Origin of the sequence: Schnuerera sp. xch1, from assembly GCF_019931165.1 — a bacterium.
Lineage (GTDB): Bacteria > Bacillota > Clostridia > Tissierellales > Tepidimicrobiaceae > JAIOUP01.
This window is the reverse complement of sequence record NZ_JAIOUP010000003.1, coordinates 115,343-173,013: the sequence shown is the minus strand read 5'-3', so window position 1 is coordinate 173,013 and position 57,671 is coordinate 115,343. Positions and strand designations below refer to the sequence as shown.

Here is a 57,671-nt window from a genome sequence, read left to right as displayed (position 1 = left end):
ACATCTCCAATATCTTTACTTGACGATATTAGTTTTCCATCAGTATCGAATAGATATATGAATTCTATATTAGGATTTTTATATATTATATCTCTATAAATATTCTTATGAGCTTTTACATTAAAAGTTCTTATATCTACATTTTCTCTGACTTTATTTACTACTTCTAGATTTGATTTTATTATTTTATCCAATACTTCCTCATCCATCACTATTTTTGAATGATGTTCAATCTCTTTTTCTAATTCCTTACTCATATCATCAAGATGAACTGCGTTGCTGCTTATATCGTCAGTAATAGCTGTTTGTTCTTCTACAGATGCAGAAATCTGTTGAGTTCCCGCCACAGTTTCCTGCGATATAGAGCTGATCACTTGTAGGTTTTCTATGATTTTATTCAGTTCTACTAATTGATTCCCCATTCTTTTGTCGGTTGTCTCTATAACACTATTAATTGTATCAAGGGAATCCTTTGCATCTTTAAAGGATATTTGAGTTTCTCGCGTCAATTCGGAATCCTTCTGTTCCTCAGCTATCCCATCTTTTAAATTGGACAACAATTCCTTTATATCCTGGGCGAATTCTTCAATCATGTTGTTTATATTGTCTGTTGCTCCTCTAGTCATTTCAGCTAATTTCCCAACTTCATCTGCTACTACAACAAAGCCTTTACCATATTCACCAGCTCTTGCTGCTTCTATTGTTGCATTTAATGCTAATAGATTTGTCTGTTCGGATATGTCCTTCACCATATCTACAATATTGTTTATTTCACTTACATTTTTAGAAATGATCTCAGCATCTTTTATTAGTGATTGGTTTCTATTCATTCTATTTTCCATATTCGTAGTTAAGTCTTTTAATATCTGCCCTGTTTTTACAAAAGAATCATTGGTCTTATCCCATTGTTCTTTGGCTTTTTTGTTTCCTTCAGTAGTTTTTTAAGATAATAATTTTAAATTGTTATTCATAGATAGTACTTCTTCTACCTTATTTTTTTGTTCTTCGGCACCTATGGATATAGATTCAATTGCCTGAGCTACTTCATTAATGGATTGATTGGTTTCATTGGTAGCTAAAGCTAAGTCATTGGTTATACCTAAAATTTTCTGAGAGGAATATGCAATTTGGGATAAAGCACCTCTATAGTTGTCCAATATTTTATTGAGATTCCTAGCTATCTTATCATATGCCTTATTCTTTGTATGAAATTTTTTAGATAGATTTCCATTTGCTACTTCCTCTACTCCATTTTCAATGCTTTTCTTAGAATCAGTTTTATTCTTAAATATGTACGATAATAGTTCTAATAAAACGATCCCACCTAAAATAAAGTAAAAATAGAAGGAAACTGAATTATTAAAAAAGATAAGGAATAAAACACCTGCTAGTAATAACTTCAATATAATTATTAAAATAAAAATCCTCCTCCTCTATAAGTCAATATATTTTAATTTTATAATATTGTGGGAATTTTCAAAATATTTTTATCGGAAAAAGAGATAAAAATAAATCCCGTATGAATACGGGATTAGAAAAACTTACCATCTGTAAATAATATTACTAGCAATAAGAAGAAGAATAGTAAGGAATCATCTCCTTTGTCAAACCAATCACCATTATTAAATAAAATTACTAGTAGCAAGAAAAAGAACAATAAATTGTCATCATCTTCTCCTCCTAAAATTCCTGCTAAACCTTTTTTTCTTCCACCTTTTACTTCGTCTACCATTTATAGCCCTCCTTATATTTCATTTCTCAATGTATATTATGTAATAAATCTTATTATGGTTACACATTTTGTATATTTATTTTCTTTTGAGGAACACTACTCTTAAAATAAGAAGGAGTGATATAATGGATAAATTAGCTTTAATATTAGTTATAATAGGAGCATTGAACTGGGGTTTAATTGGATTATTTGAATTTGACTTAGTTGCAGCAATCTTTGGAGGTCAAACTTCTGCATTAAGTAGATTAGTATATGGTTTAGTTGGCTTAGCAGGAATATACTCATTTAAATTCCTATTTAGTGATAGAGAAAGAGTGGAATAAAAAAAACACAGTAGTTAGCTACTGTGTTTAAAATCCACCACATAAGAATAAAATTAGAAATATAAGTAGTATATCATCATCAAATATTCCACAGAATCCTTTATCAAAACCTCCCCCAAATAGTAATAGAATCAGAAAAATAAATACTATATTACTTTCTTTGCCTCTACCAAGATCGCTCACCATACTATTCAACATATAGACAACCTCCCAAAATAGTTTACTTTATAATATAATATTCAATCATTATTCTTTGGTTACAACAATAATAAAAAAAGCAGCAAAGCTACTTTTTTTATTATTCACTCTCTAATTCCATTATGGATTTAGTAGATATATTGGTCTTATCAATATTTAATAGATTAATTGCTTTTTCTAAATCTTCTTCCTTTTCAACTTCTATTTCCATATAAGGATAAGGGTATGTTTCTTTATCCCATTTATCCAGATCAAATCTTATATTTTGATATACATAGGATTTTCTTCTTTTACATCCCTCTTTAATTATGCTGTATTTTAAATTCTTTAAGATAGATATCATAGATTCCTTATCCTGTATTTTGGTGGTTATTTCAATGTTTTTTCTTAACTTCTCATGACTGATATTTTTCTTTAAAGTCAGCCTTATACTCGCATTATCAGTCAGCAGATCTTTGGTTTCCCTGATTCTTAGATAGCTATTCAGTTCATTTTCAATATACCTGTCATCAGAATCCAACACAGTATTTGTTTGATATTCATTGGCTATCAATTTAGCACCAATGTTTTTCAACTTCTCTTCTACTTCATCTAAATCAATATTTAATACCTTTACTTCTACTTCTCTTGCCATCTAAAATGCCTCCTGCTCATTATCCTTTATATGCTTCTTCATCAACAATAACTGTAACATCAGGATGTAATAAAAGCATGCTTGCTGGTAACTGAGTAGTTATTTTTTTACCTTCCAATAATTTTTTTATAACCTTTGCTTTTTTCTTTCCACTAGCCATTAATATGATCTTTTTAGCTTTCATAATGCTGCCAATCCCCATGGTAATTGCCTTTTTGGGTACCTCACCTGGAGAATCAAAAAATCTCGAATTCGCCTTAATAGTGGATTCAGTTAAATTAATTATACTTGTTCCAGTATTCAGCTCTTCGTCTGGTTCATTAAATGCAATATGACCATTTTCTCCAATCCCTAATATTTGAAGATCTATACCTCCTTTTTTCTCTATTAATTTATCATACTGTTTACAGTAATTATCTAAATCTTTTGCTTTCCCATCTGGTACAAAGGTATTATTCATATCTATATTTATATGATTAAATAGATTATCCTTCATAAAATAATGATAACTATTTGGATGTTCATAGTCTATACCTATATATTCGTCAAGATTGAATGAGATAACATTTGAAAAATCCAATCCTTCTTCCTTATGCATTCTTATCAATTCCTTATACATACCTACTGGAGTACTACCAGTTGCTAATCCCAATATTGTACTTTTATTTGATTCTATCTGTTGCTTAACAATACCTGCCGCTTTTTTGCTAATACCATCATAGTCTTTCTCAACAATTAATTTCATATTATAACCTCCTGCTATAGTATTTTTCTAGGCTTAAAATCTATATAATCACTGGATACACAATAAAACTTTATCTCATTTATGGTATCTTCAACTACAAATCTATGTCCTTTTGCATGAAGGTGTCCATATATACAAATATCAACTTTATGCTTTGCCATTACATTCACAAATTCATTTGGACTTAAATCAATATTAAATGGTGGGTAATGAAGCATTATAATCTTTGTTTGAACTTCTCCCAGGCTAGATAAGGATAATTCAAGTCTATTTATTTCTCTATTATATACCTTTTCATCATGAGAATCAAAACCTTCTGAATCTCTAGACATCCAACCTCTAGTACCCCCAATTCCAATCTTATCATTATATATAAAACTATTATTTTGTATAAATTTAATATTTTTTAAATTTAAATCATTTAATTTCCTTGGACCTCGCCACCAATAATCATGGTTTCCTTTCGTTATAATCTTATGGCCAGGCAATTCATCTATTCTTAGTAGATCATGATAGGCATCTTTAAGTTTTATTGCCCATGATATATCTCCTGGTATCAATACTAAATCTTCATTTGTTATGGTCTTATTCCAATTATCAAATATTTTATTCTCATGATCTATCCATTCTTCTCCAAATATACCCATAGGCTTTTTCTTGGAATAATCCAAATGTAGATCTCCTATTCCATATATCAAATACACCACTCCTATTAATGTTAAAGTATAACTTTAAGTCTAAAATGGCTTAAATTAAAGTTTCTAAATATTAAAGTAATACATTAACCTAAATCTATCAAGTTATACTTTAACCCTAAATTATCCAATATCTCCATCTCTCTATGGTGACAAGTGAAAAGCAATATCTGTACTTTGTCGCTAATTCTTCTCAAAAATTCTAATATATTTTTTAATCTGTAATCATCATACTGTATGAAACAATCATCCAATATTAATGGTAATCTTTCTTTTTTCATTGAATCCATAATACTGAATCTCAATGCAAAATACATTTGATCAATAGTTCCACCACTTAAGCTATCTATTTCTATTGTTTCTTTAGTATTTGGATTTTCTACAGTGATTTTTAAGTCATCATCTATTTTAATTCGATCATATTTTCCAGCTGTAACTAATTCAATCAACCGACTTACATCCTTATTTATTTTAGGTGCAAATTGATTATGTATTTCCTGAGAAATGTTCTCTATTACTTCCTTAGCTATTTGTATAGATTTTATTCTATCATCCATTGTATTTAACTGAGTTTTTGTCCTTGTTATCTTTTCTTCTATGTCAACTAACTCTTTTACATATTTATTTAGATTCTCAATTCTTTCCTCAAGCTTAGAACAAGTATCCTTCATAGAAGAAAGCATCCTCTTTCTACTATCTATTTCCTTAGCAACTTCATTTAAATCTATTTGTTCTACATATTCAAAATATTTATCGTCATAGTCTTTAAGTTCAGCTTTTAATTTCTCTAAACTAGTATCAGCTAATATTCTATTTAATAATTCCATCTTATTTTTTTTATCATTTATTAAATTATCATAAATAGCCTTGTTATTCAATCCTTCTTTAAACTCATCCAAATTATTAGAATTATTTCTAGTAATTATATTCTTTAATTTCTTATCTATATCATTGTTATCCTTTACCTTTGTCTCTAAAAGGGAATTATATTTTTTTTTGTTTCTATTTAACTCTCTTATTTGCATTAATCTATCATTTTGATTTGCTTGAGTAAACCGTATATCTTCATATAATTTTACTAACTCAGCTTTTGATGAGCAATTATGTTGTTTAATAATTTTATTTTGATTTCTTTCTATATCTTTAATTTTTTTTATTCTTTCTTCTTCTTGCGAATTTAAATTTGTAATCTTTTTATTAAAATCCTCTGCTTCTTTATGGAACTTTTTAGATGAACTAAAAAGATAAATCGATACCATTCCAGATATCACAGTTAGTATAGAAAATAGATTATTAACTATTATTAATCCTATAGATGCCATTGTCGATATTAAAAAGATTATGGATTGAGTTTTAGATCTATGTAATTTATCTTTGGCTCCCTTTAGTTCCGAGTTTAAAATCTCAAGTTTATTTTGTTGACTATTTATAACTAATTTATTTTTTTCCTCTTCCATTTGGTTGTAGTCTGACATATCAGTATATAATTCATCTGCTTTTACCCCACTTATAATTCCATTATTCCTCTTAAGTTCTAAATCTTTCAATTTTGCATCTATATCCTTGATTCTAGTAGACAGGTCATGGATCTCTCTATCTAAGTTATTCTTTTCACTATCCAATTTTAGGGACAAATAATAATCTTCTGAGGAAATATTTGAATATTGTTTGAGGTTTACAATCTTATCATCTATCTCTTTGATTTCATTTTTTATATTTAATGCATCTTGATACATCTTTTTCTTTGCCAGTATCTTTGCCTTATTAAACTTTGCTTTCAACTGTAATATTATATTTTCCCTGTCTTCTATTTCTTCTTTTAGATCTAAAAATTCATTAATGGACTGATCATATTCCTTCTGTCTTTCTAGAAGTTGCTCCCTTCTTTCTTCTAATCTCTCTAATTTTTTTACTGCTTTGCCATATGAACGTTTATACGCTTTTTTTGTACCAATTGTCTCCAATTGCTTATCTAAATCGTCCAATGTGTTTCTAATCGATATTTCATCATCTAAACTCATACTAATGTTTGCCAGTTTGTCCTTTACTTCCTTAGAAAAATTAGAATCCACCTTGTTCCCTAATTGCTTTATTGATATGGTATTATTATAAACTGTACTGTTGAAGTCAAAAAAATATAGCCCCGGAAGGTTTTCTTTCAATTTCTTACCTGTATCTATATAATCTGTGATGTTCTTGCCGGTTAAATCATCATATACATTTACTTCTCCTTTGTTAAAATCTCTCTCTATCCTATACTTCTTGTCGTCTTTAGAAATACTCATAACTCCAGAATATTCTTGCCCATGCCAAGGTCTATATTTATCCAATTCATCAAAAAAATATCTTCTAGTAACATAGGGTTTTAAAAACCCATAGAACATTCCATTTATAAAGTTATATATAGTTGTTTTCCCCGATTCATTCTTGCCATATATGATGTTTAATCCATCTTCAAGTTCAAACGTCTTATTGTGAAATTTACCAAAGGATACTAAGTTTAACTCATTTAAAATCATATCCCCACCTTGCCTTTCATCAACACCTCTAATCCTATATATAGAGCGTCCTTATTTACTTTATTTTCTAAATCCTTCTTTTTCATCTCTCGAATAAAATATCCTATGATGTTATCCCTATTGTCCTCTTCTAAACCTTCTAAGTCGTAGTCTATAATTATATTATCTATAATCTCTAGATGATAAAAATAATTGGATAAACTCTCAATAATATCAGATATATTTATTTCTATATCTCGGTTAATGACTCCTTCCAATTTTATTCTGTATAGATTATTACTTAGATTATTTACATCATCACATTCCTTTATCCTATCTATTATATCTAAATAACTTAAGGTTTCATCTAAAACTATGGTCTTTTCTAAAAAAATTCTATTGCTAAAAGGAATAAATTCAATTGTAGTATTTTTATTCTCTACTGTTCCCTGTATAATCCCATGTTGCCCTATTTCACCAAAATCTAATGGTTCTGGACTGCCACAATAGGCCATTTTATTTGAAATCAGATTAGGCTTATGAATATGGCCTAGTCCTACATAATCAAATTCTAGTTGTGATAAATAATTTTTATCTAAAGGTAGATATACGCTATCCTTGCTGAATATATCTCCATGAATTATCAATATGTTTATCTTACTAGTATCTAGATCTTCAAAATCATTGAACACATCCTCATTATTTTCACCTTTGTCCCAGCTATACCCATATATATTGGTATTCTTGTTTAAAAACTCTTTTTTGCTCAATCCTTCAGTACCAAATATGGTTACATTATCTGGCCAATCCACTAGATTGTACAAGGAATTTTTGTTCAATGTATCATGATTTCCTGCCGTTATTATAATATCAATATTTTCAGCTCTTGATAGGGTATCTTTTACCCGATTTATGTCCATTAATGTAAAATATTTTTCTTCAAATAAATCTCCTGCAATAAATAGAAAATCAACATTTTCCTGTATCCCCTTGTCAATTATCCTCTCAAATGTATCCCAAAGTTCCAATCTTCTTTTATTAGCTTTTTCTCCACTAAAGCTGACACCTTTAAATTGCAGCCCTAGATGCAAGTCTCCAGTATGTATAAATTTAACCATAAGTTCACCCCTGTATTTTGATACTAACTAAAATTATACCACAGTTTTAGGGAATAAAAAATATAAAGCCCTAAAAAGGGCTTCTATTCCTCTGCTATTAATAATCCATATTACAATATATATCTCTCAATTATTAAAGTAATTATAGCCTTTAGGCTAAGAAAACCCACTTTATAACTTCATCTTCAAAACCTGATGGTATATTACGCTTATTACATATTTCTATATATTTTGTAATTATCCTTGTAAATTCTAAATTTATTGTCCACTCATCTAAGGCTAATACTCCTTCCTTACTATAGATAGTGGAAACTATTATGTAACCTATTACATATATATTTAAATCTTCAATTTTATACTTTTGAACCATCCCAAACTTTATGTTCAATAGGACATTGTTCAAAATATCAAACTGTATTTTGGAAAGCAACAAATTTCTTTTAGTCAAATTCCCAGTTAAATCATCTGATTCTAATATGGGACCATGTTGAACTAAACAAGCAATACCTTCTTCAATAGATTTCCCAAACAATTCATATATTACCCTATTTCTTTCTTTCACAAGTTTCCACGCAAATCTGATTCTATTTGTTAAAGGAATATTTCTGCTATGATATAGTTCATGGCTTAAAATATTGATAAACTCTTTTCTTTTTCCTATATAATTGCCATAATTAATGAAGATATCTCTTCGACTAATTGTAAAACCGCCATCAGTACCACCGCTATATAGATATATATTTGCATTTACTCTCATCTCATCAGGTATTATTTTATAAACTTTTTTTAAGGCTAATTTAATAATCATTTTACCATGATCTTGCAAATATTGGATATCCGTCTTTAGTTGATTTAAATTACTTTTTATTAGATAAAATTTATATTTATCTTTATAACCTGTATTCTTAACTATCTTTTTAAGCGCTGCTTTTATTTCATCTTTATTAACATTTTTTCCTATGCTATTTTCATGTTGTAAAAAGACTTTGGTTGCTTTTGTATTTAAAAATCTATCAAATAGTTTATCATCGAAAGTGTTTTTATCAAACATTTTAGCCAATATTAGTATACAATCTATATTTAGAGCCACCTCGCACCCCCTATTCCAAATGGTCTATAATTATATATACGCCCGTTTGGAATAGGGTATGAATATTTGGAACTACGAAATATTATCTAGCCACTTTTTAAAATCATCCATTTGCTCTATTGTTTCTCTGTAGCCCTGCTCATACAGTTCATTCAATTTAACAGTGTCCTTTTCTATTCTATTGACCTTTATCTTATCAATTGGTCTAAATATATAAGCAAATCCTTCTTTTTTAAAGGTTTCTATCTTTTCTAATGTGACATTATATCTTATATGTCTATCTTTAATTGCATCATATATTCTAGGATATTTACTTAAACAATGTCTTGAATATGCACCCAACCTTTGTTTTTCCTTTACATAGCCTTCATTTCTAGTAAGTATCAACACATTGTACGCATTCCCATCTTCTAATGATTTATCTATAGGTATAGAATCTGAAACGCCACCATCAAAATAAAGTCGTCCATCTATTTCTACTGGTGGAGATATAATAGGCAAACTACTAGACGCTTTTAATACCTTCGCCATAAATTTCTTTCCTCTTTCTTTAAATTGTCTTTTTTCAAAATATACAGGTTTTCCTGTACTGACTTCTGTAGCACATACTTTAAATATGGTTTCAGAATTAAAAAAAGTCTCATAGTCAAATGGATCTAGTTTATCTGGTAAAGTTTCAAATAAAAAATTCATATTAAAAAAACTCTTATCCTTTACCAAATATTTGATACCGGAGTAATCTTTATGGGATACATAATCAACAAATACCCTTTTATTTCTTTCCTTTTGTTTTGATACATAATCAGCACCATTATTTGCACCTGCTGAAACCCCTATTACATAAGGGAATTTAATATTTTCATCTATAAATGCAGCAATAACTCCTGCAGTATAAGCGCCTCTCATACCGCCACCTTCAAGGATTAATCCTATGTTTTTATTCTTCATTCTACCGCCCCCCTACTAATTTGATGGTATCACTCATACAAATATTTTAGAATAATCCTCATCACCTATTTCTGCCCTTCTACATACTATATATTTGAAGGGAGGAATAGATATGAGAAGCAATTGGACTACTGCCTATGCTAAAATAATAGGCGGGAACCTTGCTCCTAATATATATGGTAACATATTTTTTGATGATGTGGCAGGTGGAACTGAAGTATATGTAGAAGTATGGGGTTTACCCTTATACCAACCTGCCAGAGGAGATGAAGACCCTATAGGCCCATTTGGATTCCATATTCATGAATTTGGTATCTGTGATATCATAGATCCGGAAAATCCTTTTGAATCTGCAGGAGAACATTACAATCCTACAAATCAACCTCATGGAAATCATGCGGGAGACTTCCCAGTAATATTTTCAAATAATGGCTATGCAAAGATGTGTTTCTTTACGGATAAATTTAAACCTAGGGATATAGTAGGAAAATCCGTAATAATCCATCAAAATCCTGATGATTATAGAACCCAACCTGCAGGAGATGCTGGAAAGCGAATAGCTTGTGGTGTAATAAAAAGACTTTATTAAATTTTTTTAATAATCTAAGGAAACTCCTGTATGCTGGCATACAGGAGTTTCCTTAGATTAAATATCATCTATATAAAATCCAGGTTTTTTATTGAAGAAAAATACACCAACACCACCTAAGCCTAAATGAGAACCCAATACACCTCCTATTTTCTCTATTATAATATTGTTGCATCCTACTTTTTTAATTATCATATCCTTTAATGCTAAGGCAGTTTTTAAATCACTTGCATGAGCTATTCCAATTATTTGATTTGGAAATTCCTTGATTCTTTGCTGTACAATATCTGCAACTGTATTTAATGCTCTTTTTCTTCCTCGTATTTTTTTGATTATTTTTATTTCTCCATCCTCAACACCTAAGATAGGTTTTATATTTAATGCACTTCCAATAATTGCTCCACCTTTGCTAATTCTTCCCCCTTTAAGAAGCCAACTTAGATCATCTATAGTAAAAATATGTTCGATATGTTTTATGCTCTCTCTTGAAATTTGAATAATACGTTCGAAACTTGTTCTCAATTCTGCCAATTTAGCACCTTGTAAAGCAATCAATCCTGAGGCAACGGAACCAGACTTGGTATCTATAATCTCCATCTTTACATTGGGATATTGCTTTTTAAGTTCCTCAATCACAAGGTATGCTGTTTGATATGTACTGGAAAGTTTAGAAGAAAATGAATAAAAAATAAAATCTTTACCTTTAACAGCATACTCTTTAAATAATTCATAGACTTTTTTAGGATTTGGTAACGAAGTCTTTGGGCAGATTCCCTTCTTCATCGCATCATATACTTCGTCAACAGTAACTGTAACTTTATCTATGTATTCCTTATTATCTATATAAACTCTGAGAGGTAGTATGTCTATATCATACTTTTTTATAAAATTATTGGGCAAATCAGAAGTACTATCCATTATGATTTTCGTCATGATTATTACCTCCTCGACAATTATCTTATAGTAATATTATATCATTATCTCTTTAATTTACTCGTCTATATATATTTTTTTCTATTTGAAATATGGAGGATAGCTTCCAATACTCCTCCACCAATAGCTCTTGCTTTATCCGAAATCTCATAGCAGTATTCAACTTTGCCTCTAGGGTCTATATCACCTATTTTCATACCTACGGTTACCTTATAACCATCCCTTATCATTCCCCTTACCACTCCATCTATTTTAGCTTTAACTTGTGAACCCTCTATTTCAGCGACAACATCATTTTTCTTTACAAAGGATCCTATATCCTTTAAGACTTTAATTTTACCATTTTTATTCCCTCTTAGAACCCGTTCTTCAGTGTAACCTTCTATATTACCTGGTACACCTGTATTGGACTCTGGTCTACCTTTTAATATAACTCTACCCAATCTATGTCCACGCTTAGTCTCAACTACAGCATCCACATCTTCTCCTGCTTCAAAGCCAGGTCCTACACCAATAACTATATCTGCCATATTTTTATTGGTACCCAAGTTTTTCTTTGCTAATATGGCATCAACCACTACATCAGGGTTGATCTCATTTATTTTACTACACTCTGGATCTATTAACACAGGTACTATACCTTTATTGAAACATTCATTAATTTCATCAATATCAGATACAAGCTTTGATTCCAATCCTTCTACTTTATGGTTTTTTTCATATACTGTTTCAGCAAAAGATACTTTTCTCCTTATAACCGATGGGTTGTCTGTCTCAATCATAACTATTTTAAAGCTTGAATTATACAATCTATAGGCTATACCTGTGGCAATATCTCCTGCTCCTCTTATAACAACTAAATAACTATTATCAAACATCTAAGGCACCTCTATTCTATTCAAAAAATATTAAAATTGATTGAACACATGAATAATTTTGTGTTTTTTATTTGATGAAGTCCATTTAAATTTCTTGTTGCTGGTATTCCTATTTGATTTTATTGTACAATTTTGTGGATATACAATCTCTGTTTTGTTTTGTGATTTCAACCACATTCACATCCTTACGCTCTCTTATGGAATTCAAAAATATTGTTTGGTGAGATTTAATTATTCCTAACACTTTTTTATCACTATCTATTATCTTATGGACTTTTTGTTGGAATATATTTGCCTTGTTTTCAAAAAAACCAAGCTCATCCATAATAATCAGTTCAAATGTATTTCTTAAACAATAATTAAGTATATCCACTCCAAAATCCTCAAACGTTTTTGTATTCTCTATCCACCTTATACCATCAGGAGTATATCCTATTATCGTTTTTTCAAATTCTGGCCTTTGCAGACAGTAATTAATAGGATGTATGTAAAACCCCTTCACTTTTTCATTTTCAAGAAATGCTTTAGTTGAAAATCCACCAATATTGTTATTACTAATATTTAATCTATCTATTATAGAGTTTAGCACTGTTGTCTTCCCAATATTTATTTTCCCTGTAAGAAATAAATTGTTCATAATGAAAACTCCTCAACAATCATTAAAATTTGGATTTTGTAATTACTATATCATTCATGATCTTTTTCATATTGTTCATATCAACTTTCCCTGGTTCAGACTCCATAACATTAGCTGTACCACAAGCAGCAGCTACCCTTAATGCAAATTCAAACTCATAATCTCTTAATAAAGATGCAATAAATCCTCCCGTCATTGAATCTCCTGCCCCAACTGAATTTACTGTATCAACTTTTGGTACTCTAATTCTATACATGTATCCATCATGAAAAACTATAGAACCATCTCTTCCTAATGAAATTATCACTATCTCAATGCCATCTTCTGATAAGTATTTTCCTGCTCCAATTATTTCCGCATCAGATTCAACAGAGCATCCTAAATAATACTCCAATTCATCTTTATTTGGCTTGATAAAGAAGGGTAAAGCCTCTATGCCTAGCTTTAAAGCTTCTCCACTAGTATCTAAGAAAAACTTCTTATTCTGTTCTTTTGCCATCACTATTAGATCTCTATAGATCTCATCAGGCAGGCCGGTAGGTACACTACCAGAAGCACAAACTATATCCACGTCCTTAATAAGCTCTCTATATAATTCATAAAATTTTATAACTTCATCTGTTGAAATAGAAGGTCCTCCCTCTAAAATTTCCGTTTGACTTCCATCATCAGATAATATTCTAATACAACCTCTAGTTTCATCATTAATATGTACAAATCTATGGTTCACACTAATACTATCTAATTTCTCTTCAATGTATTCTCCACTTCTGCCTCCTAAAAATCCGGTTACCATTACTTGCTCATTAAATTCATTTATAACCTTTGCAACATTTATTCCTTTTCCACCAGGAGTATATTTAAAGTCTTCAGTTTTAAAAATTTGTCCTTTTTCGAAGTCTTTAACATTATACCATCTATCAATAGAAGGATTTAAAGATATAATAAGAATCAAATCTATCTCCCCTTTTTTCTACATTATATCATATTTGTCTACAATTTTTTCTACATTATATAAACTTCACAATTTAATACCTTATATAATAGTTTATAGAATAAAAAACATCTTTATACAAAGATGTTTTTTATTTCACTCAATACCTTTTCTAATTCTTCAATATAACTACCATATTCTGCCCATTATCTATTTTGAGATGCTTCTTTAGCATTGTTGAATAATTTTTTATAAAAACACCTAATATATATTAACAATTGAGTATTAATCATACAATCGATATGTTTTACAAAATAATAAGTCATGAGTCGACAAGAGAACAAATCTATTAATTTATATAATCTTATTTTGAATACTTATCTGCTATTGATGAAGCAGCATAGGAATTGGGCTTTGTTTCACAGGTAAATCCGCATGCTTTTATCCACCCAACTATTTCTGGTATCAATTTCGATGTTTTTCCTTTTTTCCCTGCATCAACATGAATACTTATACCAAAATCTATTGACTCTCTTTCTAATGTTTCAGAAAGTTTAATAGCTAAGTTCAAACTATTACTTGTTTCATAGAAGAGTTTTTGACTTATATTAGTTATTCTCTTAACTGTTTTAATATCATAGAAAAATATTCCACCATTGCCTATTCTGTGCACAGCAACAACTACAACAGTTTTTGTGCCATCAAAATTTTGACTGTCTGTACCTACAGATATGTTGTAGGTACTATGTGGTGCTTTATTTATAAAATCCTTTATTATATCTATCATTTTTTTATAAGATATTTCACCATAAGTTGGGCTACGCATTGTTCCCCTTCTTTCCATTCAGCTTCTTAAATCAAGCTAGTTTATGGTTTTTAACATTAAAAATTCTCACTAATTAGTCCACTTTTTTAAAGTATACATAATTAACTAATAATATGCAAAAAATATATTGATTTTTATTTATACGAATCCAAAACATTCACTGATATCTACTGTTCACATCCACAAACATTGGATAATTTAATATCCATAGTGAACTTACATTTTTCATCCATTTCATTAAAAATTTTTACAATCAAGCCATGTATTTTGTTTTTATCTCCTCTTATCGTAGTAGATAGTATTCCAATATCGTATTCTACATCATAGGATTTAATTATTTCCAATACTTTCTTTACATCTGTAACATAATCTTCAGACACAATTGGAATAAAGGCTATCTCACATGAAACTATTTTTCCCATAGTGCACATATAAAACCTCCCCTTTCCTCTTTAGATAATTCTAATTCCTTGTCCAAAGATATATTTTTTTCATCTGTATATGGTGGAATAAACAAGCATTCCCTAGTATCTACTAAATTGTTCTCTTTTAATCCTTTTAAATCTCCTGCTTTCTTAAGATCTGCATACTTGAATACGCTATCATCTTGAAATTTCTTAGATAGATACATTTCTCCCCATTTACTATCCTTGTTTATAACTCCAATTATTAACTTTCCGCTGGGTTTTAATACCCTAAATATTTCTATCATTGCTCTTTTAGGATTATTTACAAATTCAAATGCTGTAATCGAAAGTACTCCGTCAAAATATTCATCTTCAAATTTTAAATCATATACGTTCATATTATGAAATTCAATATCTAAATTTTCTTTTTTTGCCTTACTTTTCGCAACTTTAAGCATCTCATTAGATATATCTATGGCTACTACCTCACAACCCATTTTTGCTAATTTTATGCTAAAATTACCTGTACCACATCCTATATCTAATATCTTCATGCCTTCTTTTACTTTAAACAGATCAAAAACACATCTAGTTTCCACTTCATCAACATAACTTCCCATTTTGGTTTTATACCATTCATCATATGAGTTAGCTTCTTTATCAAATACAGCCATTTTATCACCTTCTCTGTAAATATTATGAACCTTTTACTTAAGAAAATTACTAGAAATTATACGATTTTATATATTAATTATACCACAAAAATGAGGAGATTAAAAAGAGGTGTGCATCCGCACACCTCTTTTTAATCCTGCTCAATCAAAATATGGTTTAAGGAATAAAGAACCCATTTATCAATACTAGTTCTTTCTAGTCTACTTCTCTAACATATTTAATTAATCTCACTATTCCTGCTCCCATAAATCCTCCATTAACTTATCAATACTTTTCTTTCTCTCTTTAGTAGCTTTTTCATCAACTTTAATACTGTCATCTTCTACTAAAAGAATATCCCCTTCTTTTACTTTTTTAGGAAGTTTATCTCTATTTATGTTTATCATGGTTCCGTCTTCTTTTTCACAAACTGCAAAGTTTCCTTCAAACCTGTCTATTGTAAACTTCATTTTATCCTCTCCTAATCTTCATATCTATGGATAAGATTTCCTAAATTATCGTATAGTTCCCCAGGATCGCTTTCTGAATTGTTCCATATATTACCTTGACCCCAGATTAGATCCCCTTCTTCATCTCCACTTGCTACTGTTACACTTTCACCTGCTTTTAGTGTGTAAGCAGGAAATGTATATTCCTGATTTCCCTTTATGGAGATAATTTTCCAACTGTCTAGATTAACATCTTCTGATGAATTGTTTTTTATAGTTACTGTTTCGCTTTTTTTATCGATATTTTGAATTATTATATCTGATTTGTTATTAAGTTCAATATCCAATGCATTCTTATCTATTGTTATGTCTTTCCCATCCGTTGTGGCTATAATAGTCTCTGATTTATCTGTCCTATATACATTTATATTATTTTCCTTTAATCTTTGTAAAATAATATCATGAGGATGACCATAACTATTGTCTTTACCTACCATTATAACTGCATGTTTTGGAGAAACTGCTTCTAAAAACAATTCTGTTGTTGAGCTTTCGCTTCCATGATGCCCTACCTTTAGTACATCTGCCGACAGGTCATATCCCTTATTTAGCATTTCTTGTTCAGAGATACCTTCTGCATCTCCAGTGAAAAGAAATGATGTATCCTCATACTCAAGTTTTATAACTATTGAATAATTATTTAATTCATCATATGTACTACTATTTGGAGCTAGCATAGTACATTTAGCATTCCCTAATTCAAAATTATCTCCAGATGTAGGTGTAGTTATTTTTAATCCTTTGTTTTTTGTAGCCAACAATACATCTTCAAAAGTCTTAGTATTATTTGAGACTTTAGGCATATAAATCTTTTTTACATCAAAATTATTGATAACTGTGTCCAGTCCACCGATATGGTCCTCATGTGGGTGTGTTCCTACTACAACATCCAATGTTTCTATGCCTTTATCTTTTAAATAGGAATAAATCAAATCCTCATCATCATTGTTGCCAGCATCGATCAACATATTTTTCCCTGTTGATGACTTAATAAGAATAGAATCAGCCTGGCCAACATCTATAAAGTGAACTTCAATATCTTCTGCTTCAGTAGGGTTATTGTTTTCTCCAAACGTTTCATTAACACAAGCTGCACTTATACTGCTAATACTTAATATTAAAGCAATAAATAGTATCAATTTCCTTTTCATATAGTTCTCTCCTTCCCTAGATATTCTAAATAATTATTATATCATAATTATGTGTTTTATCTTAGTTATATATCTGAAATTCCTTATACGTGTATCTCATGCTCACATATTATTTTTTATAATAGACTTATTGCTTTCGAGTGATTTATTGTGACTAAACTCTAATGACTTCTAGCCTTAAGGTAATTATTATTTATAAAAATGAACTAAGTGTTAACACTTAGTTCATTTTTATAAATCTTTTATATTCAAGTATATGGAAAAGTAAACCTGAATTATCAATTTATCTATTCTAATCTCATCAATAATTCTCCTGCTTCTACATTCTGACCTTCTTTTACAATTATTGATTTGACCGTACCATCAACGGATGCTGAAATATGATTCTCCATCTTCATTGCCTCAACTATTGCCACCACCTGGTTTTCTTTTATCTGTTCGCCAGGCTTTACTAGAATTTTGGATACAATTCCTGGCATACTCGCTCCAATTTCTGTTTTATTGTCTGGATCTGCCATTTGAATAAATGATTCTTCCTTTGATACATTGCTCGCTTTATCAAATATCTTTATTGCTCTTCTACTGCCATTGACTTCAAAGTACAAGGTTCTATATCCCTCGTCATCTATTCTACCTATTTCTACTAGTTTAATAACTAGTGTTTTTCCTTCTTCAATCTCTACTTCTCCGATTTCCCCTTCTCTTAGACCATAGAAAAATATATCGCTGCCCATTCTGCTAAAGTCACCTATTTCTTCTACATACTTCAAATAATCTTGAAATACCTTTGGATATAAAGCATAGGATAGTATGGCCTTTTTAGTTGGTTCTATATTATAATTGGTTTTCAAATGCTCCTCAATCTTTCCAAAGTCTTCAGGTTCTAATAATTGTCCTGGTCTACAGGTTATAGGCTTGTCTCCTTTTAGTACTAGCTTTTGTAGCCTTTCAGGAAATCCTCCCATTGGTTGACCCATCATTCCTTTAAAATAGGATACTAATGAATCTGGGAAAGCCATACCTTTAGCTTTTTCATATATATTTTCTGGAGTTAAATCATTTTGTACCATAAAGATTGCCATATCGCCTACAACTTTTGATGATGGAGTTACCTTTACTATGTCTCCTAACATTCCATTGACTACTTTGTACATTTCTTTAACTTCTTCAAATCTGTGTCCCAATCCAAAGCTTTCCACTTGTGGTTTAAGATTAGAATATTGTCCTCCAGGGATCTCATATTTATATATTTCTGTAGTTCCTGACTTTAATCCCGATTCAAATTTACTATATATTAGTCTGATTGTATTCCAATAATCAGAAATAATCTGTAAATCATCTAAATTCAATCCTGTACATCTCTCTGTATGTTCCAAAGCAGCAACTACAGAATTTAAAGCAGGTTGACTTGTTAATCCTGCCATGCTATTAAAGGCAGTATCTACAATATCTACTCCCGCATGGGTAGCCATCAATACTGATGCTACTCCATTACCACTGGTATCGTGAGTATGAAGATGTATTGGTATGTTTACCTCTTGCTTTAATGTTTTTATCAATTCATATGCAGCCTGAGGTTTTAGCAATGAAGACATATCTTTGATTCCCAGTATATGAGCTCCTGTTTTTTCTATTTCCTTTGCTGTTTTTACATAGTAATCTAAGGTGTACTTATCTTTCTTTTCATTTAAAATATCTCCTGTGTAGCATATACAAGCTTCAGCTACTTTATCAGCTTTTAGTACTTCTTCTATGGCTACTTTCATACCTTCTAACCAGTTTAATGAATCAAAGATTCTAAAGACATCTATTCCTCTTTTAGCTGATTCCTTTACAAATTCTCTTATTACGTTGTCTGGATAATTTTTGTATCCAACTCCATTAGCTCCTCTAAGAAGCATCTGAAATAAAATGTTGGGTATCTTCTTTCTTAATAATTCTAATCTTGTCCAAGGGGATTCCTTCAAAAATCTGTAAGCTACATCAAATGTAGCTCCTCCCCACATTTCCAAAGAAAATAAATCTTTAGCCAATGCGGAAGTTGCTTTTGCTATTCTAAACATATCTATAGTTCTCATTCTAGTAGCCATTAGAGATTGATGAGCATCTCTCATTGTTGTATCTGTAAGCAATAGGTTGTCTCTATTCTTAATCCAATCTACTAAACCTTCTGGACCTTTAGTATCCAATATTTGTTTAGTTCCACAAAGATCTTCTGGTCTGCTTACTTCTGGTATTCTAGGATAATCAAAATCCGGTTTATTTCCTTTTGTTTCATTAACAACCTTCTCGCCTATGAAGTTGAGTAATTTAAGTTCTATGTCTTTCTTAACATTGATATCAAATAGTTCTGGATTATCTACAATAAATCCAGTATCACATTTGCCTTCCAAAAATTTTTCATGATTTAAAACATTTATTAAGAAAGGTATATTAGTTTTAACACCTCTTATCTTAGTTTCTCTCAATGCTCTAATTGCTTTTCTAGTAGCATCCTCAAAAGTCCTAGACGAAGCCGTTATTTTAACTAGAAGACTATCATAATATGGACTTATGGCTGCACCTGTAAATCCGTTGCCTCCATCAAGCCTTATCCCAAATCCAGATCCAGTCCTATAGATATCTATATTCCCTGTATCTGGTGCGAAATTATTTAATGGGTCTTCTGTAGTCACCCTGCATTGAATAGCATAGCCTTTTGGTTTGATATCATCTTGTTCATTGATTCCTATTTGTTCTGAATCTAAAGAATATCCTTGAGCTATTAATATTTGGTTCTGAACTATATCAATTCCTGTAACCATTTCTGATACAGTATGTTCTACTTGGATTCTTGGATTGACTTCAATGAAATAATGATCTCCATATGCATCTAACAGAAATTCTACAGTCCCTGCATTGCTATAGTTAACAGCTTTCGCTATTTTTACTGCATCCTCACATATTTTTTCTCTCTGTTTTTCAGTTATAGCAAAAGCAGGAGTAAACTCTACAACTTTTTGATGTCTTCTTTGAATCGAGCAATCCCTCTCATGTAGATGTACAATGTTTCCATATTTGTCTCCTAATATTTGTACCTCTATATGTTTTGGTTTTTCAATATATTTTTCTATAAAGATATCATCAATGCCGAAAGCCTTTTTAGCTTCATTTTTAGCGCTGTAATATTCTTGTATTAGATCTTTTTCATCCCTTACTACCCTCATGCCTCGACCACCGCCACCAGCAGCTGCTTTTAAAATTACAGGGTAGCCACAGTAATTAGCTGCTTCAATAGCCTTTTCTTCAGAAAGTATAGCTTTCTCCTTACCTAATATGGTAGGTACCCCTACACTATTTGCTACCTTCTTGGATATTATCTTATCTCCTAACTTTTTCATCACTTTATAACTAGGTCCTATAAATTCGATTCCTACTTGTTCACATTTTTTTGCGAATTCGGGGTTTTCTGATAAAAACCCATAACCAGGATGTATGGCATCAACGCCTTTTTTTAGAGCTAACTTAATAATTTCATCTATGTTCAAATATGCTTCTATAGGGTTTTTATCCTTCCCTATTAAATAGGACTCGTCAGCTTTAATTCTAAAGAGAGAATTCTTATCTTCATCAGAATATATTGCTACAGTTCTTATCCCTAATTCGCTACATGCTCTAAATATTCTTATTGCAATTTCACCTCTATTTGCAACTAAGATCTTCTTGAATTTCTTTTTCATTTGAACTTCCCTCCATTAAATAAGAGTTTTATCATATAGTATTATCGTATATTTTCTAGTATACTTTGTGTGAACTGTTCAGTTCCAAGATTGCCTCCCAAATCCATGGTACGATTATTATCATCCTTAAATGTATTAGTTAATGCTTTTTCTATTTTAATTGCTGCACTGTTTTCTCCAATATGTTTAAGCATCATGGCGCCTGATAATATTGCAGAAGTAGGATTTGCTATGTTTTTCCCAGCAATATCCGGAGCAGTTCCATGAACGGCTTCAAATACAGCAATATCATCACCTATATTAGCTCCAGGTGCTAAACCTAATCCACCTATAATTCCAGCTGATAGATCAGATAATATATCTCCATATAGATTTGATGTAACTATTATATCATAATCTTGAGGATATTGAACAAGCTTCATACTCATAGCATCTACTATTACATCTTCAAACTCTATATCCCTATAGATTCCCGCATACTTTACACCACAATCTAAAAACAATCCATCTGAAAGCTTCATAATATTTGCTTTATGAACCAAGGTAACCTTCTTTCTTCCCTGAGATTTTGCTAAATCAAATGCAAATTTACATATCCTTTCACTTGCTTTTCTCGTTATTATCTTTATGCTTTCAGCTGCATCTTCACCAACCATATGCTCTATACCTGCGTACAAGTCTTCAGTATTTTCCCTAACTATTATTAAATCCACATTTTGATGAAGATTATCAATTCCTTTGAAGGATTTTATTGGCCGTATATTTGCGTATAGATTCAATTTTTGTCTTAATCCTACATTTATACTTCTATAACCCTTTCCGACAGGGGTTTTTATTGGTCCTTTTAATGCTATCCTTGTATCTTTTATATTAGCAACAAGATAATCCAATAGTTCTAAACCTTCATTTCTCTTAGAGTCTGTGTCTATTACATTCCAATTTATCTTAACTCCTGTAGCATCAATTACTTTCTTTGCAGCCAACATTACCTCTGGTCCTATGCCATCACCTAGTATTAATGTAATATCATGCATTATATACGAGCTCCTCTCTTAAAAGCTGGGACTTTATTAAATTTAAAAGACCACCAGCTTTAATCATGTTCCTTTGTCTATTAGTTATATCTAAAACCAATTTGTATTCTTGGTTTTTAGTTTTATTCTTCAAAATTACCGTATCCATTTCAATCTGTGTTGGAATATCCTCTAAAATCAATTCATCAAATACATCTATATTATTATAGTCATCCATATCATGAAATTCGAGAGGTACTATCCCATTGTTGATTAAATTTTGCTTATGAATTCTAGCAAATGATTTAGCAATAACTGCTTTAATCCCTAGATATAGTGGAACTAAGGCTGCATGTTCTCTACTGGATCCTTGTCCATAGTTATATCCTCCAACTATAATACCTCCACCTAATTCCTTCGCTCTCTTTGAAAAGTCCGGATCACAAGGAGCCAAACAATAATCTGATAGATAAGGTATATTAGACCTATAAGGTAGTAGTTTTGCATTAGAAGGCATTATATGATCAGTAGTTATATCATCTTCAACCTTTATCAAAACTTTATCTGCTATCTCTTTACCTAAAGACTTGTTTTGAGGGAAAGGCTTTATATTTGGTCCTCTTATGACTTCAACATCAAAGTCAGATTCTATTGGAGAGATTATTAAATTATCATTTATCAAAAACTCTTCTGGCATTTGTGCATCTACATTCCCCATATACTCTATTGGATTGGTAATATATCCTTTTATAACAGACACAGCAGCTACTTCTGGACTTGCCAAGTATACATTTGCAGAAGAAGTTCCGGATCGTCCCTTAAAATTTCTATTGAAGGTTCTAAGTGAAACCCCTTTTGTACTTGGTGCCTGTCCCATACCAATACAAGGTCCACAGCCAGATTCAAGTATTCTTGCCCCTGCTGAAATAAGCTTTGCTAATGCTCCATTTTCAGCAAGCATATTTAATACCTGTTTTGAGCCTGGAGAAATAACTAGTGAAACATTTTCTGCTATTGTCTTTCCTTCTAAAATCTTGGCTACTTTCATTAAATCCACATAGGATGAATTGGTACAGCTTCCTATGGCTACTTGGTCTACCTTAATGTGTTTTAAAGCAGATACAGGAACCACATTATCAGGACTATGTGGACAAGCTACTAGAGATTCTAATTTATCAAGATCTATCTCAATTATCTCATCATAATCAGCATTATCATCTGCCAAAATTTCTGTATAGTCCTTTTCTCTTCCTTGCGCTTTTAAAAACTCATAAGTAACTTCATCAGATGGAAATATGGAAGTAGTAGCTCCTAATTCGGCCCCCATATTTGTTATTGTGGCTCTTTCTGGTACAGTTAAATATTCAATTCCTTCACCACCATATTCAAATATCTTATTTAATCCACCTTTAACTTTACACCTTCTTAAAACCTCAAGTATTATGTCCTTAGCTGATGTACCTGGTTTCAATTTGCCCTTCAATTCTACCTTCACGATTTGTGGCATTGTAATATAGTACTCCCCTCCAGCCATGGCAACTGCTACATCAAGACCACCTGCTCCTATGGCAAGCATTCCCATGCCACCACAAGTTGGAGTATGGCTATCAGAACCTAAAAGGGTTTGACCGGGTACACCAAACCTTTCTAGGTGTACCTGATGGCATATTCCATTACCTGGCTTAGAGAAGTATATCCCATGTTTTTTGGCTACGGTTTGTATATATAGATGATCATCTGCATTTTCTGGTCCTGTTTGAAGCATGTTATGATCAATGTATGCTACAGATTTTTTTGTTTTAACCTTGCCTATGCCCATAGCTTCAAATTGAAGATAAGCCATAGTACCAGTAGAATCTTGAGTAATAGTCTGATCTATTTTTAAACCGATTTCAGTTCCTTTTTCTATATTGCCAGTCATTATATGATTCTTTATTATCTTTTCTGCTACTGTTAATTTCATGTCATTTCCTCCATTCCACATTCTATTTCTAAATAGCTTCAATCTTTTCATCTCCTAATATATTAGGGACGTACTTTAATACTAATTCTTTTAATTCATCGTTTTTAATATTTGAAGTTCTCCCATTGGCATACTCTTCATCAATCCATTTTTTAATTGGAAGTATTCTTCTATCACCTTTATCAATTTTATTATCGTCGTCTAATTTAAAATAACTATTTATCCATGCTGCTATTCCTGCAAGTCCAGAGTAGTTATTGATTGCCACTATTGGAGGACTACCTAAAATCTTTTCTGTATCGAAACTATTATATATCTCTTTATTCTTTAACATTCCATCAGCATGTATGCCAGCTCGTGTAACATTGAATTCACTTCCAACAAAAGGCGTACGCCTTGGAATCTTATATTTTAATTCATCTTGAAAATAATCAGCCATTTTTGAAATCACTTTTAAATCCATATTTTTGGTATTGCCTTTCACCTGTCCATATTGGAATACCATAGCTTCTAGAGGACAATTTCCAGTTCTCTCGCCAATTCCAAATAATGTGGTATTAACAGAGGATCCACCATATAACCAGGAGGTAGTTGAATTGGCTACTACTAAATGAAAGTCATTATGCCCATGCCATTCAATAGATTCTGAAGGTACATTGCAGTGATACCTTAGTCCATGAACAATAGCCGATGTGCTTCTTGGCAATTCTACTCCTGTATGAGGAATTCCCACTCCTAAAGTATCGCAAGCCCTTATTTTAACGGGTATCTCATATTTTTCTGATAGTTCCATAAGGTTTTTTGCTAAAGGTGCTACGAATCCCCAAAAATCAGCTCTTGTTATATCTTCAAAATGACATCTTGGAATAATCCCCTCTTCCAGAGCACTTTCAGCAATATAAAGGTAGGATTTCATAGCTTTCCTCCTAGTCATATTTAATTTATGAAATATATGATAATCTGAGCAAGACATTAATATTCCTGTCTCTTTTATTCCCATTTCTTTTACTAATTTAAAATCATCCTTATTTGCTCTTATCCATGAAGTTATCTGTGGGAACTTATATCCTCTTGCCATGCATTCTTTTACAGCTTTCCTGTCCTTTTCAGAGTATAGAAAGAATTCAGTCTGTCTTATAACCCCTGAATCATTATCTAATTGATGTAGATAATCAAAAATCTGAACCATTTGATCTACTGTCATAGATGACATTGACTGCTGTCCATCTCTAAATGTAGTATCCGTTATCCATATATCATCTGGCAATTCCATTGGTAACTGAATATTATTAAAATCAATTTTTGGAATTTCTGAATAAGGAAATACCTTTTTAAAAAGATTTGGTCTTAATGTATCGATTCCAGTATAATCCATATTACTGCCCCCTTTGATTAGATTGTTTTGCAAGTTTAGACATGCCATATTTCATTTAAAAGTTATTCTAACATAATAATTTATTTATGGCAAGTATTATTTGCAAGTTTTTTAATATCTATTTCATTTTTCTAATATAAGAATGTTTTATTACTGTTTCATTCATTTATATTTGAATAAAAATTAGGGACTCCATTTTTTATAAAAATTAAAAATGAAGTCCCTTTTTAATCACTAGTGTATAAGTCTCCCATCTTCTACAAGTAGGAAATGTAAGCACCGTAAAATTAATAATTCATCATAGGCTTGGAGCACAGGTTATACTATAATTAGTCTTTTTAATATATTTAAATCCATATTTATCTATGGAGACTATATTAACACTACCATTTCCCACTTTAAACTTGAAAAAATAATCTATCTTGTCGAATACCCAGCTTAGAGCAATTCTAATAACTCCATCATGACATACTAAAACCACATCTTCATCTCTTTCAGATAGTTCTTCTAAAAAAGACGTAACTCTATCATAGGCTAACTTTATGCTTTCGCCTCTAGGAGTTATAAAGTTTATATAGTCTTCATTCCATAATTTAGCTTCTTCTGGAAACTTATCCAATATGGTTTCATAGGTATTCCCTTCAAACAATCCAAAATCCACTTCTCTAATTCTTTCTTCTCTTTCCGCATTTAACCCCAGTATTTTCATAGTCTCAATAGCTCTATATAAAGGACTTGTGTACACCTTATCAAAGGATAAATTATCTATAAAGAGTTTAGTTCTTCTAATCTGTTCTTTACCTTCATCCGTTAATTTTGTATCCTTCGTACTAAATACCTTTCTAACATTATCTTCAGTTTGTCCATGACGTATCAATATTATATCCATTTCATCACTCCTATAAAGGTTATTAAAGATATTATCTCGCCAATCTCTATAGTGGCTCCATATACATCGCCAGTGAAGCCATCTATTTTTCTATATGTTATTTTAGTCATCATTTCTCCCATTAAAAAAGAAAATAACAGAGGTATTAAATAGACCGGATTGATCAATAAAATTATTGCTATATATGCAACTCCTCCTAACATAGCATATTTTTTAGGGTTACTACTATGAAACATATCCCCTAACCCACCTTTTCTACCAACTTTTTTAGTAGACATTATGTATGATATTATTAAACGACTATTTCCATAGGATAGTCCTAGTATTAAAGGAATATTTCCTTCTATATGATATATAAGAACATATTTGAGGAAAATATCCAGTACTATAGCTATAACACCAAAAGCACCTATACGGCTATCCTTCATTATTTCAAGCATCCTATTCTTGTCTCTATAGGATAAAAATCCATCACAGGTATCCGATAATCCATCTAAATGAAGACCTCCTGTTACTACTATCATAGCCATCAATGCAAAGAAAGCGCCTATGGATTCGTTTAAATAGCTAAATATATGATAAAACACGCATCCAATTACACCAATTATTATACCTATCATAGGAAAGAAAAAAACACTTTTTGAAAGTTTTTCATCATTAAAATCTACAGATTTTTTTATAGGTAATCGTGTCAAAAATTGAGCAGCTAATATAAATCCATCTATCATTTTATTTTCACCGGTATACCACAACATACCAAATAAACCTCATGAGATAGAGCTGCTATCTTTTGATTTATTCTACCTTGGATATCTCTAAATACTCTACTTATATGATTATCCGGAACTAAGGAGTAACCTACTTCATTGGTTACTAGTACTAAATTGTGCTTTTTATTTTCTATAGCTTTTATAAGGGTGTATAACTCTTTATATATTTTATCTTCAACCTTTTGTTGTAATTGATAGCCTATAAATTCCTCATCTTTAGTCATATCAAACATTATATTGGATGTAAGAATGGTTATACAATCTAATAGATAATTTTTTTCTTCTCCTAAAGCACTAATCAGAGAATAATTTCCTTCATAAGTTCGCCAATATGAGGGACGACTTTTTTGATGTAACATAACCCTTTCTTCCATCTCCTTATCAGATATTTTGGATGTAGCAATATATACCACGTCTTTTCTGTCTTTGTAAAAACCTTCTGCGAAGGTACTTTTGCCACTACGTGCTCCACCGGTAATTAGAATAACCATATTATCACCTCAGTTATTATTGTTTTTCCTATGTGTATCAGTATTTTTTTATTATACTATTTGACTATATGATTATAAGTATATCATACAAATATCCTTATGAAATAATTAAAATTGTTGACTAAAATATTGAGTAGATGTAAAATATATGTACACAAATTAATAGAAAAATCTTATGGTTTGAAAATTAAAAGGGAAGACGGGTGAAAATCCCGCGCAGCCCCCGCTACTGTAAGCGAAGATGAAACCCTAATATACCACTATCAATCACTTGCTGATTATCCGATGGGAAGGTAGGGTGGAAAATGACTCGTAAGCCAGGAGACCTGCCACAAGATTTAGTTCGATAAGTTACCTTCGGAGGGAAGGTTAGATAAAATCTTTTTCTTGATTTTTGCAAACAAGGTCTACCTCTGTGGGTAGGCCTTGTTTGATTTTAAAAATTTATGATTAGGAGGATATTTATGAAGAAGTATAAAAACTTACTTATTACGCTATTAGCAATTGTTTTAGCTCTTTCACTAACAGCTTGTTCTATAAATGGCTCTATAAATTCACAAGATGAATCTGAGAAATCAATAGAAACTGCTAATAACCAGTTTCCGTTAAGGATTACTGATTTTTTAGGAAGAGAAATAACTATAAACAAAGAACCTGAAAACATAGTCTCGCTTTCACCTTCTACCACAGAACTTATATATGCCCTAGGAGCAGGGGATAAAATTGTAGGTGTTACAGACTATGATAATTACCCACCTGAAGTTGAAGATGTGCCAAAAGTAGGAGGGTATGTAGGACCAAATGTTGAAATGATTACTGCTCAAAATCCTGATATAATATTTGTCTCTCCTCTTTCTGGCAAAGATGAGATGGAGTCTTTGGAGAATATGAACATACCTGTTGTAATGTTAGAATCTACAAATATTGACCAGATATATAAATCTATAAAGATAATAAGCCGTATAACCAATACTAAGCAAAAAGGTGAAGAGGTAGCTAAAGAGATGCAGGATAAAATAAAGCAAATAAACGATACAGTACAAGATCTACCAACAGCTAAAGTGTTTTATCTGGTCTCACTTAATGGAAACTGGACAGCTGGTAAAGGCACATTTATTGATGAAATTATAAATCTTGCCGGTGGCGAAAATATTGCAGAGGACGTAGATGGTTGGAGTAAGTATAGCATGGAAGAATTAGTCAACAAAAATCCCGACGTAATAATAACAGCTGCTCATGCTGGTGATGTTAAATCCTTAAAAACTATAGAAGGATATAAGGATACAAAGGCTGTCAAAAACGACAACGTATTTATTTTAAGTAATGATGATTTGATATCGAGAGCTTCTAACAGAATCATTTTTGGACTTGAAGAGATTGCTAAATTCTTACACCCGGAGGCATTTAATTAAAATGAAACTGAAAAAAACTATTTACTTTATCATAGCCCTATTATTACTCTTATTTATATTCATAATATCTATTTCAATAGGAACAGTAAAAATTCCTGTACATGAAATTATAAATATATTTAATGGCGGAGGAAATGAAACTTCTAGGACCATAATACTAAATTTAAGACTTCCAAGAGTAATTGCATCAGCAGTGGTAGGAATGGGGCTTTCAGTTGTGGGAGCGTTTTTTCAAGGGTTATTGAGAAATCCGATGGCAGACCCTTATGTTTTAGGAATATCTTCTGGAGCAGCCTTCGGAGCTACCATTGCCATAATATCAGGTTTTGGAATGTTCGGACTTAATTTTATGGCCTTTGTTGCTTCTTTGATTACGGTATTTCTTGTATACATTATCTCCAAAACTGGGACAAAGGTGTCCATGACTGCTATGCTGTTAGCCGGAACAGCTATAAGCGCTTTTATATCTGCGATTATATCTCTTATTATGCTTATAAATCATGATGAATTTACTAGGATTGTTTTCTGGACTATGGGAGGATTTAATCTTATAAACTGGAATAGTGTAGCCTTCACTACTCCTATAATATTAATTGGTTCTCTTGCTATGTATGTATTTTCAAGGGATATAAATGCTATATTGACTGGAGAGGAAGCTGCAGAACATCTAGGTATAAATACAACATTGGTTAAAAAAATAATTCTTGTAATAGGTTCCTTAGTTACTGCAGCAGCTGTATCAATCAGTGGAATTATAGGTTTTGTTGGACTTATAATACCACATATATCCAGGATTATTGTAGGTCCTGACAATAGAGTTCTTGTTCCCTTTAGTGCTATATCGGGTGCAATATTTTTGACCTGTGCCAATACTTTATCCCAGATTATTTTAAAACCTTCTGAAATACCAATTGGGATAATCACCGCTACATTTGGAGGACCATTTTTTATATATCTATTGATAAAACATAAACGAAAAGGTGAAAGGATGTTTTAATATGGCTATTCTACGAGTGGATAATTTACATTTTTCCTATGGAAAAAAGAAAATTTTAAAGGGAATTAATTTTAGCATAGATAAAAGTATGTTAATAGGAATAATTGGTGCAAATGGAAGCGGCAAAACTACCCTTTTAAAGAATATCTCTGGGTATTTGAAATCAACATCGGGAAATGTTTTTATTGCCGGAAAAAATATTAAAGATTTTACTATAAAAGAAAAATCCAGATATATAGGTTATGTACCTCAGGATATAATCTATGATTTTCAATTTAATTGTTTCGATGTAATCATGATGGGAAGAATCCCTTTTCTAAAAAGGTTTCAAATGGAAAGAAAAGAAGATAAAGATATTGTGAAGAAATGTATGAAAATCACAAATACCTGGCAGTTTAAAAAAACTAGCATAAAAAAGTTAAGTGGTGGAGAAAGACAAAGGGTTTATATAGCAAGAGCATTAGCTCAAAATCCTAAAATTTTGCTCATGGATGAGCCAGTTTCACATCTTGATATAAAATACCAAATTGAAATATTATCCCTTGTAAAAGATTTATCCTTAAATGGAATTCTTGTAATTACTGTTCTTCATGATATTAATATTGCTTCACAATTTTGCGATGAAATCTTTATAATGAAAGAAGGTAAAATAATAGATTCCGGCTATCCTAAGAACGTTATAACACCGAATAATATAAAATCAGCCTTTTCAATAGACGTAGAATTGTTTGAAAATCCAACCACCCATATTCCTTATGTTATTGCCAGCTTAAATGAAAAAAACAACCCTGCTTATCGCAGCTATGAAAGTAATAAAATACTATAGAAAAATATCAGAAGGACCCTCTACCTATTATCTTATTGTGCATGGAGAAGGTCCAGAATTTATCAAAAAGGTTATGGACAAGCCTTTAATATATATTGGGAAACTAATCTAGCTCAAGGAAAAGATACTTAATCAAAAATTGTGCCTGGATTTAAGATATTATTTGGGTCGAATAGCTTCTTTATCCCTTTCATTAAATTTATTTCTGTTTCAGATTTTTGAAGTTTTAGATCTTTTTTTCTCAATTTACCTATACCATGTTCACCAGTTATAGTTCCATTATATTTAAAACATGTCTTAAATATTCTTTCTTTCAATTCCTCTGCATAGTTTGGCATTTCTCCATCTACTAAAACAATATCGCTGTGTATATTACCATCGGCTATATGAGCTGTAATGTTGGTAAATGTGTTGTATTCATTTGCCAGATCCTTCAAGTCCTTTAAATATGCTGGAATGTCTGCTACAGGTACTGCAGTATCAAAAGAATGACCTATAATATCCTTTATATATTCATAATGTTGGCTTCTAATCAATAATAGTTCATCCTGTTCGCTTTTTTTGCCTGCAAACAATGTTTCATAGGAATTGTTTTTTATACATATATCATTTATCTGCCTACATGTTTCATATAATAAATCTTCTGTTTTTTCAGATATAATAATCATTAAGTCTGCATTACCTTCATTAGCCTGCCATTCCGTTCCAAGCATCTTTGCTGTTTCTACAAATAGATGTTTATCCTGATATTCAACAGCAAGTGGCGTTACACCACTTTTTAATATCTGAAGTACTGCATTTGACGCATCATTGAAGTTTTTAAATGGTGCTACTATTGTTGCTGAATATTTATCTTTTGGATATATTTTAAGTACAACTTTTGTTACTACTGCTAAGGTTCCCTCACTACCTATTATCAACTGCATTAAATTATAGCCTGCATTATTCTTTAATAGTTTTCCACCTAACTCTAAAACCTCTCCATTAGGTAATACAACTTCCATGCCTTGAATATGTTTTCGCATTACACCATGTTTAACAGCTCGTGCTCCACCTGCGTTGGTAACTGCCATGCCACCAATTTGAGCTCCTTCATCTCCGGGATGAACTGGGAAGCCTGTACCTTCATATTTTCCTAACTCTTCGAGTAGTTGGAAAAGTGTAACTCCTGCTTCAAGAACAGCAACCATATTATCCTCATCTATTTCGATAATCTTATTAAATCTTTCTGTTGATAATATTATACTTTCTCTTATAGGAGTGCATGCTCCTGAAAGTCCTGTACCGCCACCACGTATAACAACAGTCAAATTATTCTTATTCGCATATTTCATTATCATGGAAATTTCATCTGTATCTTTAGGTTTTACAACTATTGAATCTTCATTTGCTTTAGGTCTCATTGTATGTTCAATCTCATCGTAAAAATATGACATTTTTTGTTCTATATCATCTATTACATAATCTTTTCCAACTATGCTTATCATCTTATCTATTACTTTACTCTCCATCTGTAATCTCTCCTATTATAAGTCCCTTATTAGATTGGGAATTATTTCGTATATATCTCCAACATATCCATAATCAGCTATAGAAAATATAGGTGCTGAAGAATCAGAATTTATGGCTATTATTGTTTCAGATTCTTTCATACCTGCTAGATGTTGTGGTGCTCCTGATATTCCACAGGCTATATATATTTTAGGTTTTACCCTATTTCCGCTATATCCTACTTGATATACACTACCAATCATGCCTGCATCTACTAAAGCTCTTGACGCCCCTATTACTCCACCTACTTTATTTGCAAAGTCTTTAATCATCTTCAAATCTTCCTTTTTCTTAATAGCCCTTCCAGTAGCCACTACTATCTGGGCTTCAGTAATGTTTACATCGTTTTCATTAAATGACTGTACTATTTCAACTTCATCATATTTATCCATATATGGCTTTATTTTAACTACATTTATTTCCCTATCAACGTTTCTCTCTGCCTCATCAAATTCCTTATACCTGATAGTTGCCATTTTAGGATATGTAACGGTCTTTATATGTGCTAATATATTATCGCTAAATGCAGGTCTAACTTGAATAAAATTATTATCATCGTCAATTTGTAACTCAGTACAATCTGCAGTTAGCCCTGTTTTTAAAGCTGCAGCAATCCTTGGAGCTATTGAACGTCCAAAATTAGTTGCTCCTATTAGAATTATTTCTGGCTTATTTTCATCTATGAACTTCACTATATTCTGTTTATATAGATATTCTTCAGGTTTTGAAAAGTTTTCAGACTTCATATAATATACAGTTTCTGCTCCTCTATAATTAAGCTCCTCTACGTGTATTCCATCATCACCTAATAATAGACAATCTAATGGTACATTGAGTTCATCAGCTAACTCTCTTCCCTTGTTTAGCAATTCATAGCTTACTTTGTGAATAATATTATCATTTTGTTCTGCAATTACTAATATTCCTTTGTATTCATCCATTATTCCACCTTCTTATATTGTACTTTCTGACTTTATTTCTTTTTTTATTGCTTCCTTAAATGTTACATAATCATCCTTATATATATGACCGGTTCTCTCAACAGGGTTAGGAATTACAATCTTTGCAATCTTGGTGGGGGAACCTTTAAAGCCAGTTTCATCTGCATCTATATGTTCATATAAATCATCTAATGAAATTTTCTCTACATCAATTTCCAATGATTTTAGCTTTCTATTTACAGTAGGTAATTTAGGCAGATTGATATTTTTTGTAACTCCAATAAGAGCAGGTAATTTCATCCTTCTAACTTGCTTACTGCCACATATATTTTCTATTACTACTTCTATTTCCGTTTTATCTATACTATTTATATTCTCAACATAATATGCATGTGGCATGTCAAGAAATTCTGCCACTTCTGCCCCTACCTGTGCTGTATCACCATCTACGGATTTTTCACCACAGATAATTAAATCAAATGTTCCTAAATATTTTATGCCAGCAGATAAGGTTCTTGATGTAGCACATGTATCTGCACCGCTAAATCTACAATCAGTCATCAAAACTACATTATCAGCGCCTCGTGCATATGCATCTCTCAAAGACTTTTCTGCTCTTAGAGGTCCCATAGTCAATACTGTAATGTCTGCTCCATATTTATTTTTTATATCTATTGCAGATTGTAAAGCATTCATATCAAAGGGATTAATTTCAGATTCAGCAGATGATCTATTCACTACTCCTTTTTCACTATCAAACTTAACTTTCTCCATATCAGGTACTTCCTTTATGAGAACAAGTATATTCATACTACCACCCCTATACTTCAACTTTGTTTAAAATAAAAAACCTCCATTAATTTATTTGGTACCGCTTAAGCGATACCAAATAAATTAGTCAATAAAACTATAATGGGCAATGCTATAATTGTTTTTTCCAAAAATATTACTAAAACATCCTTGAAGCCTATTGGCACTTTAGATGTTATAATAAGTGTTCCAACTTCTGTCATATATATAATTTGAACCAATGAAAGAACGCCTATTACAAACCTTGTCTTTAATGACCCAATGCTAGCAGCTAATACAGCTGGTATAAACATATCCACAAACCCTACTATAGTTGCAGGTGCTGCAGCAAATGCTTCTTCTATTCCCAGTAGTTGTAGGTAATATCCAAAAGGTATGGACAACCAATCAAATACAGGCGTATAAGTGGCTAATATTGTTGCAATAGTACCAAATGACATAACAAGCGGTGTAAGAGAAAATATAATGCCAAGAAACATATCTATTCCTTTATACAGCACTCCTTTAACATCATCTGCTTTATCAGCCTTTGCAACTGCACGTTGTAATGCCCATTGAGATTTTGTTATACCTACAGGTTCTTTTTCACTTATTTGTTTGCCTACAGGAGCATAATATTCATCTGAATATCTACTTAGAGGAGGTATCCTTGTCATGATTATAACGCTTAATACTCCCGTAATACATAGTATTAGATAAAATGAAATGAATAAATGATCTACACCCAACATGGCTGCTATAACAAGACAAAACGGTAATGAGACAGCAGAAAAACATGTTGCTATGATTGCAGATTCTCTTGCAGTATAATAGCCTTGTTCATACTGAGTGGTTGTTAAAACCACACCTACATTGCAGTTGCCTACCCATGATGCAAGCAAATCGATTGCTGCTCTACCAGGAAGTCTAAACAAAGGCTTAATGAAGTTTCTAATGATAGTTCCTACATAATCCATTATTCCATAATCCGTCAATAGAGGAATTAAAAACGATGCTGCAAAGAACCATGCTATTAAGGTTTCTAACAATCCCATCATCGTACCACCAGTATCAGTTGAAATAATGAATTCTGGACCTATTTGCATATATACTAAAACTGACACAATTGCTCCAATTATTTTAAAAACAAGATAAAAATTGCTTGTAACAAAAAGTTTACTTAGAAGTTTATCGTCCAATATGGTCTTCGGCTTAAAGGTTGTTGCTATCGTAGACAAAATAGCTGATATAACGATAATTATTGTGATAAAGGTTGGCGCTACAGGTTTAATTGCACCTGCAAGCCACTCAGAAATAATGCCAAGAGGTATATTTATTGATCCTTCCCAAGGGATGGGAAATAAAAATACAAATACACCTATCATTGAAGGTATAATAAATTTTAGAATTTCCTTTTTATTTAAATTTTTAATATTAAGTTCACTATCCATGAACGTTCCCCCTTTAATTTAAAATATCTATTTTTTCTATCCTATCAAATGCTTCTTTTAATTTCTCAATTCCAACAGTACATGCTATTCTGATGTATCCTTCCCCACACTTACCAAATGATATCCCTGGTATGGTCAATACATGGGCTTTTTTAAGTATATAATCACTTGCTTGTATTGAAGTTAACCCTGTTTTTTTAACATTTACAAATAAATAAAATGTTCCCTTAGGACTTAATACAGATAAGTTGGGGATATTCTTAATCCTATTAGCTGCATAAAATACCCTTTTTCTATACTCCTCTATTATCTCTGCTTGAATAATATCTCTATTTCTTAATGCATAAATTGCACCACGCTGTGAAATGGATGGAGCAGTAAATACCAAATTTTCATTTATCTGCTGGATAGTTCTTATTATATAATCTGGTGCTATTATGTTGCCTATACGCCAACCCGTCATTGTAAAATTCTTTGAAAAGCTATTAATGACAATAGTTCTTTCCTTCATACCTTCAATAGATACAATAGGAATAAAGGGCTTCCTATAACAAAAAGAGGTATATATATCATCCGATATAACTACCAAATCATATTTAACGGCAATATCTCTTATACCTTCCATTGTCTTTATCGACAGGATATTCCCTGTAGGATTATTTGGCGAATTAATAATTATGGCCTTTGTCCTTTCGGTTACTATGCTTTCAAGTCTTTCGATATTCACCTGAAAATCCTCTTCTTCATATGAATCAAGAGGAACGGGCACACCTCTTGCCAATTCTATCTGTTGAGGGTATGGAGTAAAATAAGGCGCTTGCATAATTACTTCATCTCCATCATCTAATATAGCCTCAAGAGCCAAATACATTGCTAAGCAGCCACTTGTTGCAACAAATATTTCTTCATCCCTAATTGATAAATCATATTCATCCTTATAAAAATTTATTATTTCATTTCTTAATTCAGGATCTCCTCTAAAATCTGTGTACTTAGTATGTCCTAGCTTTGCATCTCGCATCGAATTTTCTATTACAATATCGTGTGTTATTAAATCAGGATCACCAAGACTTAGATCAATTACATCATCAAACTGCTTAGCCAATTCATCTACTTTGCCCATAGGTGTAGATTTATCCTTCCAATAGCGTTTAGAAATAAACTTATGTTTCATATATTCACTCCTTTCTTAATTAAAGCTTTATGCTTTAAGATTTTAAAATACATTATATCATAGGATATCAAGTGGAAATCGTTATCATAAAAAATTTTTCTAAAATTTTTTAAAAATTTTTAGAAACTTTAAAAAACATGTAATTATAGCAAAAATAACATAAGACACAAATGTAACTAATTTGTAGTACTTTTCTAAAATATTCTATTGTATAATCTTATTAAAGAGGTGAATATAATGGGAAATTCCAAAAGGCTTATCTTCATATTACTTAATATTATACTTGTCTTATCTATAATAGTTGGTTGCAGTGCACAAAAAAGTCAAAATGTTAGTAGTGATAAGGCTGATTCAACTGTATCAGAAGAGGCTAAATTTGGTGGTGACTCTGCTAGTCCACTAGAACCCGAAAAGGTTATTACTACAATTGACTTGAAAGTTGAAACTACTGAATTTGATAAATCAAATGATGAATTAAACAATATTATTGAAAAACATGAAGCATATGTGGAGTATTCTAATATATCATATAGTTCTAAAGTTTATAGAAATGGTCAATATGTCATTAGAGTCCCTAAAGATAACATAAAAAATTTTAAATTAGATTTAGATGCAATAGGAAATATTACAAGGGAAAGTGCAAACAAGCAGGATGTAACCAAACAATATACTGATACAAAATCAAGATTAAAAGTTCTTGAAGTGCAGGAAGAAAGAATTCTCACTCTCATGAAAAAAGCTACAGAAATAGAGGATATTATAGCTTTAGAAGAACACTTAAGCGAAGTTATATATGAAAAGGAAAAATTACAATCTAACTTGATGAAACTAGATGATAAAATAGATTTTAGCACTATCAACTTAAGCATTCAAGAGGTTGAAAAACTATCCAGTTCAACAACACAAGATACTTCTTTTGGTAGAGAGATAATAGATGCCATAGATGATTCATTGTATTTTTTCAAGAATACTTTGGAAAGATTGGTAATTGTAATGATATATTTATTACCTTTTATAGTTATAATTAGTATAATTGTATTCGCTGGATATAAAGGAATAATTAGATATAAAAAGAAAAAATAATATCTATAAGCCTAATCTCTGAAGTTCCAGAGATTAGGCTTTAGTTATTACTTCTTACTTCTTTCATTCTGTTTTCTATTATTTCTCACATGTTTATTCTTTTTCATATCTTCATTATCTAGTGCTCCAATTTCTCCAGCAATTTCATAATTCATTTCTCTAAAAAAGTTTTTATCGATTTTTCTATCTTCACCAGCTTTTTTATCAGTATTTTTTCCCTTCATTATCATCACCTCATGTGTATTTTCTGTTTAATTCTTCATTACATACAAGGTATTTTAAGGAACAATTAGTCATCTATCTCAAAATCGGCTATTTTCCCATTGAAATGCATTTACCTTTATCCATATTTAGTATCTTTTGTATGTTTCCTATTAGTATATATGTACTAATCGTCAGTTTGTCTTTTTTTAGATTGCCTTTTTAACTTTTTAAGTGTATCTTTTATTTACTTAACCATTAAAATATATCCTATTATACCTATAGCTAATAAAATCAATCCTTTTAATATTGCAATTTGACCAGTATTATGGTATATAAGATAAACAATAGGTATGGCTATGCTTGGAAGAGTAACAAATACCAGTATTACAAATGTATCTTTGATCATATAAAGCAATTTTCCAAATATATCATCTTTGTAGATCCCTATAAATCTCAAAACGAATCCCATAGGAAAAACAAATACAACAATATTAAAAATATTTTTTAATTTAGACCACATAGGAAATGGAAATAAAAATGGGCAAATTAAAGCAAACAAACCTAACCACATAATCCAATATCCTAATATTTCTGCCAATCTTCCGAAAAATCTTTTCAAAACATCTCCCCCCCTCGCTGTTAAATTCTTACTATCTCCCTAATAACTCTATTTTACAAGCATAAATAAGTTTTTGCAAACAAATTATTTCTGATATAATCATTATAAGATTTCGCTAATTTTTAATGAAAGGAGTACTTCCTATGAATGTACAGATATTTAATGCTTTCAGTTTAAAAATAATAATGATAATTCTGATGGCTATTGATCATATTGGACAATTCATCCCTGGTATTCCACCATGGTTTCGCTGGATTGGTAGGATTGTAGCTCCAATATTTTTCTTTCTATTAGCTGAGGGCTATGATCATAGTAGAAATAAAATTGCTTATTTAAAGAGACTATTTAAAGCTGGAATTATAATGTTTATTGGTAATACTATATTATGGTTTATATTTAAAAATGAATCTTTTATTTCTAATAATATATTCTTAACATTAGCTATAAATTTGGCTATACTCATATTGTTAGATCAAAAAGAAGGTAAAAATAAATTACTACTTATAGCATTGATTATATTTGCAGCCCTCACGGAAGGTTCTTTGTTGAGCACTGCTGTTATAATAATATTTCATTATTTAAAGGATAAAAAGCTTATAATGTCCATAGCTTATATAATGGTATCTTTATTACTTATTCCCAACATTCAGTGGATGCAAGTTTTCGCATTACCATTTATATTAATGTATAATGGCGAAAGAGGTCCAAATATCAAGAAATTTTTTTACATATTCTATCCAGTTCATATATGGATTCTCTTCATAATAGGCTCTTACATGAGTATTTAGTTACCTGTTATGGTATAATAAATTGAGTAATTAATTTGGGAAGGAATAACAAATGACTATTAATTTTAATTATGATAAAAAAAATATTGATTTTGTATCTGGATATATTTTTAAAGGGAAAAGCTATAGATGTAACTATATAAGATATAAAACCTTATATAAAAATTTTCTACCTGGTACTGAAAATGTAGAACTATATCTATATCAACCAAAAAAGGAAGTTCGAGCTTCGACCCTAATCCTTCATGGTTTAGGAAGTAGGAATATTAAATTCCTACTAAAACTTGGACCTGTCTTAGCTAGTGCTGGAATAAGTACTGCAATATTGATACTTCCTGGAAACTACACTAGAGTTGAAAATATCTCAGTAAGTGGAAGAAGTTATCTTTATCCTGATATAAATGTTATGTATAGATTTTGGGAACATGGAGTAGTAGATATTTTAAGTACTATAGACTTGTTAGAACAATCAGGGTTTTGGAAGGAAAATAATATTGTTCTTGGTTATTGTCTAGGTGGTATGATATCTACAATAGTGGGTGCCATTGACAGTAGAATCAATCATCTATTGTTTATGACTACAGGTGGTCATATCCCACAGATATTACATCAATCTCCTGTTACTAAATTTGCCAGAAGATTGTTCCAAAAAGGTATTGGAACGGATTATTATCTAGATAATAAAGAAAAACTCTATGATATATATGATAAACAATTTCCAAAAGTTAAAAAAATGTCATTTGATGAAATAATCGCTAATACTGATATTCATCCATTGTTTAAAATAGATCCTATTTCCTATTGTCATCTATTGGATATGAAAAAGGTGACTTTTATAGATGCATTTTTTGACTCTACTTTACCTATACAATCTCGAAAGATATTATATGACGAAATGTATGGTGCTAATAGAAAGGTATTGCCTATTAGTCATGTAAATTGGTTACCTTTTGGATATTTTGTTGCTAAATATATGCTCTATAAACTTGATATCAATGAAAAAGAAGCAAAAAAAGCTTTATTAACAAGAAGAAAGATGGAAAATCCATTGGAGAAATAATAGGTGAAATAATTATGGATAAAATCAAGAAAAAACTTAAAATGTCTTACTTTATAGCTAACAAAGTTTATTTATTGTTTATATTTCTTTTGCTTACTGCACAGGACTTAAGCTTGGGTTTTTACTATTTTTTAATATCAATTTTTATATATTTATGGAAAACATTAAAATCAAGGATTCCAATAGAAGTGGACAAGGAATTTGAAAGCAATACTTTTGTGTATAAAAATACTGAAAACAAAGATCTAAAACTCGATCTATGGCTACCTTCCAATGCTAACAAAAAATATCCATTAGTCTTTTTCTGCCATGGAGGTGGATGGATTTCCGGTTTTAGAAATCAGCCTAACAATGTATCATGGTGTAAATATTTAGCTTCAAAGGGGTTTGCTGTTGTAAGTATAGACTATAGATATGGAATCAAAAATACCATGGAAGACATTCTTTCTGATTATACTGATGCTTTATATTACGTAAGAGAAAATCATGAAAAATTATCTATAGATAAAGAAAAGATTATTTTAATGGGCTTATCTGCTGGCGGACATCTTTCATTACTATATTCCACCTATTATACTAACATTGAAGATGACATTAAGATGGCAGGTATTAAAGGAGTAGTTGCCTATTATGCTCCTACCGATTTGAAGGATATATTCATCTCTGATAACAAGTCCATATTTTCCAGATTTGCAACTAGACAAACCCTAAAGGGAGACCATGTGATAAAAGAAAATATATATAATTATTATTCCCCTATCTCCTGGGTTAGTGAAAATATGGTCCCTTGTTTATTAGCCCATGGAAAGGAAGATAAAGTTGTTCCCTTTAAATCATCTGTCAATTTTGCTAAGGAATTGAAAAAAAATCAGATAGAATATACATTCTTAGTTCATAGAAAAGGAGGGCATTCCTTTGATACTAAACAAAGCGATGTAGCTACTGTAAATACTTTAGAAAGGACCTTAAGATTTATTAGAAAAACTATGGCATAATGAATTGGAGTGAAAATATGATCATTACAAAAATAGAATCTCAAAAAAACCTAGATAGGGTTAACATATATTTAGATGGTAATTTTGCATTTGGATTGATGAAAGAAGTTCAGTATAAATATGGACTAATTGAAAATATGGAAATTGATAACGATTATATAGAAAAAGTCTTATTTTCTGAAGAACAATTAAAGGCTAAAAACGTTGCATTAAAGTTTTTAAGCTATAGACAAAGATCTGAAAAAGAAATAATTGATAAGTTGAAGAAAAAAGGATTTGAAGATAATATAATAGATCTAACTTTAACCTATTTGAGAAATAATAAGTTAGTAGATGATTTTGAGTTTGCTAAATCATTTATGAGAGATAAAATAAATTTAAATAAATACGGTCCTAAAAGAATAAAACATGAATTGTATAAAAAAGGCATTCCTCACAATATAGCTGACAAAGTTATAAATGAATATGATGATGAATATTCTAACGCTCTAAAATTGGCTAAAAGGAAAATGCCTTCTTATAAAAATGACGATAGAAATGTAATTTATAGAAAGTTAGGAGGTTTTCTCCAAAGAAAAGGCTATTCATATGATTGTGTTTCTAAGGTATTAAAAGAATTATTAAAATAGGTGATTAAACAAATGTGTTATGTATATATATTAAAATGTGCTGATGAAACTCTTTATACTGGCTGGACTGTAAATTTGGAAAATAGATTAAAAACACATAATAAAGGAAAAGCCTCTAAATATACCAGAGCTAGGCTTCCTGTTGAACTAGTATATCATGAGACTTTTGATAATAAAATTGATGCTCAAAAAAGGGAATGGCAGATAAAACAGCTTAGTAAAGAACAAAAACTTAGATTAATAAGTCATTGTTAATCTGTATTTTGTTTTACTATAGTATTTTTCATCTGGCTTCAATATGTTTTTCGGTAAAAATTTCTGGTTTATTGCATCTGGATACCATTGAGTTTCAAGACATACCCCTTGATGTTTAAAAGCTCTTTGTCCATTTGAAAGCAGTGTATTTCCATTAAGTCCATTGCCACAATAGAGTATTACTACAGGTTCTGTGGTTTTCATACTCAACTTTACTCCTGATTTTTTAGAATATAATACTATCTGTTCTCCATTATCTTTATTTAGTATAAGGGGATGATCGTATCCTCCTGTGTTTATTAAATCTTCATTAGTTGAATCCATATCATCTTTTATTCTTTTATTATGCCTAAAATCAAAAGGAGTATTTTCCACTTTAGCTATCGTGACCGGAATACTTTTTTCATCTAATTTGATATAATAATCAGCATCTATTTTTAATACATGTTCTAATATGTCTTGGTTTAAATCATTGTTTAAATTAAAATAACTATGATTAGTCATGGTTAATGGTGTGCTTTTGTTGGTATTAGCAAAATATTCTATAGTTAAGCAATCATCTCTATCCACAGTATACTTTGCATGCACCGTTAATTCCCCAGGAAATCCACATTCCATATCTGGGCTTGTATATTTTAATGTTATACTAGCTGAATCTTCGGTAACCTCTTTTTCTTCTAGCTCCCATAGCTGAAATGAAAATCCCTCTTTACCACCGTGTAAACATGTTGAACCTTCATTTTGATCCAATTTGTATGCTTTATTGTTTAACTCCATTTTCCCATTGGATATTCTTCCTGCAACTCTTCCAATTAATGCACCAAAATATGTAATACTATTTATATACCCTTCTACATTATCGAGTCCTAATACTCTATTTTTGCCTTTAAAATTAATTTCTCTTATTATTCCGCCAAGATTTAATATCTTTACTTTTAGGTTTTTACTATTATCCAATACATATTCTATGACATTTTTAGCCTTGCATGTACCAAATATACTTTTTGATATATTCACATTACTTCTCCCCTTCATTATTAAAAATAGATCCAAGCAAATTTGCCTGAATCCATTTTAAGTCTATATTTTTTGTCCATAGTATGCATCTTTACCATGTTTTCTAAAGAAATGCTTGTCTAATAAATTTTGATCCATTCTCCCTAGATTCCTATTCAATTGTTCTGAACCATAAGCCATTAATGCTACTTCTTCTAAAATCATAGCATTATTTACTGCATCCAATGGATCTTTCCCCCAAGAAAATGGCCCATGGGATTTTACTAATACTGATGGAATGTGGTCTGGATCTATATCTTTAAATGTTTCTACTATAACCTTTCCCGTTTCTCTTTCATAATCCTTTTTTATCTCGTCTTCTGTCATATTTCTAGTGCAAGGAACTTTACCATAAAAATAATCTGCATGAGTTGTTCCATATGCTTCTATACCTCTGCCAGATTGAGCCCATATTGTGCTCCATTTTGAATGAGTATGAACAACTCCGCCAATATTCTTGAAGTTTTTATATAATTCTAAATGGGTTGGTGTATCAGAAGAAGGATTTAAATCCCCTTCTATTTTGTTTCCTTCCAAATCCATAACTACCATATCCTCTGGTCTCATCTCATCATATGGAACTCCTGAAGGCTTAATAACAAATAAGCCTTTTTCACGATCGATGCCAGAAGCATTTCCCCACGTTAATATTACTAATCCACTTGTCTTTAGTAACATATTCGCTTTATAGACTTTCTCTTTTAAATCTTTTAACATATAAATTCTCCTTATAAATTAAGTTTCCATGCAATATCATTGTACATCAATTCTTTTTTTAGTTCTGTTATATCCGTAGCCTTACTTATATGAATAAATTCTATTCCTACCATTTCCGCAAAATCCCTCATATGTTCAACTGTTAATGAATAGCTCATAACTGTATGATGAGCTCCACCTGCCAATAGCCATGCCTCTGCTGAGGTTTGTAAGTTTGGTAATGGTTTCCACATAGCTCTTGCTACTGGTAATTTAGGCATATCCTCCAGAGGTTTTACAGCTACTGCATCATTTACAATTAACCTCATCCTACCACCTATATCTATTAATGATGCAAGTATTACATTCCCCTCTTTGCCGTCAAAAACCATACGCGCTGGGGCTTCTTTACCTCCTATTCCCAATTCATGTACTTCTATTCTAGGCTTATCATCTGCTATTGTTGGACAAACCTCCAACATATGCGCTCCTAAAATTAATTCGTTATCTCTTCTAAGATGATAAGTATAATCTTCCATAAAGCTCGTTCCACCATCAAGACCTGTAGCCATTGTCTTCATTATATGGGTTAAAGCAGCTGTTTTCCAATCTCCTTCTGCTCCAAATCCATATCCATCTTCCATAAGCCTTTGTACAGCTAGTCCTGGCAATTGTTTTAATCCATATAGATCTTCAAAAGTTGTTATAAATGCTCCAAATTTACCTTCTTCTAAAAATTTTCTCATTCCTAATTCCATTCTAGCTTGATACCTAACTGATTCCATATTGTCTGTAGCTATAGTATATTCTTTCCTATAATCTTCCATCAAATTGTCTATTTCATCTTCTTCTACTGCATCTATATATTGTACCAAATCTCCCAATGGATGATAGTTTACTGCCCAACCTAATTTGATTTGTGTCTCAACTTTATCCCCCTCAGTAACTGCTACTTCACGCATATTGTCACCAAATCTTGCAACTTTTAGGTTTCTAGATTCCATTACTCCTATTGCTGAACGCATCCAATTTCCCATTTTATTTTGAAATTCTTCATCTTCCCAGTACCCAACAACTATCTTTCTTGGTAGTCTCAATCTAGCTCCTATAAATCCATGTTCTCTATCTCCATGAGCAGATTGATTTAAATTCATAAAATCCATATCAATTTGATCCCATGGTATTTCTCTGTTAAACTGTGTATTCATATGAAGATATGGTTTATTTAACCTTGTTAATCCTCTTATCCACATCTTTGATGGTGAAAATGTATGCATCCAAGTCATTATTCCTGCACAGTTTTCGTCATAATTAGCTTCTTCAACTAGTTTTGTGATTTCATCTGGAGTTGTAGCTACATTAACTAGTTTGATTTTCCAAGGAATGTAATGTGATGTGTTTAGTTCCTTTACCATTATTTCTCCATGTTTTTTAACTTGCTCAATAACTTCTTTTCCATACAGATGCTGACTTCCTATTACAAACCAAAATTCATAATTTCTCATATTATCCTCCTATCTAGTCACAGATTTCTTAATATCTTTCAATCGTTTCATAACATTATTTTTTCCACGTCCAAAATAATCATGAAGCTTTTTATATTCATCAAATAGTTTGTCATATATTTCTGCATTCTCTTTGATTGGAGTGTAAACTATATCTTTTACTTTCCCCATAACCTTAGATGCCTCAACTACACTGTCATATCCACCCTTTTCGTTTCCTGCAGCTACTGCTGCAAAAATTGCAGAACCTAATGCCGGACCTTGTTCAGTTCCCGCTATATAAACTGGCATATTTAATACATCTGCATATATTTGCATTATGAAAGAATTCTTCTGTGATATTCCGCCAGACGCATAAAATTCATCTACTGGAACTCTATTTTCCCTAAATGTTTCTATGATCATTCTTGTACCATATGCTGTAGACTCTATTATAGCACGATAGATTTCTTCCGGTTTAGTTTGAAGATCCATTCCTATTATGAGTCCTGTCAAATCTACATCTACCAATACAGACCTATTCCCATTCCACCAATCTAGAACAACTAATCCACTTTCTCCAGCCTTTAGATCCACTGCTTTGTTTGTTAAGTACTGGTATGTATCTAATCCTTCTTTTTCCGCTTTCTCTATATATTCAGCTGGTACACAGTTGTCCACAAACCAAGCAAAGCTATCTCCTACACAGGATTGACCTGCTTCATATCCAAAATATCCCGGTATAATACCGTCCTCTACTACACCACACATTCCTGGAACTTCCTTTTCTTCTTCTCCTAAAAGAACATGACAAGTTGATGTCCCAATTATAGCAAGCATTTTCCCTGGTTCATATATCTTTACTGCTGGAACACAAACGTGAGCATCCACATTTGCAACTGCAACTGCCGTTCCTACGTTTAGGCCTGTTAATTTAGAAGCGTATTCTGTAATTTCACCTGCTTTTTCCCCAATGGGAGTTATATCTCTAGATAACTTATCATCTACTACATTTTCTAATCTAGTATCTAATGCTTTAAAGAAATCCTTATTCGGATATCCTTCCTTCTTATTCCAAATGGCTTTATATCCTGCTGTACAGGAGTTTCTTGTTTCTTCTCCTGTTAATTGCCATATGACCCAATCTGTTGCTTCAATAAATTTATCCATTTGATCATAAAGCTCTGGATCCTCTTTTAATATCTGCCATAACTTGGGGAATAGCCACTCTGAGGATATCTTGCCTCCATATCTATTAATCCATTTTTCATCTAATTCTTCAGCCACACTATTTAATTCATTTGCTAGATTTTGAGCTGCATGATGCTTCCACAATTTTACGTAAGCATGTGGTCTATCTTTATACTTATCTAAAAAACATAATGGAGTACCATCTTCCTTAACTGGCAAGACTGTACAGGCTGTAAAATCTATACCCACACCTATTACATCATCTGGACTAATATTAGTTTTTTTCAAAACATCTGGTATTGTATTTGCCAAAACATCCAAATAATCTTGTGGGTGTTGTAATGCCCAATCATGGGGCAACTCTTTTCCTGAAGGCAATCTATCATCCATAACCTGATGTGAATATGCATATACACTAGAATTCAATTCCTCCCCAGTGTGGACGTTCACCAATATAGCTCTACCTGACAATGTTCCAAAATCAACGCCTATTGTATACTTACCCATTTATTTCACCTCACTATACTCTATTTTAGTTATTAGATTTTGACTTTGTATATGCATCAAAAGCTACCGCTATTAACAGAACAAGACCTTTTATTGCCTGTTGCCAATCTATACCTATCCCTAAAATGGACATACCGTTATTCAATACTCCCATTACAAGCCCACCTATAATGGCTCCTATAATGGTTCCAATTCCTCCTGAAGCTGAAGCACCACCTATATAGCATGCAGCTATTGCATCTAATTCAAATCCATTACCCGCTCCAGGCATTGCTGCATTTAATCTTCCTGAAAATATTATCCCTGCTAATGCTGTCATTAGTCCCATATTTACATACACCCAAAACAAAACCTTATTGGTCTTTATTCCTGATAATCTTGCTGCTTTTTCATTACCACCTGTAGCATATATATACCTTCCTGCAATGGTTTTATTAGTTACGAAGGTATATATTACAACAAGGAAAAATAATAACACTAATACATTTGGTATCCCTCTATAGGATGCAAAACTGTAAGTTAATAGATTTATTACAATAACAATAAGAGAAATCTTTGCTATCAATAATTTCATAGAAATTACATCAAACCCATATTTTATTTTATCTTTTCTATTCTTCATTTCGACAAATACATATATTAAAGAAAACACTATCCCCATTAATAATGTGGTTATATGAAATGTTTGTCCCCCAAAGATATCTCCTATAAATCCAGAACTTAAAATTTGATAGGATTTTTCAAAAGGAGCTAAAGTTTGTCCCTTCAGTATTACCATTGTCAACCCTCTAAAAAGTAGCATCCCAGATAAAGTTACTATAAAAGCCGGTATTTTAACAAATGCGATCCAGAAACCATGCCAAGCACCTACAAGAGCACCTATCAATAAGGATATTATAATCACCGGTATAACTGGCATATTTTGTTCTATCATTAACTTTGCCGCTATAGCCCCTATAAATGCAACTACAGATCCTACGGATAAGTCCACATTCCCTGTTATTATTACCAATAACATACCAACGGCTAAAATCAATATATAACTGTTCTGTAAGATCAGATTAGTTATATTTAATGGTTTTAATAAAATTCCATCAGTAAGAATTTGAAATAAGCCTATTATTAAGATTAAGGCTATTGCCATACCATATTTTCTCATGTTATTTTTAAATACACTATTTATTTTATCTACTTTATTATCCACCATATTCTGCCTCCTTGTTATCCTTCATAATACATTTCATTACACTTTCTGCAGTAGCTTCTTCTTTGCTGAGCTCTCCTACTATTCGTCCTTTATTCATAACATAAAGCCTATCACACATTTCAAGTAATTCTGGAAGCTCAGATGATATCATAAGTATTGATTTGCCTTCTTCTGCTAGCCCATTAATTATTGTATATATTTCTCTTTTAGCCCCAACATCTATTCCTCTAGTGGGTTCGTCTAATATTAATAAATCTGGATCTGAGAATATCCATTTACTTAAAACTACTTTTTGTTGATTTCCACCACTTAAATCCCCTGTGTTTTGGAGTATATCTCTAGATCTTATATTAAAATTGCTTTTATATTTTTCAGCAATCTTGATTTCTTCATTTTCATTTATAACAGAATTTTTACTTATTTTTTCTAAATTCGGTAAACTTACATTGTTTTTTACACTATCTATTAATACTAATCCATAGTTCTTTCTGTCTTCTGTAACATAAGCTATACCGTTATCTATAGCCTGACTTATTGAATTTAATTTTAGCTCTTTATTATTTTTTAAAACCTTCCCTGATAACTTTTTTCCAAATGATTGCCCAAATATACTCATTGCAAGTTCTGTCCTACCAGCTCCCATCAGACCAGAAATTCCAACAACTTCTCCTTTTCTAACATTGATATTTACATCGTCTATAATCTTTTTACTTTCATCTGCGACATCAGATACATTCCATCCTTTAATTTCAAAAAATATATCTCCTATTTTATGTTTCCGTTTAGGATAATAATCCACTATATCTCTTCCTACCATACTTTTAATGATTTTATCTTCACTTAAGTTTTTATCATTATTTAAAGTTTCTATTGTAGCACCATCCCTCAATATGGTTATTCTATCGGAGACTTTAGATACTTCTTTCAGTTTATGAGATATTAGAATTGATGTTATACCTGCTTTTTTAAATTCTAAGAGTAGATTTAATAATTTCTCACTATCATCCTCATTTAAGGCTGCTGTTGGTTCATCAAGTATTAAAAGTTTTACATTCTTTGATAACGCCTTAGCTATTTCTATAAGTTGTTGCTTTCCAACTCCTAATGTATTTGCAATAGCATCAGGATCTTCATCCAATCCAACTTTCTTAAACAGTTTTCTTGCTTCAGTGGTGGTTTTTTCCCAATCTATAATTCCATTTTTTGCTTGCTCGTTTCCTAAAAAAACATTTTCTGCTGCTGACAAATATGGACTTAATGTCAACTCCTGGTGTATAATTACTATTCCCAACTTTTCACTATCCTTTATACTCGTAAACTTGCACTCTTTTCCCTCATATAATATATCACCTGCATAAGTTCCATATGTATATACTCCACTTAATACATTCATTAATGTAGACTTTCCAGCTCCATTTTCTCCTACTAATGCATGTATTTCGCCTTTTTTAACCTCTAAATTTACATTGTCTAGCGCTTTTATTCCATAAAACTCTTTGGTGATATTTTTCATTTTCAATATTATTTCTGACATCTCTACCACCTCTCTATTTAGAAATTTGGTGGTAGCCAAAAGACTACCACCAAATTTTTATCTATAATCCTAAATCTTCTTCTGTATAGTATCCACTATCAATTAATACCTCTCTATAGTTATCAATATCTACTGACACTGGGGCTAATAAATAAGAAGGAACTACTTTAACTCCATTGTCGTAGGTTTCAGTATCATTTACAGGTGCTTCTTCGCCAGTTAGTACTGCATCACACATTTCAACTGCTACCTTTGCAAGCTCCCTAGTATCCTTAAATATTGTTTGAGTTTGCTCTCGTGCTATTATTGATTTAACTCCTGGTATATCTGCATCTTGTCCTGTTATTAAAGGAAGTGGTAAATCTTCTGTACCATATCCCACACCTTTAAGTGAGGATATAACTCCAAGACTTATCGGATCATATGGTGATAATATTATGTCAACTTTATCTGTAGTATAATGGGCTGTAAGTATGTTATCCATACGTGATTGTGCTTTTGCTGCATCCCATCTTAGTGTGGATACTACATCCATTCCCATTTGTCCACTTTTAACAACTAATTGTCCATTGTCTATGTATGGTTGTAATACTGACATTGCTCCGTCATAGAAAAAGTAAGCATTGTTATCATCTGGAGATCCACCAAATAGTTCAATATTATATGGTCCATTACCATCTTCCAATCCCATCTTATCTACTATATAATTTCCCTGTTCTACTCCTACTTGGAAATTATCAAATGTTGCATAATAGTCAACATGTTCACTGTTCATTAATAATCTATCATATGCTATTACTGGTATACCCTGTTCTGCTGCTTTTGAAAGAACATCTGTTAGCGCTTCACCATCTATTGATGCTATAATCAATACGTCTACTTCCTTAGTTATCATGTTTTCTATTTGTGATATTTGATTTTCTACAATGTCTTCTGCAAACTGAAGATCTACTTCATATCCCTTTTCTTCAAGTAAATTCTTCATATTGTTTCCATCTTCAATCCATCTTGGTGCAGATTGTGTCGGCATTGCTACACCTATTAATTTTGTATCTTCTCCACCTGTTTCTACCCCTTCATCTCCTCCACAAGCTACTAGTGATAATGACATAACCATAGCCAATAAAATGATCAACATTTTTTTCATGACTTTATATACCTCCTAATTTTATGTTTTATATGAACATTGATTGCTTCTTAGTTTATGATATCGTTTTCCAATTGCCTTAAAAAAAGAAAATCATAAGAAAGCAATCAATGAGCAATATACTAGTCTTACTGCTTGTCCTTTATTTCGAATTGTATCATATGCCTTTGTTTTAGTCAATATTAATCTTTGTATTCTTTCATTTAATTTCTTTTATTTTCATAATAACTATATTCTCTTGATTGTTAGTTTAGTTTTAATGTATACTTTATATAAATATTAATAATATCAAAAGAAATGGTGATAAATTAAAATGTTTGCTATAGAAAGAATAAGAATAATTAAAAATTATCTATATAAAAAAAAGAAAGTATTCGTAAATGAATTAAGCGAGATGCTTAATGTTTCTGAAGTTACAATTAGAAGAGATTTAGAAAAGCTTGAAGATGAAGGATTTCTAATTAGAACTCATGGAGGAGCGGTACTAAAAAAACAAAAAAAATCAGCAGATGTTTATAATGATTATAATAGCATCGTAAATGTTGATTCTCAATATGCTGTTCTATATGATGAGATTGCTAATATTGCAATTCATATAATAGAAAATGGTGACATTATCATGTTAACTAATGGAACTATAAATTATCATATTGCAAAAAAATTAGACAAAAAAAAGAATATTACCGTTTTGACAAATGATCTTTTAATATCAATTGAAGCTTCTTCTAGCTCATCTAATAAAGTTGTCCTTTTAGGTGGAAATGTCGATTTTGATTCTAAAGCCACCTACGGAGCTCTTACTGCATTGAACATACAAAAATTTTTTGTTAATAAACTATTTATAGAAGTAGATGGCATCGATATAGAAACTGGATTAAGTGTTTCTAACATGGATAAGGCAAACTTAATTAATAGTATACTACCAAACTCCAATGAAAAAATAATACTCTGTCTTGGTTCCAATTTTAATAAAACCGCATTTTATAATATAAGCAGTATAGATATGGCAGACAAGATAGTTACAAATCCTGATATAGATGACTTTTATAAAAAATTTTTATTCGATAATAGAATACAACTATATACATCCATAACTGCTGTTGAAAGGGGTAATATAGAATGAGTACTCCCATTTTATCTTTAATAAATATTAATAAAAGGATATCCAAATCATTCAAATTATCTAACATCAATATTGATTTCTATCCTGGAGAAGTCTGTGCAGTTATTGGAGAAAATGGTTCTGGCAAATCTAGTTTGATGAAAGTAATTAGTGGACTTCTATCTCCTGACAGTGGTGAAGTAAAATTTAATAATAAGACTGTAAAATTCAAATCTATTTATGAAGGTAAAAGACAGGGTGTTTATTATGTGCCGCAGGAAATCAGTCTCTTTGATAATCTAACTGTTGCTGAAAACATTTTTATTGATTCTATATCATTTACATATGCACCTTATCATTATGTCGACTACAATAATATGTTTTATTTAACCAAAAAACTGTTTGAAGAACTTAACGTAGATTTAAACCCTCAAGAATATGTAAAAAATATGGGCTTATCCCAAAAGCAAATTTTATCTTTTATTAAAGCTTATGTAACAAATGCAAAATTTACAATATTTGATGAACCATCTTCGACATTGACAGATGTGGAAAATGATATTCTTTTTAAAATTATCAATATTTTAAAGTCGAGAAAGAACTCAATTATACTTATTTCTCATAGGATAAATCGAATAAAAAAAATAAGCGATAAAATTGTAATTCTTAAAAATGGATCAATAATTAAAAAAGGCAATATAAAGGATTTTAATAGTGAAAAAATCATTCAAATTATAGCTGAGTCAACAAATATCAACAAATATCCTAAACTTCATTTTAACAATAATAATGAAGTTTTATCTGTTAATAATATAAGTTATAAAGATTCATTAAAAAATGTATCCTTTACCTTAAGAAAACAAGAGATAATTGGAATTATTGGAAATGCTAACTCAGGCAAAAATAAACTGATTGAATCTCTATTCGGAATAATAAAACCTGATTCTGGAAAAATAGCCTTAGATGGTAAAGATATATCCTTAAACCATCCCTCAGAAGCCATGTCAAAAGGATTTACTTTAGTGCCAGAAAACAAGATGCAACATTCTATATTTGAACATTTAAATTTAACAAGCAATCTAACAATGTCCTCACTAAAAAGATTCTCTAAAAATTTAATATTAGATAATTATATTATGACAACAGTTGCTAAAAACTACACTTTTAAATTAAGAATATCTCCTGGTAATCCTGAAGATAATATCGTTAATTATAGTGGTGGAAATCAGCAAAAAGTCCTTTTTGCTAAAAGTATAATGCATTTAGCAAAGATATATATATTAGATGAACCTACTAGGGGTATAGATGTAGCATCTAAAAATGATATATATAATATATTAAATAATTTATTAATAAATGGTTCTTCTATAATTTTGTTTTCTTCCGACCTTGATGAAATATTGGGGATGTGTGATAGAATTTTAGTTTTATTAAATGGTGAAGTGACCGCAGAATTAAATGGAAATGATGCTACAAAAGAAGAAATCGTTTACTGCTTGACAGTATAAAGATTTAGAAGATAGCAATATTCTACATTGCTATCTTTCATTATTATATCTATGATGATGGTTTTTCATAAAATTCCAGGCTGTTGATATTATTGTTCTCATATCACTATATCTAGGTTTCCATTCTAGTTCCTTTTTTATCTTCTCAGATGATGCAATCAATATTGCAGGATCACCTGCCCTTTTAGACACTACATCAATCCTTATATTCTTATCTAGAACTACCTTAGCTGCTTCAATTACTTCCTTTACAGTATAACCTTGTTGACTACCTATATTAAATATATTACTACCTTTTCCCTGTCTCAAATAATCAAAACTTAACAGATGTGCATCAGATAAATCTGTTACATGAATATAATCTCTTATACATGTACCATCCCTTGTTGGGTAATCGTCACCAAACATCTTTATACTTTCATTCTTAATTGCAGCCATCAATATATTAGGTATGAGATGGGTCTCTGGATCATGCCGCTCTCCAATCATGCCACTCTTATCTGCCCCAGCCGCATTAAAATACCTTAGCGAGATATAATCTATTCCATGAATTCTGTTAAACCATTTAAACATTCTTTCCATTGTAAGCTTTGTTTCCCCATAGACATTTGTTGGATTTGTAGGATTATCTTCTTTTATTGGAATCTCCTCTGGATTACCATAAGTTGCTGCTGTTGATGAAAATACTATTTTATCTATATTATGCTCAACCATTTGTTTTAAAAGACATAAAGTCCCATAAACATTATTTTCATAATATTTATATGGATTTTTCATACTTTCTCCAACTAGTGAATTTGCAGCAAAATGTATTATTCCTTCTATTTCATTCTTTCTAAAAACATTGATCATAAATTCATTATCTCTTAAATCACCAATAAGCAATTTCCCACCTAAAACTGCTTCTTTATGTCCAGTTTCAAGATTATCCAAGACTAATACTTCTTCGTTATTGTCAAGTAATTGTTTTACTACATGTGAGCCAATATAGCCTGCTCCACCAGTTACAAGTATTGTCACCTAATCCCCTCCTATTTTTATTTTATGCACCCATCTATAAACTCTTTAAATTCATCATAATCAGTTCTTTTGAACACACCACAATTCTCCAAAATGTTCACAAAAACATTTCCCACTTCATTTTCAAGCAAATTGCCTATTTCCTCTATATCTATTCTCTCATCATATTTATCTTTAAGTTGAAGTATCCAATCTCTATGCGGATCTTCTTTATTAATATTTTTTTTACCTAGCAAAATTTGTTTAATCTCCTCTAACTCATTATCCAATCTTCTAGGTAAAATAGCTAATCCCATTACCTCTATAAGACCTATATTTTCCTTTTTAATATGATGATTTTCCTCATGAGTATGAAATATTCCATATGGATATTCCTCATTACACCTATTGTTTCTAAACGTTATATAAAGAATATATCTTTCTTTCTTCTTTCTCATTATTAATGTAACAGTATTATGCTTTTCATTATTAGTAAAGGGAATTATCTGTAATTCTTTATTCTTATAATTATCCCATCTTCTGATTATTTCAAAAGACTTTTCCTTTAACTTCTCCCTATCTCTAGAAACAACTCTTATAGTACTTACTGGCCAATCTAATATCTCTATTTTATAATCATCTTCATCTATAGTATCAAATACCCTAGCCTTTTCAATTGGGAAAGTGTAGTTCCCACCTTGAAAATGATTATGACTTAATATAGAACCTCCAACTATTGGCAGCTCCGCATTGGAACCTATAAACAACTTTGGAAAAATCTCTACAAAATCTAACAACCTTTCTATTGTCTTATGATCTATATTCATATGAGTATGTTCATATGATAATACTATTAGATGTTGATTGTAGTAAACATAAGGAGAAAATTGCAAGTACCATTTCTCATCGTTTAATTTCAATGGTATTATTCTATGATTACTCCTCTCTGGATAACCAGGTCTACCTTTATATCCTACATTTTCTTTACACAATACGCATTTAGGGTAATTATTTGATTGCTCTTTTCCGGATTTTATAATATCCCTTGGGTCCTTTTCTGGTTTTGATAAATTGATGGTTATTTCAATATCCCCATATTTTGATGAATATTTCCATTTTTTATTTCTAGTTACACGATCCATTCTAATATATTTAGTATATTGACAAAATTTGTAATACCAATCTATAGCTTTTTGACCTCTTCCTTCAGACATTAATTGATTAAACTTGCTTATTACTTCAGAATTTCTTGGAGTAACTTCTCCCATTATCCTGCTTACAAACTTTTCGAATGGAAGATCTAAATCATTATATTCATAAAGTATCTTTAAAGCTCTCATATCATCTATCCTTTTATGTATTTCAAATTCTTCATCTTCAATTTGAAAAATATGGAACAATGAATTTTTAGCAGATATATCATCTAATTCTCCTAATAATTTATTTTCCTTAGCACTTTCTATAATTGAATAGATTGCTGATATTAACTTTTTTTTCATAATCCAAACTCCCTCACTATATTTTTTTAACACCATCTTCTATTAATGAATAATAGAAATCTGCATCTAATCCGGTCTTTTCTTTGTATACCTTCTTAATTCTTTTTTCAAATTTTTCAATGTGTTGATTTTCTATTAAAGTAATCGTACATCCTCCAAATCCAGCTCCTGTCATCCTTGAACCTAGAACTCCATCACATTTTCTAGCTTCATCTACAAGAACATCTAATTCATATCCCGTTACTTCATAATCGTTCCTTAGTGAATCATGAGATTGATTCATCATCTTACCAAAGGTATGTAAGTCTTCATTTTCTAAAGCTTTAATAGAGTTTATTACTCTTTCATTTTCCATAATCACATGCCTAACTCTTTTTCTTATATTTTCTTTATCTATCTTATCAATAAATTGTTTTAATTCTAAAGAAGTTAAATCACATAGATTTTCAATGTCCTTGTACTTTCGAAGAATTCTAAGGCCTTCTTCACACTCATCTCTTCTTTCATTATATTTTGAAGATGATAATTCCCTTTTTTTATTGCTATTAATTATTACTAAGCTATGTTTGTCCATTTTTACTTTAGAATATTTATATTTCAAAGTATCACAATCTAATAGTATGACATGATCTTTTTTACCCATACATACAGCAAATTGATCCATTATGCCACAGTTTACTCCAATGTATTCATTTTCAACCTTTTGACTTAATTTAATCCATTCTAATTTATTAACATTTAAATTATGCAGATTATCTATAATCATACAGGTAAGTATCTCCATAGCCGCTGATGAAGATAAACCAGCTCCCTCGGGTATATTACCATAGTAATTTATCCGCATACCTTTTAATTTAAATCCTCTATTTATAAATTCCTTTGCAATTCCCTTTGGATAATTAGCCCAACCATGTTCATCTTTATATTCTAAATCATCGAGAGCAACTTCAACCTCTAATTCCATATTTCTACTTTTCAATATAAGTTTATCCTCTTCTATTATCTTTGCCACTCCATATATCCCAAATTCTAAAGCACAGGGGAGAACATATCCGCCATTATAATCTATATGTTCTCCTATGAGGTTAACTCTTCCTGGACAAAAAAATTGTTGGTATCCATCTTTTTTCGGATATGTCTCCAAAAAATCTTTTGCTTGTTTCATATATCTAACCTCCTAATATTGTTAAGGTTTATTTATAGAAAACGGTTTCTAATTATGTAAAAGATAGCTTTATATTGAATAAT

57 protein-coding genes and 1 riboswitch (1 of these 58 cut by a window edge) are annotated in these 57,671 nt (G+C 31.0%); of the genes, 13 read left to right on the top strand and 44 right to left on the bottom strand.

Going from position 1 to position 57,671, the window contains the following annotated elements:
• The 3 genes from K8M07_RS04830 to K8M07_RS04820 all read right to left on the bottom strand — a co-directional run.
• Nucleotides 1-830 carry the 5' portion of a methyl-accepting chemotaxis protein gene (locus K8M07_RS04830; protein WP_223376764.1) on the bottom strand. Its footprint begins 175 nt before the window's first position, so 830 of the gene's 1,005 nt are visible here — the first part of the coding sequence; its start codon is at nucleotides 828-830; its stop codon lies off the left edge, out of view.
• Between the two features lie 111 nt (nucleotides 831-941).
• Entirely contained in the window at nucleotides 942-1,403 is a 462-nt protein-coding gene (locus tag K8M07_RS04825; RefSeq protein ID WP_223376763.1) for a hypothetical protein, read from the bottom strand.
• 128 nt (nucleotides 1,404-1,531) lie between these two features.
• Nucleotides 1,532-1,732 carry a hypothetical protein gene (locus tag K8M07_RS04820; protein ID WP_223376762.1) on the bottom strand — a complete coding sequence of 67 codons (201 nt, stop codon included), beginning with the start codon at nucleotides 1,730-1,732 and terminating at the stop codon, nucleotides 1,532-1,534.
• A gap of 125 nt (nucleotides 1,733-1,857) precedes the next feature.
• On the opposite strand from K8M07_RS04820, the gene K8M07_RS04815 reads away from it, so the two are divergent.
• Nucleotides 1,858-2,055, top strand: coding sequence for a DUF378 domain-containing protein (locus tag K8M07_RS04815; protein WP_223376761.1), 198 nt, complete (start codon nucleotides 1,858-1,860; stop codon nucleotides 2,053-2,055).
• Nucleotides 2,056-2,082: 27 nt separating this feature from the next.
• On the opposite strand, the gene K8M07_RS04810 is transcribed toward K8M07_RS04815, so the two are convergent.
• The 8 genes from K8M07_RS04810 to K8M07_RS04775 form a co-directional block, all read right to left on the bottom strand.
• Entirely contained in the window at nucleotides 2,083-2,253 is a 171-nt protein-coding gene (locus K8M07_RS04810; protein WP_223376760.1) for a hypothetical protein, read from the bottom strand.
• A 100-nt stretch (nucleotides 2,254-2,353) separates the two neighbouring features.
• Nucleotides 2,354-2,887, bottom strand: a complete 534-nt coding sequence (locus K8M07_RS04805; protein WP_223376759.1) for a class IV adenylate cyclase — start codon at nucleotides 2,885-2,887, stop codon at nucleotides 2,354-2,356.
• 19 nt (nucleotides 2,888-2,906) lie between these two features.
• Nucleotides 2,907-3,632, bottom strand: a complete 726-nt coding sequence (gene nagB / locus K8M07_RS04800) for a glucosamine-6-phosphate deaminase (RefSeq protein ID WP_223376758.1) — start codon at nucleotides 3,630-3,632, stop codon at nucleotides 2,907-2,909.
• A gap of 14 nt (nucleotides 3,633-3,646) precedes the next feature.
• Entirely contained in the window at nucleotides 3,647-4,330 is a 684-nt protein-coding gene (locus tag K8M07_RS04795) for a metallophosphoesterase (protein WP_223376757.1), read from the bottom strand.
• Nucleotides 4,331-4,413: 83 nt separating this feature from the next.
• On the bottom strand, nucleotides 4,414-6,846 hold the full coding sequence (locus K8M07_RS04790) for an ATP-binding protein (protein WP_223376756.1): 2,433 nt from the start codon (nucleotides 6,844-6,846) through the stop codon (nucleotides 4,414-4,416).
• Nucleotides 6,843-7,943, bottom strand: coding sequence for an exonuclease SbcCD subunit D (locus K8M07_RS04785; protein ID WP_223376755.1), 1,101 nt, complete (start codon nucleotides 7,941-7,943; stop codon nucleotides 6,843-6,845). Before K8M07_RS04785 ends, K8M07_RS04790 begins: the two co-directional genes overlap by 4 nt.
• A gap of 151 nt (nucleotides 7,944-8,094) precedes the next feature.
• Nucleotides 8,095-9,033 (bottom strand): DUF5700 domain-containing putative Zn-dependent protease, encoded by a 939-nt coding sequence (locus tag K8M07_RS04780; RefSeq protein WP_223376754.1) that lies wholly within the window; start codon nucleotides 9,031-9,033, stop codon nucleotides 8,095-8,097.
• 72 nt (nucleotides 9,034-9,105) lie between these two features.
• A complete protein-coding gene (locus K8M07_RS04775) occupies nucleotides 9,106-9,981 on the bottom strand; it encodes a patatin family protein (protein WP_223376753.1) in 876 nt (291 codons plus the stop codon).
• A 112-nt stretch (nucleotides 9,982-10,093) separates the two neighbouring features.
• On the opposite strand from K8M07_RS04775, the gene K8M07_RS04770 reads away from it, so the two are divergent.
• Entirely contained in the window at nucleotides 10,094-10,570 is a 477-nt protein-coding gene (locus tag K8M07_RS04770; protein WP_223376752.1) for a superoxide dismutase family protein, read from the top strand.
• A gap of 57 nt (nucleotides 10,571-10,627) precedes the next feature.
• Here K8M07_RS04770 and K8M07_RS04765 read toward each other — a convergent pair whose 3' ends face one another.
• From K8M07_RS04765 to cobU, 16 genes are all read right to left on the bottom strand, one after another.
• Nucleotides 10,628-11,503 carry a DegV family protein gene (locus tag K8M07_RS04765; RefSeq protein WP_223376751.1) on the bottom strand — a complete coding sequence of 292 codons (876 nt, stop codon included), beginning with the start codon at nucleotides 11,501-11,503 and terminating at the stop codon, nucleotides 10,628-10,630.
• A gap of 65 nt (nucleotides 11,504-11,568) precedes the next feature.
• On the bottom strand, nucleotides 11,569-12,381 hold the full coding sequence (gene yqeB / locus K8M07_RS04760; RefSeq protein WP_223376750.1) for a selenium-dependent molybdenum cofactor biosynthesis protein YqeB: 813 nt from the start codon (nucleotides 12,379-12,381) through the stop codon (nucleotides 11,569-11,571).
• A 109-nt stretch (nucleotides 12,382-12,490) separates the two neighbouring features.
• Nucleotides 12,491-13,018 (bottom strand): nucleoside-triphosphatase, encoded by a 528-nt coding sequence (locus K8M07_RS04755; protein WP_223376749.1) that lies wholly within the window; start codon nucleotides 13,016-13,018, stop codon nucleotides 12,491-12,493.
• A gap of 22 nt (nucleotides 13,019-13,040) precedes the next feature.
• A complete protein-coding gene (locus K8M07_RS04750) occupies nucleotides 13,041-13,973 on the bottom strand; it encodes a 1-phosphofructokinase family hexose kinase (RefSeq protein ID WP_223376748.1) in 933 nt (310 codons plus the stop codon).
• 343 nt (nucleotides 13,974-14,316) lie between these two features.
• Complete coding sequence (locus tag K8M07_RS04745) at nucleotides 14,317-14,778, bottom strand: ribonuclease H-like YkuK family protein (RefSeq protein ID WP_223376747.1); 462 nt, start codon at nucleotides 14,776-14,778, stop codon at nucleotides 14,317-14,319.
• 167 nt (nucleotides 14,779-14,945) lie between these two features.
• Nucleotides 14,946-15,209, bottom strand: a complete 264-nt coding sequence (locus tag K8M07_RS04740) for a YkoF family thiamine/hydroxymethylpyrimidine-binding protein (protein WP_223376746.1) — start codon at nucleotides 15,207-15,209, stop codon at nucleotides 14,946-14,948.
• Nucleotides 15,188-15,859 carry a class I SAM-dependent methyltransferase gene (locus K8M07_RS04735; protein ID WP_223376745.1) on the bottom strand — a complete coding sequence of 224 codons (672 nt, stop codon included), beginning with the start codon at nucleotides 15,857-15,859 and terminating at the stop codon, nucleotides 15,188-15,190. The genes K8M07_RS04740 and K8M07_RS04735 overlap by 22 nt, the downstream gene beginning before the upstream one ends.
• 231 nt (nucleotides 15,860-16,090) lie before the next feature.
• Nucleotides 16,091-16,309: a DUF3006 domain-containing protein gene (locus K8M07_RS04730; RefSeq protein WP_223376744.1), complete on the bottom strand. Its 219-nt coding sequence runs from the start codon at nucleotides 16,307-16,309 to the stop codon at nucleotides 16,091-16,093.
• An 11-nt stretch (nucleotides 16,310-16,320) separates the two neighbouring features.
• On the bottom strand, nucleotides 16,321-17,499 hold the full coding sequence (locus K8M07_RS04725) for an MBL fold metallo-hydrolase (protein ID WP_223376743.1): 1,179 nt from the start codon (nucleotides 17,497-17,499) through the stop codon (nucleotides 16,321-16,323).
• Nucleotides 17,500-17,786: 287 nt separating this feature from the next.
• Nucleotides 17,787-21,218, bottom strand: coding sequence for a pyruvate carboxylase (locus K8M07_RS04720; protein WP_223376742.1), 3,432 nt, complete (start codon nucleotides 21,216-21,218; stop codon nucleotides 17,787-17,789).
• 41 nt (nucleotides 21,219-21,259) lie between these two features.
• Nucleotides 21,260-22,252 (bottom strand): isocitrate/isopropylmalate dehydrogenase family protein, encoded by a 993-nt coding sequence (locus K8M07_RS04715; RefSeq protein ID WP_223376741.1) that lies wholly within the window; start codon nucleotides 22,250-22,252, stop codon nucleotides 21,260-21,262.
• Entirely contained in the window at nucleotides 22,245-24,194 is a 1,950-nt protein-coding gene (locus K8M07_RS04710; protein ID WP_223376740.1) for an aconitate hydratase, read from the bottom strand. The genes K8M07_RS04715 and K8M07_RS04710 overlap by 8 nt, the downstream gene beginning before the upstream one ends.
• 28 nt (nucleotides 24,195-24,222) lie before the next feature.
• Nucleotides 24,223-25,569 (bottom strand): 2-isopropylmalate synthase, encoded by a 1,347-nt coding sequence (locus K8M07_RS04705; protein WP_223376739.1) that lies wholly within the window; start codon nucleotides 25,567-25,569, stop codon nucleotides 24,223-24,225.
• Nucleotides 25,570-25,867: 298 nt separating this feature from the next.
• Nucleotides 25,868-26,458, bottom strand: a complete 591-nt coding sequence (locus K8M07_RS04700) for a histidine phosphatase family protein (RefSeq protein ID WP_223376738.1) — start codon at nucleotides 26,456-26,458, stop codon at nucleotides 25,868-25,870.
• Complete coding sequence (gene cobS, locus K8M07_RS04695; protein ID WP_223376737.1) at nucleotides 26,449-27,213, bottom strand: adenosylcobinamide-GDP ribazoletransferase; 765 nt, start codon at nucleotides 27,211-27,213, stop codon at nucleotides 26,449-26,451. Before cobS ends, K8M07_RS04700 begins: the two co-directional genes overlap by 10 nt.
• Nucleotides 27,183-27,719, bottom strand: coding sequence for a bifunctional adenosylcobinamide kinase/adenosylcobinamide-phosphate guanylyltransferase (gene cobU, locus K8M07_RS04690; protein WP_223376736.1), 537 nt, complete (start codon nucleotides 27,717-27,719; stop codon nucleotides 27,183-27,185). The genes cobS and cobU overlap by 31 nt, the downstream gene beginning before the upstream one ends.
• 159 nt (nucleotides 27,720-27,878) lie before the next feature.
• Nucleotides 27,879-28,068: riboswitch (cobalamin riboswitch) on the top strand.
• Nucleotides 28,069-28,183: 115 nt separating this feature from the next.
• Here cobU and K8M07_RS04685 point away from each other — a divergent pair.
• Genes K8M07_RS04685 through K8M07_RS04675 form a run of 3 tightly spaced genes read left to right on the top strand, consistent with a single transcriptional unit; the run spans nucleotide 28,184 to nucleotide 30,954 of the window.
• The gene (locus tag K8M07_RS04685; RefSeq protein WP_223376735.1) at nucleotides 28,184-29,131 is read left to right on the top strand and encodes an ABC transporter substrate-binding protein; all 948 of its coding nucleotides are present in this window, start codon (nucleotides 28,184-28,186) and stop codon (nucleotides 29,129-29,131) included.
• Between the two features lies 1 nt (nucleotide 29,132).
• Nucleotides 29,133-30,128, top strand: coding sequence for a FecCD family ABC transporter permease (locus K8M07_RS04680; RefSeq protein ID WP_223376734.1), 996 nt, complete (start codon nucleotides 29,133-29,135; stop codon nucleotides 30,126-30,128).
• A 1-nt stretch (nucleotide 30,129) separates the two neighbouring features.
• A complete protein-coding gene (locus tag K8M07_RS04675) occupies nucleotides 30,130-30,954 on the top strand; it encodes an ABC transporter ATP-binding protein (RefSeq protein ID WP_223376733.1) in 825 nt (274 codons plus the stop codon).
• Between the two features lie 128 nt (nucleotides 30,955-31,082).
• Here K8M07_RS04675 and K8M07_RS04670 read toward each other — a convergent pair whose 3' ends face one another.
• The 5 genes from K8M07_RS04670 to K8M07_RS04650 all read right to left on the bottom strand — a co-directional run bounded on the left by K8M07_RS04670 (nucleotide 31,083) and on the right by K8M07_RS04650 (nucleotide 36,860).
• The gene (locus K8M07_RS04670) at nucleotides 31,083-32,465 is read right to left on the bottom strand and encodes an FAD-binding oxidoreductase (protein WP_223376732.1); all 1,383 of its coding nucleotides are present in this window, start codon (nucleotides 32,463-32,465) and stop codon (nucleotides 31,083-31,085) included.
• Nucleotides 32,466-32,480: 15 nt separating this feature from the next.
• Entirely contained in the window at nucleotides 32,481-33,446 is a 966-nt protein-coding gene (locus K8M07_RS04665) for an electron transfer flavoprotein subunit alpha/FixB family protein (protein WP_223376731.1), read from the bottom strand.
• A gap of 12 nt (nucleotides 33,447-33,458) precedes the next feature.
• Nucleotides 33,459-34,256, bottom strand: coding sequence for an electron transfer flavoprotein subunit beta/FixA family protein (locus K8M07_RS04660; RefSeq protein ID WP_223376730.1), 798 nt, complete (start codon nucleotides 34,254-34,256; stop codon nucleotides 33,459-33,461).
• A gap of 65 nt (nucleotides 34,257-34,321) precedes the next feature.
• The gene (locus K8M07_RS04655; RefSeq protein WP_223376729.1) at nucleotides 34,322-35,686 is read right to left on the bottom strand and encodes a YjiH family protein; all 1,365 of its coding nucleotides are present in this window, start codon (nucleotides 35,684-35,686) and stop codon (nucleotides 34,322-34,324) included.
• Between the two features lie 13 nt (nucleotides 35,687-35,699).
• Nucleotides 35,700-36,860: a pyridoxal phosphate-dependent aminotransferase gene (locus tag K8M07_RS04650; protein ID WP_223376728.1), complete on the bottom strand. Its 1,161-nt coding sequence runs from the start codon at nucleotides 36,858-36,860 to the stop codon at nucleotides 35,700-35,702.
• Between the two features lie 237 nt (nucleotides 36,861-37,097).
• On the opposite strand from K8M07_RS04650, the gene K8M07_RS04645 reads away from it, so the two are divergent.
• Entirely contained in the window at nucleotides 37,098-37,943 is an 846-nt protein-coding gene (locus tag K8M07_RS04645; protein WP_223376727.1) for a DUF4349 domain-containing protein, read from the top strand.
• A 47-nt stretch (nucleotides 37,944-37,990) separates the two neighbouring features.
• On the opposite strand, the gene K8M07_RS04640 is transcribed toward K8M07_RS04645, so the two are convergent.
• Together K8M07_RS04640 and K8M07_RS04635 are read right to left on the bottom strand one after the other, a co-directional pair.
• Nucleotides 37,991-38,167 carry a hypothetical protein gene (locus K8M07_RS04640; RefSeq protein WP_223376726.1) on the bottom strand — a complete coding sequence of 59 codons (177 nt, stop codon included), beginning with the start codon at nucleotides 38,165-38,167 and terminating at the stop codon, nucleotides 37,991-37,993.
• 224 nt (nucleotides 38,168-38,391) lie between these two features.
• Nucleotides 38,392-38,766 (bottom strand): hypothetical protein, encoded by a 375-nt coding sequence (locus tag K8M07_RS04635; RefSeq protein WP_223376725.1) that lies wholly within the window; start codon nucleotides 38,764-38,766, stop codon nucleotides 38,392-38,394.
• 143 nt (nucleotides 38,767-38,909) lie between these two features.
• Here K8M07_RS04635 and K8M07_RS04630 point away from each other — a divergent pair, with 143 nt between their 5' ends.
• Genes K8M07_RS04630 through K8M07_RS04610 form a run of 5 tightly spaced genes read left to right on the top strand, consistent with a single transcriptional unit; the run spans nucleotide 38,910 to nucleotide 42,493 of the window.
• A complete protein-coding gene (locus K8M07_RS04630) occupies nucleotides 38,910-39,554 on the top strand; it encodes a TraX family protein (RefSeq protein ID WP_223376724.1) in 645 nt (214 codons plus the stop codon).
• A 52-nt stretch (nucleotides 39,555-39,606) separates the two neighbouring features.
• A complete protein-coding gene (locus tag K8M07_RS04625; protein ID WP_223376723.1) occupies nucleotides 39,607-40,614 on the top strand; it encodes an alpha/beta hydrolase in 1,008 nt (335 codons plus the stop codon).
• Between the two features lie 14 nt (nucleotides 40,615-40,628).
• Nucleotides 40,629-41,609, top strand: coding sequence for an alpha/beta hydrolase (locus K8M07_RS04620; protein WP_223376722.1), 981 nt, complete (start codon nucleotides 40,629-40,631; stop codon nucleotides 41,607-41,609).
• Nucleotides 41,610-41,626: 17 nt separating this feature from the next.
• Entirely contained in the window at nucleotides 41,627-42,238 is a 612-nt protein-coding gene (locus tag K8M07_RS04615; RefSeq protein WP_223376721.1) for a regulatory protein RecX, read from the top strand.
• A 12-nt stretch (nucleotides 42,239-42,250) separates the two neighbouring features.
• The gene (locus K8M07_RS04610; protein ID WP_223376720.1) at nucleotides 42,251-42,493 is read left to right on the top strand and encodes a GIY-YIG nuclease family protein; all 243 of its coding nucleotides are present in this window, start codon (nucleotides 42,251-42,253) and stop codon (nucleotides 42,491-42,493) included.
• On the opposite strand, the gene K8M07_RS04605 is transcribed toward K8M07_RS04610, so the two are convergent.
• The 7 genes from K8M07_RS04605 to chvE all read right to left on the bottom strand — a co-directional run bounded on the left by K8M07_RS04605 (nucleotide 42,476) and on the right by chvE (nucleotide 51,315).
• Nucleotides 42,476-43,510 (bottom strand): aldose epimerase family protein, encoded by a 1,035-nt coding sequence (locus K8M07_RS04605; protein WP_223376719.1) that lies wholly within the window; start codon nucleotides 43,508-43,510, stop codon nucleotides 42,476-42,478. The genes K8M07_RS04610 and K8M07_RS04605 overlap by 18 nt on opposite strands.
• A 63-nt stretch (nucleotides 43,511-43,573) precedes the next feature.
• Nucleotides 43,574-44,266, bottom strand: a complete 693-nt coding sequence (locus K8M07_RS04600; RefSeq protein ID WP_223376718.1) for an L-ribulose-5-phosphate 4-epimerase — start codon at nucleotides 44,264-44,266, stop codon at nucleotides 43,574-43,576.
• Nucleotides 44,267-44,277: 11 nt separating this feature from the next.
• On the bottom strand, nucleotides 44,278-45,750 hold the full coding sequence (araA, locus tag K8M07_RS04595; RefSeq protein WP_223376717.1) for an L-arabinose isomerase: 1,473 nt from the start codon (nucleotides 45,748-45,750) through the stop codon (nucleotides 44,278-44,280).
• 9 nt (nucleotides 45,751-45,759) lie between these two features.
• Complete coding sequence (locus K8M07_RS04590) at nucleotides 45,760-47,427, bottom strand: ribulokinase (protein WP_223376716.1); 1,668 nt, start codon at nucleotides 47,425-47,427, stop codon at nucleotides 45,760-45,762.
• A 25-nt stretch (nucleotides 47,428-47,452) separates the two neighbouring features.
• Nucleotides 47,453-48,634 (bottom strand): multiple monosaccharide ABC transporter permease, encoded by a 1,182-nt coding sequence (mmsB, locus tag K8M07_RS04585; protein WP_223376715.1) that lies wholly within the window; start codon nucleotides 48,632-48,634, stop codon nucleotides 47,453-47,455.
• On the bottom strand, nucleotides 48,624-50,207 hold the full coding sequence (gene mmsA, locus K8M07_RS04580; protein ID WP_317845473.1) for a multiple monosaccharide ABC transporter ATP-binding protein: 1,584 nt from the start codon (nucleotides 50,205-50,207) through the stop codon (nucleotides 48,624-48,626). The genes mmsB and mmsA overlap by 11 nt, the downstream gene beginning before the upstream one ends.
• 22 nt (nucleotides 50,208-50,229) lie before the next feature.
• Entirely contained in the window at nucleotides 50,230-51,315 is a 1,086-nt protein-coding gene (gene chvE, locus K8M07_RS04575) for a multiple monosaccharide ABC transporter substrate-binding protein (protein ID WP_317845472.1), read from the bottom strand.
• 313 nt (nucleotides 51,316-51,628) lie between these two features.
• On the opposite strand from chvE, the gene K8M07_RS04570 reads away from it, so the two are divergent.
• A complete protein-coding gene (locus K8M07_RS04570; protein ID WP_223376714.1) occupies nucleotides 51,629-52,438 on the top strand; it encodes a DeoR/GlpR family DNA-binding transcription regulator in 810 nt (269 codons plus the stop codon).
• The gene (locus K8M07_RS04565) at nucleotides 52,435-53,925 is read left to right on the top strand and encodes a sugar ABC transporter ATP-binding protein (RefSeq protein ID WP_223376713.1); all 1,491 of its coding nucleotides are present in this window, start codon (nucleotides 52,435-52,437) and stop codon (nucleotides 53,923-53,925) included. The genes K8M07_RS04570 and K8M07_RS04565 overlap by 4 nt, the downstream gene beginning before the upstream one ends.
• A gap of 30 nt (nucleotides 53,926-53,955) precedes the next feature.
• On the opposite strand, the gene galE is transcribed toward K8M07_RS04565, so the two are convergent.
• Genes galE through K8M07_RS04550 form a run of 3 tightly spaced genes read right to left on the bottom strand, consistent with a single transcriptional unit; the run spans nucleotide 53,956 to nucleotide 57,588 of the window.
• Entirely contained in the window at nucleotides 53,956-54,945 is a 990-nt protein-coding gene (galE, locus tag K8M07_RS04560; protein WP_223376712.1) for a UDP-glucose 4-epimerase GalE, read from the bottom strand.
• A gap of 17 nt (nucleotides 54,946-54,962) precedes the next feature.
• Complete coding sequence (locus K8M07_RS04555; RefSeq protein ID WP_223376711.1) at nucleotides 54,963-56,423, bottom strand: UDP-glucose--hexose-1-phosphate uridylyltransferase; 1,461 nt, start codon at nucleotides 56,421-56,423, stop codon at nucleotides 54,963-54,965.
• 16 nt (nucleotides 56,424-56,439) lie between these two features.
• Nucleotides 56,440-57,588 (bottom strand): galactokinase, encoded by a 1,149-nt coding sequence (locus K8M07_RS04550; protein ID WP_223376710.1) that lies wholly within the window; start codon nucleotides 57,586-57,588, stop codon nucleotides 56,440-56,442.
• Nucleotides 57,589-57,671: the final 83 nt, after the last annotated feature.

Excerpts from the sequence above, each read along its gene's own strand:
- yqeB (WP_223376750.1), bottom strand. The coding sequence starts at position 12,381 with ATGTTTGATAATAGTTATTTAGTTGTTATAAGAGGAGCAGGAGATATT.
- mmsB (WP_223376715.1), bottom strand. The coding sequence starts at position 48,634 with ATGGTGGATAATAAAGTAGATAAAATAAATAGTGTATTTAAAAATAAC.
- K8M07_RS04815 (WP_223376761.1), top strand. The coding sequence starts at position 1,858 with ATGGATAAATTAGCTTTAATATTAGTTATAATAGGAGCATTGAACTGG.
- K8M07_RS04570 (WP_223376714.1), top strand. The coding sequence starts at position 51,629 with ATGTTTGCTATAGAAAGAATAAGAATAATTAAAAATTATCTATATAAA.
- K8M07_RS04685 (WP_223376735.1), top strand. The coding sequence starts at position 28,184 with ATGAAGAAGTATAAAAACTTACTTATTACGCTATTAGCAATTGTTTTA.
- K8M07_RS04765 (WP_223376751.1), bottom strand. The coding sequence starts at position 11,503 with ATGACGAAAATCATAATGGATAGTACTTCTGATTTGCCCAATAATTTT.
- K8M07_RS04755 (WP_223376749.1), bottom strand. The coding sequence starts at position 13,018 with ATGAACAATTTATTTCTTACAGGGAAAATAAATATTGGGAAGACAACA.
- K8M07_RS04655 (WP_223376729.1), bottom strand. The coding sequence starts at position 35,686 with ATGGATAGTGAACTTAATATTAAAAATTTAAATAAAAAGGAAATTCTA.
- K8M07_RS04735 (WP_223376745.1), bottom strand. The coding sequence starts at position 15,859 with ATGGCTGTATTTGATAAAGAAGCTAACTCATATGATGAATGGTATAAA.
- K8M07_RS04820 (WP_223376762.1), bottom strand. The coding sequence starts at position 1,732 with ATGGTAGACGAAGTAAAAGGTGGAAGAAAAAAAGGTTTAGCAGGAATT.
- K8M07_RS04805 (WP_223376759.1), bottom strand. The coding sequence starts at position 2,887 with ATGGCAAGAGAAGTAGAAGTAAAGGTATTAAATATTGATTTAGATGAA.
- K8M07_RS04705 (WP_223376739.1), bottom strand. The coding sequence starts at position 25,569 with ATGGATTATACTGGAATCGATACATTAAGACCAAATCTTTTTAAAAAG.
- K8M07_RS04670 (WP_223376732.1), bottom strand. The coding sequence starts at position 32,465 with ATGGAGAGTAAAGTAATAGATAAGATGATAAGCATAGTTGGAAAAGAT.
- K8M07_RS04555 (WP_223376711.1), bottom strand. The coding sequence starts at position 56,423 with ATGAAAAAAAAGTTAATATCAGCAATCTATTCAATTATAGAAAGTGCT.
- K8M07_RS04745 (WP_223376747.1), bottom strand. The coding sequence starts at position 14,778 with ATGCGTAGCCCAACTTATGGTGAAATATCTTATAAAAAAATGATAGAT.
- K8M07_RS04630 (WP_223376724.1), top strand. The coding sequence starts at position 38,910 with ATGAATGTACAGATATTTAATGCTTTCAGTTTAAAAATAATAATGATA.
- cobS (WP_223376737.1), bottom strand. The coding sequence starts at position 27,213 with ATGTTGTGGTATACCGGTGAAAATAAAATGATAGATGGATTTATATTA.
- araA (WP_223376717.1), bottom strand. The coding sequence starts at position 45,750 with ATGAGAAATTATGAATTTTGGTTTGTAATAGGAAGTCAGCATCTGTAT.
- K8M07_RS04710 (WP_223376740.1), bottom strand. The coding sequence starts at position 24,194 with ATGAAATTAACAGTAGCAGAAAAGATAATAAAGAATCATATAATGACT.
- nagB (WP_223376758.1), bottom strand. The coding sequence starts at position 3,632 with ATGAAATTAATTGTTGAGAAAGACTATGATGGTATTAGCAAAAAAGCG.
- K8M07_RS04660 (WP_223376730.1), bottom strand. The coding sequence starts at position 34,256 with ATGAATATACTTGTTCTCATAAAGGAAGTACCTGATATGGAGAAAGTT.
- K8M07_RS04730 (WP_223376744.1), bottom strand. The coding sequence starts at position 16,309 with ATGAAGTTTACAATAGACAGGTTTGAAGGAAACTTTGCAGTTTGTGAA.
- K8M07_RS04790 (WP_223376756.1), bottom strand. The coding sequence starts at position 6,846 with ATGATTTTAAATGAGTTAAACTTAGTATCCTTTGGTAAATTTCACAAT.
- K8M07_RS04615 (WP_223376721.1), top strand. The coding sequence starts at position 41,627 with ATGATCATTACAAAAATAGAATCTCAAAAAAACCTAGATAGGGTTAAC.
- K8M07_RS04715 (WP_223376741.1), bottom strand. The coding sequence starts at position 22,252 with ATGCATGATATTACATTAATACTAGGTGATGGCATAGGACCAGAGGTA.
- K8M07_RS04725 (WP_223376743.1), bottom strand. The coding sequence starts at position 17,499 with ATGAAAAGGAAATTGATACTATTTATTGCTTTAATATTAAGTATTAGC.
- K8M07_RS04740 (WP_223376746.1), bottom strand. The coding sequence starts at position 15,209 with ATGTGCACTATGGGAAAAATAGTTTCATGTGAGATAGCCTTTATTCCA.
- K8M07_RS04645 (WP_223376727.1), top strand. The coding sequence starts at position 37,098 with ATGGGAAATTCCAAAAGGCTTATCTTCATATTACTTAATATTATACTT.
- K8M07_RS04775 (WP_223376753.1), bottom strand. The coding sequence starts at position 9,981 with ATGAAGAATAAAAACATAGGATTAATCCTTGAAGGTGGCGGTATGAGA.
- chvE (WP_317845472.1), bottom strand. The coding sequence starts at position 51,315 with ATGAAAAAAATGTTGATCATTTTATTGGCTATGGTTATGTCATTATCA.
- K8M07_RS04590 (WP_223376716.1), bottom strand. The coding sequence starts at position 47,427 with ATGGGTAAGTATACAATAGGCGTTGATTTTGGAACATTGTCAGGTAGA.
- K8M07_RS04600 (WP_223376718.1), bottom strand. The coding sequence starts at position 44,266 with ATGTTAAAAGATTTAAAAGAGAAAGTCTATAAAGCGAATATGTTACTA.
- K8M07_RS04680 (WP_223376734.1), top strand. The coding sequence starts at position 29,133 with ATGAAACTGAAAAAAACTATTTACTTTATCATAGCCCTATTATTACTC.
- K8M07_RS04550 (WP_223376710.1), bottom strand. The coding sequence starts at position 57,588 with ATGAAACAAGCAAAAGATTTTTTGGAGACATATCCGAAAAAAGATGGA.
- K8M07_RS04620 (WP_223376722.1), top strand. The coding sequence starts at position 40,629 with ATGGATAAAATCAAGAAAAAACTTAAAATGTCTTACTTTATAGCTAAC.
- K8M07_RS04720 (WP_223376742.1), bottom strand. The coding sequence starts at position 21,218 with ATGAAAAAGAAATTCAAGAAGATCTTAGTTGCAAATAGAGGTGAAATT.
- K8M07_RS04700 (WP_223376738.1), bottom strand. The coding sequence starts at position 26,458 with ATGGATATAATATTGATACGTCATGGACAAACTGAAGATAATGTTAGA.
- K8M07_RS04770 (WP_223376752.1), top strand. The coding sequence starts at position 10,094 with ATGAGAAGCAATTGGACTACTGCCTATGCTAAAATAATAGGCGGGAAC.
- K8M07_RS04650 (WP_223376728.1), bottom strand. The coding sequence starts at position 36,860 with ATGAAACATAAGTTTATTTCTAAACGCTATTGGAAGGATAAATCTACA.
- cobU (WP_223376736.1), bottom strand. The coding sequence starts at position 27,719 with ATGGTTATTCTAATTACCGGTGGAGCACGTAGTGGCAAAAGTACCTTC.
- K8M07_RS04565 (WP_223376713.1), top strand. The coding sequence starts at position 52,435 with ATGAGTACTCCCATTTTATCTTTAATAAATATTAATAAAAGGATATCC.
- K8M07_RS04785 (WP_223376755.1), bottom strand. The coding sequence starts at position 7,943 with ATGGTTAAATTTATACATACTGGAGACTTGCATCTAGGGCTGCAATTT.
- K8M07_RS04810 (WP_223376760.1), bottom strand. The coding sequence starts at position 2,253 with ATGTTGAATAGTATGGTGAGCGATCTTGGTAGAGGCAAAGAAAGTAAT.
- K8M07_RS04625 (WP_223376723.1), top strand. The coding sequence starts at position 39,607 with ATGACTATTAATTTTAATTATGATAAAAAAAATATTGATTTTGTATCT.
- K8M07_RS04610 (WP_223376720.1), top strand. The coding sequence starts at position 42,251 with ATGTGTTATGTATATATATTAAAATGTGCTGATGAAACTCTTTATACT.
- K8M07_RS04640 (WP_223376726.1), bottom strand. The coding sequence starts at position 38,167 with ATGAAGGGAAAAAATACTGATAAAAAAGCTGGTGAAGATAGAAAAATC.
- K8M07_RS04675 (WP_223376733.1), top strand. The coding sequence starts at position 30,130 with ATGGCTATTCTACGAGTGGATAATTTACATTTTTCCTATGGAAAAAAG.
- K8M07_RS04665 (WP_223376731.1), bottom strand. The coding sequence starts at position 33,446 with ATGGATGAATACAAAGGAATATTAGTAATTGCAGAACAAAATGATAAT.